General features: G+C 69.5%; 51 protein-coding genes and 1 tRNA gene (1 of these 52 cut by a window edge). 19 read left to right on the top strand and 33 right to left on the bottom strand.

Annotated elements, in window-relative coordinates; translation table 11 throughout:
* The 4 genes from B2U11_RS07815 to manD form a co-directional block, all read right to left on the bottom strand.
* On the bottom strand, positions 1-653 hold the 5' portion of the coding sequence (locus tag B2U11_RS07815; protein WP_292070947.1) for a UxaA family hydrolase. 847 nt of this gene lie to the left of the window's left edge; the window shows 653 of its 1,500 coding nt (coding positions 1-653); the start codon lies at positions 651-653; its stop codon lies beyond the left edge, outside the window.
* Between the two features lie 3 nt (positions 654-656).
* Positions 657-2,126 (bottom strand): mannitol dehydrogenase family protein, encoded by a 1,470-nt coding sequence (locus tag B2U11_RS07810; RefSeq protein WP_292070946.1) that lies wholly within the window; start codon positions 2,124-2,126, stop codon positions 657-659.
* Positions 2,123-3,538 (bottom strand): glucuronate isomerase, encoded by a 1,416-nt coding sequence (uxaC, locus tag B2U11_RS07805; protein ID WP_292070945.1) that lies wholly within the window; start codon positions 3,536-3,538, stop codon positions 2,123-2,125. Before uxaC ends, B2U11_RS07810 begins: the two co-directional genes overlap by 4 nt.
* Before the next feature lie 163 nt (positions 3,539-3,701).
* A complete protein-coding gene (gene manD, locus B2U11_RS07800; RefSeq protein WP_292070944.1) occupies positions 3,702-4,943 on the bottom strand; it encodes a D-mannonate dehydratase ManD in 1,242 nt (413 codons plus the stop codon).
* 68 nt (positions 4,944-5,011) lie between these two features.
* On the opposite strand from manD, the gene B2U11_RS07795 reads away from it, so the two are divergent.
* Positions 5,012-5,773: a FadR/GntR family transcriptional regulator gene (locus B2U11_RS07795; RefSeq protein ID WP_292070943.1), complete on the top strand. Its 762-nt coding sequence runs from the start codon at positions 5,012-5,014 to the stop codon at positions 5,771-5,773.
* 4 nt (positions 5,774-5,777) lie between these two features.
* On the opposite strand, the gene B2U11_RS07790 is transcribed toward B2U11_RS07795, so the two are convergent.
* Both B2U11_RS07790 and B2U11_RS07785 read right to left on the bottom strand, forming a co-directional pair.
* On the bottom strand, positions 5,778-7,046 hold the full coding sequence (locus B2U11_RS07790; RefSeq protein WP_292070942.1) for an alginate lyase family protein: 1,269 nt from the start codon (positions 7,044-7,046) through the stop codon (positions 5,778-5,780).
* Positions 7,046-9,874: a TonB-dependent receptor gene (locus B2U11_RS07785; protein WP_292070941.1), complete on the bottom strand. Its 2,829-nt coding sequence runs from the start codon at positions 9,872-9,874 to the stop codon at positions 7,046-7,048. Before B2U11_RS07785 ends, B2U11_RS07790 begins: the two co-directional genes overlap by 1 nt.
* A gap of 155 nt (positions 9,875-10,029) precedes the next feature.
* Between B2U11_RS07785 and B2U11_RS07780 the strand changes: the two genes are divergently transcribed.
* Together B2U11_RS07780 and B2U11_RS07775 are read left to right on the top strand one after the other, a co-directional pair.
* Positions 10,030-11,214, top strand: a complete 1,185-nt coding sequence (locus B2U11_RS07780; RefSeq protein ID WP_292070940.1) for a glycoside hydrolase family 88/105 protein — start codon at positions 10,030-10,032, stop codon at positions 11,212-11,214.
* A gap of 113 nt (positions 11,215-11,327) precedes the next feature.
* Positions 11,328-13,193, top strand: a complete 1,866-nt coding sequence (locus tag B2U11_RS07775) for a hypothetical protein (RefSeq protein WP_292070939.1) — start codon at positions 11,328-11,330, stop codon at positions 13,191-13,193.
* A gap of 204 nt (positions 13,194-13,397) precedes the next feature.
* Here the strand turns inward: B2U11_RS07775 and B2U11_RS07770 are convergent.
* Both B2U11_RS07770 and cpdR read right to left on the bottom strand, forming a co-directional pair.
* Positions 13,398-13,472, bottom strand: a tRNA-Val gene (locus B2U11_RS07770).
* 127 nt (positions 13,473-13,599) lie between these two features.
* On the bottom strand, positions 13,600-13,956 hold the full coding sequence (gene cpdR, locus B2U11_RS07765; protein ID WP_054764657.1) for a cell cycle two-component system response regulator CpdR: 357 nt from the start codon (positions 13,954-13,956) through the stop codon (positions 13,600-13,602).
* Between the two features lie 57 nt (positions 13,957-14,013).
* On the opposite strand from cpdR, the gene B2U11_RS07760 reads away from it, so the two are divergent.
* Complete coding sequence (locus B2U11_RS07760) at positions 14,014-14,895, top strand: N-formylglutamate amidohydrolase (protein WP_292070938.1); 882 nt, start codon at positions 14,014-14,016, stop codon at positions 14,893-14,895.
* A gap of 267 nt (positions 14,896-15,162) precedes the next feature.
* Here B2U11_RS07760 and B2U11_RS07755 read toward each other — a convergent pair whose 3' ends face one another.
* Positions 15,163-15,846 carry a DUF599 domain-containing protein gene (locus B2U11_RS07755; protein ID WP_292070937.1) on the bottom strand — a complete coding sequence of 228 codons (684 nt, stop codon included), beginning with the start codon at positions 15,844-15,846 and terminating at the stop codon, positions 15,163-15,165.
* A 142-nt stretch (positions 15,847-15,988) separates the two neighbouring features.
* Between B2U11_RS07755 and ppa the strand changes: the two genes are divergently transcribed.
* Both ppa and hslU read left to right on the top strand, forming a co-directional pair.
* A complete protein-coding gene (ppa, locus tag B2U11_RS07750) occupies positions 15,989-16,549 on the top strand; it encodes an inorganic diphosphatase (protein ID WP_292070936.1) in 561 nt (186 codons plus the stop codon).
* Positions 16,550-16,672: 123 nt separating this feature from the next.
* On the top strand, positions 16,673-17,974 hold the full coding sequence (gene hslU / locus B2U11_RS07745) for an ATP-dependent protease ATPase subunit HslU (protein WP_292070935.1): 1,302 nt from the start codon (positions 16,673-16,675) through the stop codon (positions 17,972-17,974).
* A 107-nt stretch (positions 17,975-18,081) separates the two neighbouring features.
* Here the strand turns inward: hslU and groL are convergent, their stop codons facing one another.
* Together groL and groES are read right to left on the bottom strand one after the other, a co-directional pair.
* Positions 18,082-19,731, bottom strand: a complete 1,650-nt coding sequence (groL, locus tag B2U11_RS07740; protein ID WP_292070934.1) for a chaperonin GroEL — start codon at positions 19,729-19,731, stop codon at positions 18,082-18,084.
* Between the two features lie 54 nt (positions 19,732-19,785).
* Entirely contained in the window at positions 19,786-20,073 is a 288-nt protein-coding gene (gene groES / locus B2U11_RS07735; protein ID WP_201215817.1) for a co-chaperone GroES, read from the bottom strand.
* Positions 20,074-20,373: 300 nt separating this feature from the next.
* Here groES and B2U11_RS07730 point away from each other — a divergent pair, with 300 nt between their 5' ends.
* Positions 20,374-20,832, top strand: coding sequence for a hypothetical protein (locus tag B2U11_RS07730; RefSeq protein WP_292070933.1), 459 nt, complete (start codon positions 20,374-20,376; stop codon positions 20,830-20,832).
* A gap of 57 nt (positions 20,833-20,889) precedes the next feature.
* On the opposite strand, the gene pgi is transcribed toward B2U11_RS07730, so the two are convergent.
* The gene (gene pgi, locus B2U11_RS07725) at positions 20,890-22,497 is read right to left on the bottom strand and encodes a glucose-6-phosphate isomerase (RefSeq protein ID WP_292070932.1); all 1,608 of its coding nucleotides are present in this window, start codon (positions 22,495-22,497) and stop codon (positions 20,890-20,892) included.
* Positions 22,498-22,619: 122 nt separating this feature from the next.
* Here pgi and B2U11_RS07720 point away from each other — a divergent pair, with 122 nt between their 5' ends.
* Together B2U11_RS07720 and B2U11_RS07715 are read left to right on the top strand one after the other, a co-directional pair.
* Entirely contained in the window at positions 22,620-23,096 is a 477-nt protein-coding gene (locus B2U11_RS07720; RefSeq protein ID WP_292070931.1) for a hypothetical protein, read from the top strand.
* A gap of 170 nt (positions 23,097-23,266) precedes the next feature.
* On the top strand, positions 23,267-23,515 hold the full coding sequence (locus B2U11_RS07715) for a hypothetical protein (protein ID WP_292070930.1): 249 nt from the start codon (positions 23,267-23,269) through the stop codon (positions 23,513-23,515).
* A 3-nt stretch (positions 23,516-23,518) separates the two neighbouring features.
* Here the strand turns inward: B2U11_RS07715 and B2U11_RS07710 are convergent, their stop codons facing one another.
* From B2U11_RS07710 to B2U11_RS07645, 14 genes are all read right to left on the bottom strand, one after another.
* Positions 23,519-24,058 carry a redoxin domain-containing protein gene (locus tag B2U11_RS07710; RefSeq protein ID WP_292070929.1) on the bottom strand — a complete coding sequence of 180 codons (540 nt, stop codon included), beginning with the start codon at positions 24,056-24,058 and terminating at the stop codon, positions 23,519-23,521.
* 158 nt (positions 24,059-24,216) lie between these two features.
* Positions 24,217-26,379, bottom strand: a complete 2,163-nt coding sequence (locus B2U11_RS07705; protein ID WP_292070928.1) for a protein-disulfide reductase DsbD family protein — start codon at positions 26,377-26,379, stop codon at positions 24,217-24,219.
* 81 nt (positions 26,380-26,460) lie between these two features.
* Positions 26,461-26,868, bottom strand: a complete 408-nt coding sequence (locus tag B2U11_RS07700; RefSeq protein ID WP_292070927.1) for a helix-turn-helix domain-containing protein — start codon at positions 26,866-26,868, stop codon at positions 26,461-26,463.
* A 1-nt stretch (position 26,869) separates the two neighbouring features.
* Entirely contained in the window at positions 26,870-28,522 is a 1,653-nt protein-coding gene (lnt, locus tag B2U11_RS07695; protein WP_292070926.1) for an apolipoprotein N-acyltransferase, read from the bottom strand.
* Positions 28,519-28,974 (bottom strand): rRNA maturation RNase YbeY, encoded by a 456-nt coding sequence (gene ybeY, locus B2U11_RS07690; RefSeq protein ID WP_292070925.1) that lies wholly within the window; start codon positions 28,972-28,974, stop codon positions 28,519-28,521. Before ybeY ends, lnt begins: the two co-directional genes overlap by 4 nt.
* On the bottom strand, positions 28,971-29,957 hold the full coding sequence (locus B2U11_RS07685; protein ID WP_292070924.1) for a PhoH family protein: 987 nt from the start codon (positions 29,955-29,957) through the stop codon (positions 28,971-28,973). The genes ybeY and B2U11_RS07685 overlap by 4 nt, the downstream gene beginning before the upstream one ends.
* The gene (miaB, locus tag B2U11_RS07680) at positions 29,947-31,374 is read right to left on the bottom strand and encodes a tRNA (N6-isopentenyl adenosine(37)-C2)-methylthiotransferase MiaB (RefSeq protein WP_292070923.1); all 1,428 of its coding nucleotides are present in this window, start codon (positions 31,372-31,374) and stop codon (positions 29,947-29,949) included. Before miaB ends, B2U11_RS07685 begins: the two co-directional genes overlap by 11 nt.
* A 66-nt stretch (positions 31,375-31,440) precedes the next feature.
* The gene (locus B2U11_RS07675; RefSeq protein ID WP_292070922.1) at positions 31,441-31,920 is read right to left on the bottom strand and encodes a Fur family transcriptional regulator; all 480 of its coding nucleotides are present in this window, start codon (positions 31,918-31,920) and stop codon (positions 31,441-31,443) included.
* Positions 31,921-31,947: 27 nt separating this feature from the next.
* Positions 31,948-32,376 (bottom strand): ribosomal protein S18-alanine N-acetyltransferase, encoded by a 429-nt coding sequence (rimI, locus tag B2U11_RS07670; protein WP_292070921.1) that lies wholly within the window; start codon positions 32,374-32,376, stop codon positions 31,948-31,950.
* Positions 32,373-33,080: a tRNA (adenosine(37)-N6)-threonylcarbamoyltransferase complex dimerization subunit type 1 TsaB gene (gene tsaB, locus B2U11_RS07665; RefSeq protein ID WP_292070920.1), complete on the bottom strand. Its 708-nt coding sequence runs from the start codon at positions 33,078-33,080 to the stop codon at positions 32,373-32,375. Before tsaB ends, rimI begins: the two co-directional genes overlap by 4 nt.
* Before the next feature lie 32 nt (positions 33,081-33,112).
* The gene (locus B2U11_RS07660; RefSeq protein ID WP_292070919.1) at positions 33,113-33,490 is read right to left on the bottom strand and encodes a helix-turn-helix domain-containing protein; all 378 of its coding nucleotides are present in this window, start codon (positions 33,488-33,490) and stop codon (positions 33,113-33,115) included.
* Between the two features lie 72 nt (positions 33,491-33,562).
* Positions 33,563-34,159, bottom strand: coding sequence for a helix-turn-helix domain-containing protein (locus B2U11_RS07655; protein ID WP_292070918.1), 597 nt, complete (start codon positions 34,157-34,159; stop codon positions 33,563-33,565).
* Positions 34,160-34,229: 70 nt separating this feature from the next.
* Positions 34,230-34,787 carry a NifU family protein gene (locus B2U11_RS07650; RefSeq protein ID WP_292070917.1) on the bottom strand — a complete coding sequence of 186 codons (558 nt, stop codon included), beginning with the start codon at positions 34,785-34,787 and terminating at the stop codon, positions 34,230-34,232.
* Positions 34,788-34,830: 43 nt separating this feature from the next.
* Positions 34,831-36,369, bottom strand: coding sequence for a helicase HerA-like domain-containing protein (locus tag B2U11_RS07645; RefSeq protein WP_292070916.1), 1,539 nt, complete (start codon positions 36,367-36,369; stop codon positions 34,831-34,833).
* A gap of 108 nt (positions 36,370-36,477) precedes the next feature.
* Here B2U11_RS07645 and B2U11_RS07640 point away from each other — a divergent pair, with 108 nt between their 5' ends.
* From B2U11_RS07640 to B2U11_RS07630, 3 genes are all read left to right on the top strand, one after another.
* Positions 36,478-37,605, top strand: a complete 1,128-nt coding sequence (locus B2U11_RS07640) for an AI-2E family transporter (RefSeq protein ID WP_292070915.1) — start codon at positions 36,478-36,480, stop codon at positions 37,603-37,605.
* 337 nt (positions 37,606-37,942) lie between these two features.
* On the top strand, positions 37,943-42,802 hold the full coding sequence (locus B2U11_RS07635) for an NAD-glutamate dehydrogenase (RefSeq protein WP_292070914.1): 4,860 nt from the start codon (positions 37,943-37,945) through the stop codon (positions 42,800-42,802).
* 86 nt (positions 42,803-42,888) lie between these two features.
* The gene (locus B2U11_RS07630) at positions 42,889-43,356 is read left to right on the top strand and encodes a universal stress protein (protein ID WP_292070913.1); all 468 of its coding nucleotides are present in this window, start codon (positions 42,889-42,891) and stop codon (positions 43,354-43,356) included.
* A 2-nt stretch (positions 43,357-43,358) separates the two neighbouring features.
* Here the strand turns inward: B2U11_RS07630 and B2U11_RS07625 are convergent, their stop codons facing one another.
* Together B2U11_RS07625 and timA are read right to left on the bottom strand one after the other, a co-directional pair.
* A complete protein-coding gene (locus B2U11_RS07625) occupies positions 43,359-44,492 on the bottom strand; it encodes an MltA domain-containing protein (RefSeq protein ID WP_292070912.1) in 1,134 nt (377 codons plus the stop codon).
* Positions 44,493-44,496: 4 nt separating this feature from the next.
* On the bottom strand, positions 44,497-45,141 hold the full coding sequence (gene timA, locus B2U11_RS07620; RefSeq protein ID WP_292070911.1) for a TIM44-related membrane protein TimA: 645 nt from the start codon (positions 45,139-45,141) through the stop codon (positions 44,497-44,499).
* 178 nt (positions 45,142-45,319) lie between these two features.
* Between timA and secB the strand changes: the two genes are divergently transcribed.
* A complete protein-coding gene (secB, locus tag B2U11_RS07615; RefSeq protein ID WP_292070910.1) occupies positions 45,320-45,847 on the top strand; it encodes a protein-export chaperone SecB in 528 nt (175 codons plus the stop codon).
* Positions 45,848-45,902: 55 nt separating this feature from the next.
* On the opposite strand, the gene dnaQ is transcribed toward secB, so the two are convergent.
* Genes dnaQ through B2U11_RS07590 form a run of 5 tightly spaced genes read right to left on the bottom strand, consistent with a single transcriptional unit; the run spans position 45,903 to position 49,559 of the window.
* A complete protein-coding gene (gene dnaQ, locus B2U11_RS07610; RefSeq protein ID WP_292070909.1) occupies positions 45,903-46,625 on the bottom strand; it encodes a DNA polymerase III subunit epsilon in 723 nt (240 codons plus the stop codon).
* A 6-nt stretch (positions 46,626-46,631) separates the two neighbouring features.
* Complete coding sequence (gene coaE / locus B2U11_RS07605) at positions 46,632-47,282, bottom strand: dephospho-CoA kinase (protein ID WP_292070908.1); 651 nt, start codon at positions 47,280-47,282, stop codon at positions 46,632-46,634.
* Positions 47,279-48,109, bottom strand: a complete 831-nt coding sequence (locus B2U11_RS07600; protein WP_292070907.1) for a shikimate dehydrogenase family protein — start codon at positions 48,107-48,109, stop codon at positions 47,279-47,281. The genes coaE and B2U11_RS07600 overlap by 4 nt, the downstream gene beginning before the upstream one ends.
* On the bottom strand, positions 48,106-48,702 hold the full coding sequence (locus B2U11_RS07595) for a Maf family protein (RefSeq protein ID WP_292070906.1): 597 nt from the start codon (positions 48,700-48,702) through the stop codon (positions 48,106-48,108). Before B2U11_RS07595 ends, B2U11_RS07600 begins: the two co-directional genes overlap by 4 nt.
* Positions 48,699-49,559 carry a pyruvate, water dikinase regulatory protein gene (locus tag B2U11_RS07590; RefSeq protein ID WP_292070905.1) on the bottom strand — a complete coding sequence of 287 codons (861 nt, stop codon included), beginning with the start codon at positions 49,557-49,559 and terminating at the stop codon, positions 48,699-48,701. The genes B2U11_RS07595 and B2U11_RS07590 overlap by 4 nt, the downstream gene beginning before the upstream one ends.
* Before the next feature lie 440 nt (positions 49,560-49,999).
* On the opposite strand from B2U11_RS07590, the gene hemE reads away from it, so the two are divergent.
* The 6 genes from hemE (at position 50,000) to mnmE (ending at position 55,922) form a co-directional block, all read left to right on the top strand.
* Complete coding sequence (gene hemE, locus B2U11_RS07585) at positions 50,000-51,034, top strand: uroporphyrinogen decarboxylase (protein ID WP_292070904.1); 1,035 nt, start codon at positions 50,000-50,002, stop codon at positions 51,032-51,034.
* Positions 51,031-52,089 (top strand): ferrochelatase, encoded by a 1,059-nt coding sequence (hemH, locus tag B2U11_RS07580; protein WP_292070903.1) that lies wholly within the window; start codon positions 51,031-51,033, stop codon positions 52,087-52,089. The genes hemE and hemH overlap by 4 nt, the downstream gene beginning before the upstream one ends.
* Positions 52,086-52,553, top strand: a complete 468-nt coding sequence (locus tag B2U11_RS07575; RefSeq protein WP_292070902.1) for a CopD family protein — start codon at positions 52,086-52,088, stop codon at positions 52,551-52,553. The genes hemH and B2U11_RS07575 overlap by 4 nt, the downstream gene beginning before the upstream one ends.
* Before the next feature lie 223 nt (positions 52,554-52,776).
* Positions 52,777-54,189, top strand: a complete 1,413-nt coding sequence (gene rho / locus B2U11_RS07570; protein ID WP_292070901.1) for a transcription termination factor Rho — start codon at positions 52,777-52,779, stop codon at positions 54,187-54,189.
* 52 nt (positions 54,190-54,241) lie between these two features.
* Positions 54,242-54,466, top strand: coding sequence for a DUF6489 family protein (locus tag B2U11_RS07565; RefSeq protein ID WP_201217245.1), 225 nt, complete (start codon positions 54,242-54,244; stop codon positions 54,464-54,466).
* Positions 54,467-54,605: 139 nt separating this feature from the next.
* Positions 54,606-55,922 (top strand): tRNA uridine-5-carboxymethylaminomethyl(34) synthesis GTPase MnmE, encoded by a 1,317-nt coding sequence (mnmE, locus tag B2U11_RS07560; RefSeq protein ID WP_201217248.1) that lies wholly within the window; start codon positions 54,606-54,608, stop codon positions 55,920-55,922.
* Positions 55,923-56,014: the final 92 nt, after the last annotated feature.

The following is a 56,014-nucleotide window of genomic DNA, read 5'->3' as shown; positions in this document are numbered from 1 at the left end:
CGCAGCGTTGAGCCGGCCTGGAGGCCCCCATTGGCCAGCCAGTTCGGAATCTGGTTCGCCTCGCAGCCCAGGCCGACGATCAGGATGGAATGGAAGTTCGGATGCCGGGCGTATCCCGCCAGGGTCCGCTGCAGCAGGGTCACGTCGCTGGACAGGGAAGAGCCGCCGCAGCCGCCCTGGTGGGTGAAGGCCACGACCCCGTCCACGCCCGGGGGCAGGCTGGCGTCGGGAAAGGCGTCGGCGATGCGCCGCGCCACCGTCGCCGAACAATTCACGCTGGTCAGGACGCCGATGTAGTTGCGGGTGCCGACCCGGCCGTCGGGCCGCACGACGCCCTGGAAGGTCGCGCCCGACAGCGGCGCGGGCGGCGTCGCATCCACGCCCACTTCGGCCTCGCGTCCGTCCTCGGTGACCGTCAGGTTGTGGACATGGACATGGTCGCCGGGGGCGATGGCCCGGCTGGCCCGACCGATCACCTGGCCGTAGCGGCGGACCAGCCCGCCCTGCGCCACCCCGCGGCGCGCGACCTTGTGGCCAGTCGGGACGTCGGCGCGGGCGGCGGCCTCAAGGCCCTCTGGCGTCTCGCCGGCGGCGATGTCGTCCAGCGCGATGGCGACATCGTCGGCGGGATTCAGGATCAGGACGCGGCCCATGGCTTACTCCACGATCCGGCGCGCGGCCTCGACCGCGCCGTACCGGCTCAGCGACAGATAGGCGCCCATGACCGCGACGGCGAACCGGTCGTCCGCGGCCAGCGCCGGCGGAAAGACCGCCGAGAGGGTCAACAGGGCCGAGACCCGCGACTGATCGTTGTCGGCGCCGGCGATAAGTTCGGCGGTCCGGGGCGCCAGCGGATCGTCCACGACCACCGTCTCCCCGCTCTCGGTCACCCCCGACTGCCAGCGCATCCAGGCCGCGACGCCGAGCGCCAGGGCGTCGATCCCCTGCCCCGCCTTCAACCGCTCGGCCACCCCGGCCAGCAGGCGCTGCGGCAGCTTCTGCGAGCCGTCCATGGCGATCTGGCGCGTCCGATGCATCAGGGCCGAGTTGGAGAAGCGCGCCATCAGTTCCCGGCGATAGGCGGCCAGGTCCAGGCCCGGCGGCGGGCTCAGGGTGGTCTCAGCCTCGTCCCACAGGGCCTCGACATAGGCGCGCAAGGCGGGGACGGCGACGGCCTCGTGCACGTGCTCATGACCGGACAGAGCGCCGAGGTAGGCGAGGGCCGAATGGGCGCCGTTCAGCAGACGCAGCTTGGCGTCCTCCCACGGTTCGACCGCGTCGGTCAGCTGCACGCCCAGGGCGGCGAAATTCGGTCGTTCGCCGGCGAAGCGGTCCTCGATCACCCACTGGGTGAAGGGTTCGGCCTTGACCATGCCCTCGTCGCGCACGCCCAGCCGGGCCTCCAGCCGCGTGATGTCGTCGGGGATCGTCGCCGGCACGATGCGGTCGATCATGGTCTGGGGAAAGGCGCCTTCCGCCTCGATCCATTCGGACAACCCGGGCTGGATGCGGCTGGCGAGCGCCATAACGCCCGCGCGGATGCGCCGGCCGTTGTGCGGAAGGTTGTCGCAGCTGATGACGGTGAAAGGCTTCAGCCCCCTGGCCTTCCGCTCGCGCAGGGCCGCGACGATGAAGCCCGGCGCGGTGCGGGGCGCCGACAGGTCGGCGATGTCGGCGGCCACGTGCGGGTCGTCCAGCAGCAGTTCGCCGGTCGCCGGGTCCAGGCGATAGCCCTTCTCCGTCACCGTCAGGGTGACGATGTGGACGTCCGGGTCGGCCATGGCGGCGACCAGGGCGGCGGGATTCTCCGGTCCCACCAGCACACCCGTGCAGGCGCCGATGACGCGCAGATGCTCCTCGGCTCCGTCGCGCACGACCAGGGTGTAGAGGCCGTCCTGCGGGTTCAGCTGGTCGCGCACGCCGGGCGAGCGCAGCGAGGCGCCCAGCACGCCCCAGCGCAGATCGCCGGACTTCAGCGCATCGTCGAACACCGCCGCCTGGTGCGCGCGGTGAAAGGCGCCGAGGCCCAGGTGGACCACGCCGATCTTCACGGCCGCGCGGTCGTAGCCAGGGCGTTCGACCTCGACAGGGAGGCGCTCCAGCGCCGCTTCGTTCAGGCGCGTCACAGCTTGTAGGCCGCCTTCACCAGGTCATAGGTCAGGGCGCGGGCCACCTCGTGCGCCTCGTCCTCGTCCAGCCGATGTTCGACGACCAGCTGGGCCAGCCAGCCGCAATCCATTCGCCGCGCCACGTCGTGCCGCGCCGGGATCGACAGGAAGGCGCGGGTGTCGTCGTTGAAGCCGACGGTGTTGTAGAAGCCGGCCGTCTCGGTCATCTGCTCGCGGAACCGGCGCATGCCTTCCGGCGCGTCGTGGAACCACCACGGCGGCCCGGCGCGCAGGGCCGGGTAGTGTCCCACCAGCGTGGCCAGCTCACGGCTGTAGCTGGTCTCGTCGAGAGTAAAGAGGATCAGGGTCAGGCGCCGGTCGGACCCGAACCGGTCCAAGAGCGGCTTCAGCGCGTGGACATAGTCGGTCTGGGTCGGGATGTCGGCGCCCTTGTCGCGGCCGAAGCGGCCGAAGACGAAGCCGTTGTGATTGCGGAACGAGCCGGGGTGCAGCTGCATGACCAGCCCGTCCTCCACCGACATGGCGGCCATCTCGGTCAGCATCTGGCCGCGGAACAGCTCGGCGTCCTCGGCCGTCGCCGACCCGGTCGAGACGCGGGCGAATAGCGCCTCGGCCTCCGCCTTCGGCAGATCGGCGGTGAAGGCGGTCGGATGACCGTGATCGGTCGAGGTCGCGCCCATCGAGGCGAAGAAGACGCGGCGGACCCGCAGCGCCTCAAGGTATCCGGCCCAGGTCGTCGTATCTTGGCCCGTCTGGTCGGCCAGCACCTTCAGATTGTCGCGGAAGCCCTCGTAGTCCGGGTCCAGCACGGGGTCGGGGCGATAGGCGGTCAGCACCCGGCCCTTCCAGCCCGACTCGCGGATCGTCTTGTGGTGCTTCAGCTCATCGAGCGGCGACTCCGTCGTGGTCAGAACCTCGATGTTGTAGCGGTCGAACAGGGCGCGCGGGCGAAAGGCGTCGGTCTTCAGCGCCGCTTCCATCACGTCGTAATAGTGGTCCGCCGTCTCGGCCGAGAGCTGCACGTCGATGCCGAAGATCTCCGAATAGACCCAGTCGTGCCAGATGCGCGACGGCGTGCCCCGGAACAGGTGATAGTTCTCGGCGAAGCGGCGCCAGATCTTGCGCGGATCGGTCTCCACCGCCCCGCCGTCGGCGCGCGGCACCCCCAGGTCCTCCATCGCCACGCCCTGGCTGTAGAGCATGCGAAAGACATAGTGGTCGGGCGTGATCAGCAGTTCAGCCGGATTGGCGAAGGGTTCGTTGAGCGCGAACCAGGACGGATCGGTATGGCCGTGCGGGCTGACGATCGGCAGGTCCTTGACCTCGGCGTAAAGCCGGCGCGCGACGTCGCGCGTCTGCGGATCCGACGAAAACAGGCGGTCCGGATGAAGTCTCAGGGGCTTGGGCATGATCGTCCTTCGGCTCTCGGCGGCGCCGCGTTCGACAGCGCGCGCCAGACAGATAAACCGACCGGCGACAAAAAGACACCGGTTACCGTGACAACGAGACGGCGACGCGCCGCCGCCGTTCAGGGTAACCGCGCCGTCGCAGGGAGGGGCGAGTTCGAGGCCCTCACCAGCTGTGCAGCGTCCCGTCCTCGAGACGATTCACGGGCAGATAGGCGCGGCTGTAGGGATGCTGACCCGCCAGGGTTTCGTCGATGTCGACACCCAGTCCAGGCTGGTCGCCGGGATGCAGCACGCCTTCCGAGAAGCTGTAGCCGTGAGGGAAGACCGCGTCGGTCTCGGCCGTATGGCGCATATACTCCTGGATGCCGAAGTTCGGAATGGACAGGCCGAAATGCAGCGCCGCCGCCATCGAGATCGGCGACAGGTCGGTGGCCCCGTGACACCCCGTGCGAACGCCGTAGAGATCGGCCAGCGCCGCGATCCGCCGCAGGTGGGTGATACCGCCCGCATGGACCACCGTGGCGCGGATATAGTCGATCAACCGCTCTTCGATCAGCTGCTTGCAGTCCCAGATGGTGTTGAAGATTTCGCCGGTGGCCAGCGGCGTGGTGGTGTGCTGCCGGATCAGCCGGAAAGCGGCCTGGTCCTCGGCGGGGGTCGGATCTTCCAGCCAGAAGGGTCGATACGGCTCCAGATCCCTGCCCAGCCGCCCCGCCTCGATCGGCGTCAGGCGGTGGTGGATGTCGTGCAGCAGGTGAACATCCCATCCCAGCGCTTCGCGCGCGGCCTGGAACAAGGCCGGGACCGAGCGAAGATATTTCTCGCTGGACCACATGTTCTCCGTCGGCAGATCGGCGTCGGCCGGCTCGTAGTAGCCGAAGGTCCCGGACACGCCGTAGGTGGACTTCAACCCCGGCACGCCGGACTGCAGGCGGATCGCCTTATAGCCCATCTCGGCGTACCTCTTCGCCTCGGCGACGGTCTGTTCGACCGTCTCGCCATTGGCGTGGCCATAGACCGTCACGCCGTCGCGGCACGCCCCGCCGAGCAGCTGGTACAGGGGCAGGCCCGCGGCCTTGGCCTTGATGTCCCACAGCGCCATGTCGACGGCGGCGATGGCCGACATGGTCACCGGGCCGCGCCGCCAGTATCCGCCCTTGTACAGATACTGCCACGTATCCTCGATGCGGTGCGCGTCGCGGCCGATCAGGCACGGAATGACATGATCGTTCAGATAGCTGGCCACCGCCAGCTCGCGGCCGTTCAGCGTCGCGTCGCCGACCCCCGTCAGACCGCCCCCGGTCTCGATCTTCAGCGTCGCGAAGTTGCGGCCCGGACAGGTCACGATAACGCGGGCGTCGACGATCGACAGGTCGCTGATGGCGGTGGAAGGCAAGGTCGTCATCGAAAACACACTTCTCGTCGCGGCCGGCGCTGGCCTGACCGCTGGTGGCAAGCTACTCTGTTATCGGCATGACCACTTCGACGGCGGACACTCGAAAACTCTATCAGCAGGTCGCCGGCGCGATCGCGAACGCCATCGAGCAGGGCCGCTATCGGGCGGGCGGCCGCCTGCCTTCGGAGCGCGACCTGGCCGAAGAGTTCGGCGTCAGTCGGCCGACCGTGCGCGAAGCCATGATCGCCCTGGAGATTCGCGGGCTGGTCGAGACGCGCCAGGGGTCGGGCGTCTATGTGACCGATGCGCGGCCCGACGCCCCGGCGCCCGAACTGGATATCGGCGCCTTCGAGCTGACGGAATCCCGTCGACTGTTCGAAGGGGAAGTCTGCGCCCTGGCGGCCACCACCATCACCGACGCCGAACTGGTCGAGATGGAATCGATCCTGCTGCAGATGATCGACGAGAACGCCTTCGGCGGGTTCACCGGAGAGGCCGCGGACCGGCGTTTTCACGTCGCCATCGCCCAGTCGACGCGCAACGCGGCCATGGTCATGGTGGTGGAGAACCTGTGGGACCTGCGCTACCGCTCGCCCCTCTGCGCCGCCATGCTGGAGCGCGGCCGAGCGGTCGGGGTCAGGCCTCTTATCGAGGATCATCGAGCGATCCTGGACGCCCTCAAGGCCCGTGACGCTGCTCGCGCCCGGGACGCCATGCGCAGGCATCTGGGTCATGTCATCGACGACCTGCTGACCGCGACCGAGGTCGACGCCTTGGAGCGGGCCCGCAACGACGTCGCCGCCCGTCGTCAGGAGCTGGCGCGACGCACGGCGATCTGACGCTTCAGTCCTCCGCATGCGGCGGCACGCGCAGGTTCAGGTCCAGGTCGGCGTGGCGTTGCGCATAGAGCTGGGCCTTGGCCGCATAGGCCGGCTCGTTCCATTCGCGGGCCGCGCGCAACAGCACCTCATAGAGGCTTTGGGTCTCGGTCTTGTCCAGTTCGGGCCAAGGCCAATCCTGCTCTCGGCCGGCCCAGGCGGCCAGGAAGTCCGTCGCCGCGCGCAGCGACCGCCCATCCGGGCCGCGATGGTTCCAAAGGTCGACATCGACACACCGCGCCTCGTCGGCCAGATCGAAGGCGGCGGCCATGGTCCAGGTCGAATAGTGCAACGAGCGGGAGCGGCTCAGTTCGTGAGGCCAACTCCCGTCGGGCGCGATCTGGGCGTCCAGGCGATCACCGGCGGCGCGTTCGCTGACGACCCGCGCCACCTCGTCCAGACCGGCGAACAGCGCGAAATGGGTGATGAGGGTGTCATAGTAGAGGCCGTGGTTGTTGCGGGCCGCGCGCTCCTCGCGCCCGATCGGGCTGGTCGCCATCCATTCGACGAGGTCGCCGAACCAGGTCTTCAGCTCCGACTGGTCGCCCGGCGTCAGCGCGCCGGTCGGCTCCAGCAGGCCGGCGGCCTCCACCACCCGCGCCAGGCGGTGGGCGTCGATCACCCCCTCGGCGCGCCCCGACACCCGACCCGGCACCGCCTGGCCGTGGTTGAAGTTCGGGTTCATCCTCGTCGCGGGATCCAGGAACCAGACCCGGATCATCTGCGCGGCCTTGTCGGCGTAGCGCCGGTCGCCGGTGAAGTAATGCGCCAGGGCCAGGGCCTGGACGTCCTGGCTCAGGTTCTCCAGGTCCGTCACGTCGAAGCCGTCGCCGTCCCGCTCGGGATTGAAGCGGCCGTCGCGGCGGATATAGGGCAGGCCGTCGGGCTTGGACGGATCGGGCCACCAGTAGGGGCCCATGCTCATATAGTCGCGCTTGTCGCCGCTGGCCGGCGTCATGGTCTTGTCGACCACCGTGTATGGCGCGCGCTCCAGCGCCTCATCGGCGCGCGCCTTCAGTCGCGCCCAGGCCGGCTGCAGCGCGGCGTCGCCGGCGGCGAGGCGCTGACGGGCGGCTTCCAGCCCGTCGGGCCGCCACAGAAAGGTCCGACGCCCCTCGAAAGCGGCGGCGTAGCCGTCAGAGCCCCGACAGGTCGGAGCCGCGGCCTGGGCCGTCATGGCGGTCGCGGCGACGCCGCTCGCCGCCAGGACCGCCAGGAACCGACGCCCGCCCATCAGTAGCGCAGCCGCACGCCGACGAAGTAGCTCGGCCCGAAATAGCTGGATTCCGCCAGGCTTCCGGCGACAGGCCGGTACATCACCTGGTGTTCGTCGCCGATGTTGATGGCCTGGAACTTCAGCTGCACGTTGTCGGTGACGTTGTAGTAGGCCGAGAAGTCCAGGTAGCCGGCGTCTTCCACCGTCCGGATGGCCGTCAGGCCCGAAGGCTTGAAGTATCCCGACCGGAACTTGTACACCGCCCGCAGCGACAGCGGCCCCCTCTCATAATAGCCGGTGAAGGTCGCCACGTGCTTGGACAGGCCGGGGATGCTGACCGGATCGGTGAACTGCGCCAGCGGATTGGCCGGATCGACCGCCGACGGATCGTCATATTCGAAGTCGCTGTCGGCGTAGGTGTAGCTGGCCTGGACGCCCAAGCCGTCGAACGGCGCAGGCAGATTGGTGAAGGACTTGTTGGCCGCCACCTCGAAGCCGCGCAGATAGGCCTCCTCGTCGCTGTTGGTCTCTTGGGCGACCGGCACTGTGTAGCTGATCCCGTCGATGACGAAGGTCTCGGTCAGGCTGCTGAGCTCGGCCGGGACCACCGCGGTCTTGATGGTCTTGTCGTAGACCGCGAACGAGAAGCTGGTGTCGGGGTCCGGATAGTATTCCAGCGACAGGTCGAAGTTGGTGGATTCCAGCGGCTCCAGCCGCGGATTGCCGCCCGAGGCGCCCGCCAGCGCCTCCTCCGGCGTCGCCGCGTCGCCGTCCGTGATCAGGGTGCGCCCGGCGCCCAGATCCTCGATGTTGGTGCGCGAGATCGCCTTGTAGACCGCGCCGCGCAGGAACAGGTTGTCGCGCAGTTCGGCGTTGAAGTTCAGGCTGGGCAGGACATTCTCGTAGGAATGCTCGATGGTCAGCGGATCGAAGCTGCCGGCGATGGGATCCAGCCTGTAGGACGGGACCTGGGTCAGCGGATCGACCGTGGTGATTAGGGTGTAGGCGCCGCGCCACCCCTGCGATGTCACGTCTGTCTTCACGTAACGAACGCCCAGGTTCCCGGTGATCGGGATCCCGCCAAGCTCGGTGCGGAAGCTGCCCATCACGTAGGCGGCCGAGATGTTCTCCTGGATGTCCAGATCGCTGGCGCTGCGGGCGTCCGGCAGCGGCCCCAGATCCTCGGTTCCCGCGAAGGCGGCGTAGAGGCACCGGGTGTCGAACTGGGCCCAGCTGGAAATATTGGTGCCGCTGTCCTCGCCCCAGTCGTTGACGACATTGTCGATGCGGCAGTTCTGGTTGCCCGCCAGGGTGTTGGCGGCGGGGATGCTTTCCAGGTTGTTGTCGTTGTCCAGATCCGTGACGCGGTTGTGCTCCGAGTAGCGGGCGCCGACCTTCAACTGCTCCCAGAAGCCGGTCCGGTCATAGACGAGGTCCAACCGAGCGGCGGCGATCTCGTCGACCCGGTCCTCCAGCGCTCGACGGGCGTAGGCGTTGCCCGTGAAGGCGTCATGATCGTTCAGGTCGATGGGATTCAGGAATTGAACCACCGGGATGTCGCTGGACGACTGGTCGAAGGTGTAGGCCACCCGTCCGCTGGGCCCGAACAGGGTGTTGCTGCGCAGGCGCGAGGCGAAGTCCACCTGGTTGCGATGCGTGCGCGAATAGGACATGTCGCCGATCACGGCCAGATTGTCCGTGACCTGATATTTGATGTTCAGGCCGCCTCCGGCGTAGTCCTCGTCGCGGGTGCGCTCGGTCGCCACCGTCTCCAGATAGCTGTTGCCGGCCCAGCTCAGCAGGGCGCCGTTGTCCGCCAGGTCGATCGGGGAGATGCCGCGTCGACCTTCGGCGATCGACAGGTCATGCCGGTCCTCGAACGAGGTGCGGCTGGACAGCTGCAGGTCCAGGTTGAAGTCCCACCGGTCGTTCGGTCGCCACTGCAAATTGCCCGACACCGCACGACGCGTATCCTCGGTGTTCAACTGGCGGAAGTTGTACTGGTTGGCGACGAAGTAGGTCGGATCGGCCGAGCCGACGGTGAAGGTGCAGTTGCCCGTGCCGGTCCCCGACACGGCGGTCGGGCTGGGATTGATGCTGTTGCAGGGCCGGAAGCTGGACGACGCGGTGTAGAAATCCTCCGGCGCCGTGGAATCGGTGGTCGCCAGTCCGAGGGCGATCCCCACCTCGCCTATGGCGGTGTCGAACTGGTCGACATAGGAGGCCGAGAAGCGCGAGCCGATGTCGGCGTCGGCCTTGTCGGCGTAGGGCAGGTAGTTCAGGCGCCCCTCCGCCTGGAAGCGGCGGCGGCCGTATTCCAGCGGTCTCAGGGTGCGAAGCTCGATGACGCCGGAGACCCCGCCTTCGACGAAATCCGCCTGCTGGGACTTGTACACCAGCACCCCGTTGGTCAGTTCCGACGGGAACTGCTGAAACGAGACCGCGCGGTCGCCGCTGCCGCTGGACACTTCGCGTCCGTTCAGCGTGGAGAAGCCGAGATAGGGGCCAAGACCCCGGATCGAGATTTCGGACGCGGACCCCTTGAAGCGGTCGGCGGTCACGCCGACGATGCGTTCCAGGGTTTCGGCCACCGAGTTGTCGGGCAGGGCCCCGATCTCCTCGTTGACGATGGCGTCGACGATGACGGTGGCGTTGCGCTTCACCGCCGTCGAATTCCGTTGGGTGGCGCGGATGCCGGTGACGACCACCTCCCCGACCTCGGACGGTTGCGCCGCAGGCTGGGCCTCGGTCGACGGCGGCGCTTCCTGCGCCAGCGCGGGCGCGGCGATCGCCAAGGCGGCCGAGGCCAGCAGCGCCGAACGCAGCCCTTTCGATTGAATGGTCATGAATCTTCCCCTCTGAGCGTTTCCCGTCGCACCCGTATCTCGGGTGTCGTATCGTCGCAGAGGCTAGACCAAAAATGACACCGGTGACAAGATTGGTCTGACCAAATAAATCGATGCCGCCATAGGGTGGCCAGGTCACAACCTGGGAGGTTACCGTGACGATCTGGACGAAAATCGCCGCCGGACTGGTGGCGGCGACCGCTTTCGCGGCGGTGGGCGGCTGCGCGACCGTCCCCGTTCCGCCCCCCGCGCCCGTCCTGGCGTCGAAGCGGCCCGTCGATGATGCGGTGGTGCGCCAAGCGTCGCGCGTGGCCGACTGGCAACTGGCCCGGATGGACAGTTTCGCCTACGTGCGAACCTTCCGGCAGCAGACCGCCGATCCCACCGACTGGATCCAGGCGGCCTTCTACGCCGGCCTGACCGCCTTCGCCGACGTGGCCGAAACGCCGCGGTACGCGGAGGCCGTGATCGAGCACGGCCGCCAGAACGGCTGGGGGTACGGCGACCGCCCGCGCCACGCCGACGACGACGCCATCGGCCAGGCCTGGGTCTGGGCCGCCGCAAGGGCGCATGGCGAGGAGCGACATCTGCGCCTGGCGCCGACGCGCGCACGGTTCGACGCCGTGCTGGCCGCTCCGTCCGACGTCTCCCTGCTGTTCGAGGATCGGCCCGGCGAGCAGGCGTGCCAGGCGCGCTGGTGCTGGAGCGACGCCCTGTTCATGGCGCCGCCCGTCTGGTTCGAGCTGTCGCGTCTGACGGGCGACCCGCGCTACGCCGCGCATGCGGACCGTGAATTCTGGGCGGCTACCGATGTCCTCTACGACCCTGCGGAAAACCTCTACTTCCGCGATAGCCGCTTTCTGGATCAGCGCGACGGCGCGGGCCGCAAGATATTCTGGAGCCGAGGCAACGGCTGGACCTACGCCGGCATCGCCAAGGTGATCGATTCCCTGGCGGCCTCGGATCCGCGCCGCGCGAAATATGTCGATCTCTATCGCCAGATGTCCGCCGCCATTGTTCGGTTGCAGCGGGCGGACGGCTATTGGCCGGTGTCCCTGCTGGATCCCTCCGGTCCGTCGGAGACGAGCGGCACGGGCTTCTTCGTCTTCGGACTGGCGTGGGGCGTCAACAGCGGTTTTCTGGAGGAGGCGCACTACGCGCCGCCCGTGGCGCGGGGCTGGACGGCGCTTGAATCAGCCGTCGGCCCGGACGGAAAGCTCGGCTGGGTGCAGCAGGTGGGATATGCGCCAGATCAGGTGGAGGCCGACGACACCCAACTCTACGGTGTCGGCGCCTATCTCCTCGCGGCGTCCCAGGTGTCTCGGCGATCTAATTGGTAAGACCAGTTGAATGCGCGGCCTGACCTGATAGGGTTTTCTCGCTGTCCTCCCAGGTCAGCGCGTATCTCGGGACGGCCGCGTATCGGCCGTCCCTCCTTTCCAAGGGACACCGAATGCCAAGCACGCCTCTGAAGGGCTGCGCCCTGGGTCTGGGGCTGACGTTCGCCGTTGCGGCGCCGTCGACGGTCTTGGCCCAGGTCGAACGCGGCGTCCTTTATCGCGACGCCCCCGCCATGAACGCCGTCATCGAGACCCGCGTGGGACCGCAGATGGACCAGTTGCTGGTCCGGTTGATCACCGAGGGCCGGGATATGACGCTGGACGGCGTCAAGGTGTTCGAGGCCAAGGACAAGTTCCTGCCGGGCAAGATCGCCATCGGCCTGGCGCACGCCGCCCTGGACGCGCCAGAGGGCGATCCGCGCCGGACGCGTTTCCTGGCCGGCTTTCGCAAGCTGTCCGACCTGACCCTGGAGGACGAGAACGAAACCTGGGGCGTATACTATTACATCTCCGCCCTTCATCAGCTTGACGAGGCCGGCGTGCTGCAGGAAGCGGTCTCGCCGGAGACCCTGGCTCGGCTCCGCGAGAAGCTGGACTGGCGCACCTTCGTGCGCCCCGACAGCCTCACTCTGATCGATCTGCCCAACAACTATTACGGCGTCGCCTTCAGCATCGCCCGGCTTCGCTATCTGATGGGGTGGGAGGACGCCTCCGCCAGCGAAGCCTTGTTAGCCAAGACCCTGGATCACTTCCGCGAATACTCCGGCGAATACGGCTTCGCCGACGAGACCGCGGGCGAGGGACGCTTCGACCGCTACAGCGTGCTGCTGATCGGCGAGATCGCCCAGCGCTTCATCGAGACCGGCGTGGAGCCGCCCCAGGAAGTGCGCGACTGGCTGCGGCGCTCGGTCGACCTGCTGCTGCCTCGCTTCAACCTGCGCGGCGAAGGCTTCGAATACGGCCGCAGCATCGGAACCTATGGCGAGACCGCCTTCCTCGAAGTTCTGACCGCAGCCGCCGCTCTGGGCCTGCTGACCGACGACGAGGCGCGCATGGCCTACGCCTTCTCTTCGCGCATCGCCGCGCGCTACGCCGACTTCTGGCTGGATTCCGGAACCGGTTCGGTCAATCTCTGGGACCACGGCCGCAAGACCGACGCCTACCGCGGCAAGCACCGCATCCTGGGGGAAAACCTCAGCCTGTCCCACCAGTTCTATTACACCAACGCCTTGTGGAATCGCCTCGGCTTTCGCGACCAGACGCCTGAGCCCGGTTTTGAGGCATGGCTGAAGACGCTGCCGCGCTCATCCACCACCTGGTTTGCGCGAGGCGAAGCCGATCGCGTGTTGGTCACCTATCGCGACGGCGATCGCGTGATCGGACTGCCGCTGATCAACGGCGCGGCCGGTCAGCACATGAACACCCCCTATTTTCCCATCCCCTTCTCGCCAGGCGTCCTGGCCGGTTCGCCGGACGAGACCTACCCGCAATTGCTTCCCCGCATCACCCTGACCGATGGTTCGGTGCTTCAACCGCTCGCCTGGTTCACGGACGTCGACGTTCAGGAAGACGGCGACGTCACCCGCATAAGCTACGTTTCGCCCGCCATGGACCGGATGGGCCAGAACGCGCCTGTCCGGGACGATCGCGTCTCCGCTCGCACGACCTACACCCTGGAGCCTGGCCGGCTGACGAGACGGGACGAGATCGTGGCCCGCCCCGGCGCGACGATCGAGGCGGTCGACCTAAAGTTCGCCAACTTCTCTCGCGCCCCCGAATCGACCGCCGAGGGCCTGGCGTTCAAGGCCGGTGAAGTCCGCGCTTTCGAAGCCGCCGGAATGACCTGCGCCGCGGCGCGCCCCCAAGACGAGGCGGATTACGAGACGCCGGTGGGGCCATTCACCAGTTTGGTTCGATGCCATGCGTCTGCATCGGGCCAAGCCTGGTCCGGAGGATGGACAATCGTTTTCGACGATTAAAAGCCGCCTTCGACGTCGAGCGCGCCAGACGCCCCCAGACAGTCGCCGCATGAAACGACTTATGGTTCGAAGACATCTACGCCGCCGACGCTGGCCGAGCGGCGACGTGTGCGCACTGAAAAGTCCCGCGCCATCCCGGCTGGCTTGGCGCTCGGCTCGCCCGAAACGGTTTACGTCTCAAGCCCGACTTTTCATTAGGAAAAATGGTGGACGCGACAGGGATTGAACCTGTGACCCCTACGATGTCAACGTAGTGCTCTCCCGCTGAGCTACGCGTCCGCCGGTGCGGCCCGGGCGATCGCCCGGACGGGAAGGGCGGTCGTATAGCGGCGGACCGGGGCGGCTTCAAGCCCCATCTGACGTCCGCCGCGCGATTGTCTTCGAAGCCCGTGCGGGCTTCTGCGTGTCAGGCGGCGACCATCCGTTCGACCTCGTTGACCAGGTCGCGCAGGTGAACCGGCTTGGACAGGACCTTGGCCTGGGGCGAGGCCTGGGCGGCGGTCAGGGCCACGGCGGCGAACCCGGTGATGAACATGATGCGCAGGCCTGGTTGGCGGGCGGCGGCCACGCGCGCCACCTCGATGCCGTCGGCGCCGGGCATGACGATGTCGGTCAGCAGCAGATCATAGGGGCCGTGCTCCAGGGCGTCGATGGCGTCGTCGCCGTTCTCGCAGTCGATGACCTGGTGGCCCGCCCGCTCCAGCGCCCGGGTCAGGAAGCCCCGCAGGGAACTGTCGTCTTCGGCCAGAAGGATGCGCGCCATGCGGAGATAAGCCCTGTGAAACTGAGGCGAATCTAGGCGGCCAACGGTAAACCGCCGATGAAATTCATGGTTCCGCCCGCTTCCGTCCACAGCGAAACGGGTTATGGCGGAGACATGACCGGCGGCGACGCGCCCTTTCTGATCACCCGGCCCCCGGCCTCGGCGCCGCGCACCCCGCTGGTCTTCGCCTCCCCCCATTCCGGCGACCGCTATCCCACAGACATGGCCGCGGCCCCCGCCCTGTCGCCGCAAAGCCTGAGGAGCGCCGAGGACGCCCTGGTCGCGCGCCTGGTCCAAGACGGGCCGAAGCAGGGCGCGCCCTTGATCGAAGGCCGGATCGGCCGCGCCTATCTGGATCTGAACCGAGACCCTGACGACCTGGACCCGGCCCTGGTGGACGGCGCGCCGACGCCGGGCGGACCGAAGGCGGCGGCGGGTTACGGCGTGGCGCCGCGCCTGGCGGGGGACGGCACGCCCCTTTACGACCGCCGCCTCACACTGGCCGAGGTTCAGGCCCGGATCGCGGGCGTTCACGCCCCCTATCACCGGGCCCTGGGCGAACTGATGCACGAGACGCGGGCGAAGCATGGGCGGGCGGTGCTGATCGACTGGCACTCCATGCCCGCACGCGCGGCCGACGTGGAGATAGTGCTGGGCGACCGGCACGGATCGGCCTGCGCGACGCGGCTGACCCGCCGGCTGCGGGCGCTGTTCGAGGGGCTGGGCTGGCGGGTGGCGCTGAACCATCCGTACGCTGGCGGATGGTCGACCCAGCTTTGGGGGCGCCCTGAAGAGGGGCTTGAAGCGATCCAGGTCGAGATCAACCGGCGGCTCTATCTGGACGAGGCGACCCTGACGCCCGGCGCCGGCTGGGACCGAACCCGGCGGGCCGTGGGCCGTGTCGTCGCCGCCCTCTGCGCCGAGACTTGGGCCGAGTGAGGCCCGTCCCGCCGTTGATCGCGGATAAAAAAAAGCCGCGCCCGAGGGCGCGGCATGAAAAGTCTATAGGGAGGAAACGCCCAGGAAGGGCAAGACGCCCGGAGGCGTCGACAGGCAATCTAGGTTGCGATGCACAATGGGTCAAGGGCGATATGCGTTGGCGAGGTCACGCCGTGTAACGAAATTGCGTCATTGGGAACGATATCAGGCCCGGAAATTGACGAAATTCGACCGCGGCCCTCCTCGCACCTGCAAAATGATCGCCGATCACTCGCCCAGCAATCGCCGCGCATTGCGGATCGCGCGAGCCGCGGGGGACGCCTCCTGCCGATAGATCAGAAGGCCGAAGGAGGACACCACGCCCAGCGCCAGCCACGCCGGACCGAACAGCCACGCCGCCGCGGCCAGGGCGAAATAGTAGCCGCGCACCCCCTGGCTGAACGAACCCAGCGCCGGATTCAGCAACTGACCGGCCGCCTCGGCGAAAGCCTTGCGGTCGGTCTTGTGGTGCACCTCGGGCGCGGCGCCGATCAGGGCCAGGGCGTAGTTCATCTGGCGCAGGGCCCAGATGAAGTCGAGGAATCCGCGCGTCAGGCAGATCAGCACCAGGGCCAGCTTGGCCTCCAGCATCTTCAGCGGCACGTTCTCGGCGCCCACGGCGGCGAAGCCGCGCAGCGCGCTCTCTCCCCCGAACAATATGCCGGCCACCGCCGCGATCAGCAGCAGATTGGTGGAGGCGAAAAAGGAAGCCGAGTTGATCGAATGGCCCATCAGCTGGCTGTCGACCAGCTTCAACTCGCGGTGGGTCATCGACTCCATCCACACCGCCCGCACATGGACCATGTCGGCGTTGAGCGAGCCGCCACGCCGGCTGATCGCCTTCAGCAGGGGCGCATAGCCCAGCCAGCAGATGAAGAAGAGGGCCAGGGCGCCCCAGTCGAACCATGTCATGGCCGCACCCTGACGCCCGCCATCCCCGACGACAAGACCCTGCGCCGGCGCGCGCTGGACTGAGGTCGCGCTTGCCGTGGGGCCGTCAGGGGCCTATCACCCTTCGCCTTTCGATTTCTGCATCGCAACAAGAACAGACGCCATGAACCTGGACGCCATCCCCGTCGGCCCCAACGCGCCTTGGGACATCAACGTCATCGTCGAAATCCCGCAGGGCGGCCTGCCGGTGAAGTACGAGATGGACAAGGCGTCCGGCGCCCTGTTCGTCGACCGCTTCCTGCACACGGCCATGTACTATCCGGGCAACTACGGCTTCGTGCCGCACACCCTGTCGGACGACGGCGACCCCTGCGACGTGATCGTGCTGAACCCGACCCCGGTGGTGCCCGGCTGCGTCATCCGCTCGCGCCCCATCGGCGTGCTGAAGATGGTGGACGAGGCCGGCGGCGACGAGAAGATCCTGGCCGTGCCGGTCGACAAGCTGAACCCCTACTACACCGAGATCGCCAGCTATCGTCAGCTTCCCGCCATCCTGATCGAGCAGATCGAGCACTTCTTCACGCGCTACAAGGACCTGGAGAAGGGCAAGTCGGTCAAGGTCAACGGCTGGGGCGACGCCGGCGAGGCCGCCGACCTGATCGCCAAGGGCATGCAGGCCCACCAGGACAAGCTGGCCAAGAACAAGGCCGCCAACGCCGCCTGATCGGGCGACCACAGCCGCACCGCATTGAGGCGTTCTCCGCTCGGGGAACGCCTTTTTGCTGCGCGACGCCATGTCCGCGCGCCCCCTCTCCCGCTCGGCTTCGGGACGCCCTATCTCAGCGGCATGACCGATCTGTCTCCCCGCGAAATCGTCTCCGAACTCGACCGCTTCATCGTCGGCCAGCAGGACGCCAAGCGCGCCGTGGCCGTGGCGCTTAGGAACCGCTGGCGCCGGAAGCGGGTGCCGGAGGACCTGCGCGACGAGGTGACCCCCAAGAACATCCTGATGATCGGGCCCACGGGGGTCGGCAAGACCGAGATCGCGCGGCGGCTGGCCAGGCTGGCGGGATCGCCCTTCCTGAAGGTCGAGGCGACCAAGTTCACCGAGGTCGGCTATGTCGGCCGCGACGTCGACCAGATCATGCGCGACCTGGTCGAAAGCGCCCTGGTGATGGTGCGCGACCGCAGGCGCGGCGAGGTGCGCGCGCGGGCCGAGGGCGCCGCCGAGGACCGCATCCTGGACGCCCTGGTCGGGCCGGGCGCCGGCCCGTCCACGCGCGACAGCTTCAGGAAGAAGCTGCGCGCCGGCGAGTTGGACGACAAGGAGATCGAGGTCGCCCTGGCCGACACCGCCTCGCCGATCCAGGGGCTGGACCTGCCGGGCGGGGGCAACGTCGGCCTGCTGAACCTGTCGGAGATGCTGGGCAAGATGGGCGGCGGCCGCACCAAGACGGTCAAGCTGACCGTGCGCGACGCCACGGCCCCTCTGATCGCCGAGGAAGGCGACAAGCTGCTGGATCAGGAGAGCCTGACCAAGGAGGCCCTGCTGCTGGCCGAGAACGAGGGCATCGTCTTCCTGGACGAGATCGACAAGGTCGCCGCCCGCTCCGAGGCGCGCGGCGCCGACGTGTCGCGCGAGGGGGTGCAGCGCGACCTGCTTCCGCTGATCGAGGGCACCACCGTCTCGACCAAATACGGGCCGGTGAAGACCGACCACGTCCTGTTCATCGCCTCGGGCGCCTTCCACGTGGCCAAGCCGAGCGACCTGCTGCCCGAGCTTCAGGGCCGCCTGCCGATCCGGGTCGAGCTGAAGGCCCTGACACGCGAAGACTTCAAGCGCATCCTGACCGAGCCTGAGGCCAATCTGATCCGCCAGAACCAGGCCCTGCTGGCCACCGAGGACGTGACCCTGACCTTCACCGACGATGCGGTGGAGGCGTTGGCCGATGCGGCGGTCGCCGCCAACTCGGCCATCGAGAACATCGGCGCGCGGCGTCTTCAGACCGTGCTGGAGCGGGTGCTGGAGGAAACCAGTTTCAAGGCCTCCGACCTGTCGGGCCAGACCATCGCCTTCGATGGCGCCGCCGTGCGCGAAAAGATCGGCGACCTGGCCAAGAACGCCGACCTCAGCCGGTTCATCCTGTAGGACAGGACGCTCGTCGCTTCACGGTGGGCACTTGGCGGCGCCACAAACGAAAAGGGCGGGCCATCGCTGGCCCGCCCTTCCGCATTTCAGCGTCGGATGACTTGGACTTAGAAGTCCATGCCGCCCATGCCGCCCATGCCGCCGCCCATGTCGGGCGCGCCGCCGGCCGAGGCCTTCTTCGGCGCATCGGCGACCGCGGCTTCCGTGGTGATCAGGATGCCGGCCACCGAAGCGGCGTCCTGCAGGGCGGTGCGCACGACCTTGGCCGGGTCGATGACGCCCATCTGCACCAGGTCGCCGTACTCTTCCGTCTGGGCGTTGAAGCCGTAGGACGCCTGGTCGTTCTCCAGCACCTTGCCGACGACGATCGAGCCTTCGACCCCGGCGTTTTCCGAGATCTGACGGATCGGCGCCTGCAGGGCGCGGCGGATGATGGCGATGCCGGCGTTCTGGTCGGCGTTGTCGCCCTTGACGTCGGCCAGGATCTTGGAGGCCTTCAGCAGGGCGATGCCGCCGCCGGGAACGATGCCCTCGTCAGCCGCGGCGCGGGTGGCGTTCAGGGCGTCGTCGACGCGGTCCTTCTTTTCCTTCACCTCGACCTCGGTCGAACCGCCGACGCGGAGGACCGCGACGCCGCCGGCCAGCTTGGCCAGACGTTCCTGCAGCTTTTCCTTGTCGTAGTCCGAGGTCGTGTCCTCGATCTGGCGCTTGATCTGGGCCACGCGGGCTTCGATCTCTTCCTTGCCGCCGACGCCTTCCACGATGGTGGTGTCGTCCTTGGTGATCGAGACCTTCTTGGCCTTGCCGAGCATGTCGAGCGTGACGCTCTCCAGCTTGATGCCCAGGTCTTCGGAGATGACCTGGCCGCCCGTCAGGATGGCGATGTCTTCCAGCATGGCCTTGCGGCGGTCGCCGAAGCCCGGCGCCTTGACGGCGGCGACGCGCAGGCCGCCGCGCAGCTTGTTGACCACCAGGGTGGCCAGGGCCTCGCCTTCGATGTCCTCGGCGATGATCAGCAGGGGACGGCCCGACTGCACCACGGCTTCAAGGATCGGCAGCATGGCCTGCAGGCTGGTCAGCTTCTTCTCGAACAGCAGGATAAGCGGCTCTTCGAGGACGGCCTCCATCTTGTCGGCGTTGGTGATGAAGTAGGGCGACAGGTAGCCGCGGTCGAACTGCATGCCTTCGACGACGTCGACGGTGGTGTCGGCGGTCTTGGCTTCCTCGACGGTGATGACGCCTTCATTGCCGACCTTGGCCATCGCCTGGGCGATCAGCTCGCCGATTTCGCTATCGCCATTGGCCGAGATGGTGCCGACCTGGGCGATTTCCGAGTTGTTGGAGACCGGCTTGGAGTTGGTCTTGATCTCTTCCAGCACCAGGCCGACGGCCTTGTCGATGCCGCGCTTCAGGTCCATCGGGTTCATGCCGGCGGCGACGGCCTTCAGGCCCTCTTGCACGATGGCTTGAGCCAGAACGGTCGCGGTGGTGGTGCCGTCGCCCGCCTTGTCGTTCGTCTTCGAAGCGACTTCGCGGATCATCTGGGCGCCCATGTTCTCGAAGGCGTCTTCCAGCTCGATTTCCTTGGCGACCGAAACGCCGTCCTTGGTCGAGCGCGGCGCGCCGAAGGACTTCTGGATCACGACGTTGCGGCCCTTGGGACCCAGGGTCACCTTGACGGCGTTGGCCAGGACGTTGACGCCCTTGAGCATCTTGTCGCGGGCGTCGGTGTTGAATTGTACGATCTTGGCGGCCATGCGTGGCTGCTCCTATCTATAGGTTTGAGTGAGGAATGCCGGAACGTCGGGTGCTTAGGACAGCACGCCCAGGACGTCGGATTCCTTCATGATGATCAGGTCGTCGCCGTCGATCTTCACTTCCGTGCCCGACCACTTGCCGAACAGGATGCGGTCGCCGGCCTTCAACTCCAGGGCGTTGACCTTGCCCGAGTCGTCACGGGCGCCGGGGCCCACGGCGACGACTTCGCCTTCCTGGGGCTTTTCCTTGGCCGTGTCGGGGATGATGATCCCGCCCTTGGTCTTGGATTCTTCTTCAACGCGCTTGACCAGCACGCGGTCGCCGAGCGGACGAAACGCCATCGGTTGTCTCCCTTGATCCCCCGGATGGGGCGATTGTGAACAGTCGGTCGGCCCTCCCGCGATCGCCGTTTTGGCAGCCGACCGGCGAGAGTGCTAACGCGGCCGGGAGTTAGGCAGGCGGACCGGCCGGGTCAAGCGGCGCGGGCCGAAATCGGTCTCGAAAACTTTCTTGGCGTATGAACTGAAGATGAACGTCCGGCTCCGGGGTCGTTCAAGGGCGGGACGCTAAAACCGACCCAACGCTTCAGGCATTCCCCTTTCGGAAAGCGCTTCGAAGCCCAGAGACAAAGGAGACGAACCATGACGAAGATGCTGAAGATCACCGCCCCCAAGGCCGTGGCTCTGGCGGCCGCCCCGGTCGTCGCCCTGACGATGATGGCGGCCCCGGCCTCGGCGCAGTCCTACCGCCATGATCGCGATCGGGACCGTGACGACACCGCCCAAAACGCCCTGATCGGCGCGGCGGTGGGCGGTCTGGCCGGCGCCCTGCTGGGCAATGGCGACGGAACCTACATCGCCGGCGGCGCCCTGGCGGGTGCGGCGGTCGGCGCCGCCTCCGGCAGCCGCGGCAACGACTGCGAATACTACCGCGGCGGCCGCTGCTATCGGAACCAGGGTCACTGGGAGCGCGAGCACGGCATCGATCGCAGCCGCTCGGGCTACGACTACCGGTACGACAACCGCCGTTACAACTCGCGCTATGACTCGCGCCGCGACTATCGCCGCGACCGGGACTACCGCTACGACCGTCGCTGGTAAGGCCTAGACGTCGGGAATGAGGAAGGGCGCTCCGATCGGGGCGCCCTTTTTCATGTGTCAGTTCATCAGCCGCGTCATCAGGGCGGCGGTGGACGGGTCCAAATCCGCGCTGGGGCCCCCCGCCTGGACGTCCTTCAGGATCGCCTTGGCCAGCACCTTGCCCAGCTCCACGCCCCACTGGTCGAAGCTGTTGATGTCCCAGATCACGCCCTCGACGAAGGTCTTGTGCTCATAGAGGGCGATCAGGGCGCCCAGCGTCCGGGGCGTCAGGCGGTCCATGACGATGGCGGTCGAGGGCCGGTTGCCGGTGAAGGTGCGATGGGGCGCCAGGCGTGCCGCCTCTTCTTCCGACAACCCCTGCGCCAGACCTTCGGCCTTGGCGGCTTCGGTCGTCTTGCCCAGCATCAGGGCCTGGCCCTGGGCCAGGGCGTTGGACCAGAGGGGCGACTCGGGCGCGTCTTCATATGTGCGGGCCACGATCACGAACTCGGCCGGAACCACCTGCGGCCCCTGGTGGATCTGCTGGAAGAAGGCGTGCTGGCCGTTGGTGCCGGGCTCGCCGAAGACGACCGGGCAGGTCTGGCGCGTCACCGGCGTTCCGTCGCGATGCACCCGCTTGCCGTTCGACTCCATCTCCAGCTGCTGCAGGAAGGACGGCAGGCGGCGCAGCGCATGGGCGTAGGGCGCCACCGTTCGCGCCGTGCGATTCAGGCCGTCGACATTGAACACTTGGGCCAGGGCCAGCAGCACCGGCGCGTTCGCCTCCAGGGGGGCCGCGACGAAATGGTCGTCCATCTCCGCCGCCCCGGCCAGCATGGCCTCGAACACGTCCCAGCCCAGGGCGATGCCGCATGACAGGCTGACCGCCGACCACAGCGAATAACGCCCGCCGACCCAGTCCCGGAAGGCGAAGGTCCGTCCGCAGCCGAAGGCCGCGGCCTTGTCCGGCGCCGCCGTCACGCCGATGAAGTGCCGGGTCATGCCCTCGGCCGGAAGCGACGCCTGAAGCCAGGCCTTGGCCGCCTCGGCGTTGGCCAGGGTCTCCTGGGTGGTGAAGGTCTTGGACACCACCACGACCAGGGTGGTCGCGGGGTCGAGCCCGGTCAGGGCCTCGGCCATGTCGCGTGGGTCGATGTTGGCGACGAAGCGCAGGTCGATGGCCGGGTCCAGCGGGCGCAGCGCGTCCCACACCACGCGCGGCCCCAAATCCGATCCGCCGATGCCGACGTGGACGATGGCCTTGAACGGCTGGCCCGTCGCCCCCGCCTCGGCGCCCGACCGCACGGCCTCGGCATAGGCCTTCATGTCGGCGCGCACGGCGTCCACCTCGGCCGAGACCGGCTCGCCCAGGGCGTGGAAGTCCGCGCCCGCCGCCGCGCGCAGGGCCGGGTGCAGCACCGCGCGGCCCTCGGTCAGATTGACGGCCTCGCCGCCGAACAGGGCCGACCGTCGCCCCTCCACGTCGCAGGCGCGCGCCAGGTCCAGGCAGGCGTCGAAGGCGGCCTTGGTCCAGCTCTGCTTCGACAGATCCAGATAGAGCCCCGCCGCCTCGACCGACATCCGCGCCAGCCGCCCGGGATCGGCGGCGAACTGATCCACGATGCGGGTCTTTCCGGCCTCGGCGGCGGTGCGGTCGAAGGCGGTCCAGGCGGCGTCGCGGCTCATGTTCTGTCCTCAGAAGCGGTCGGGGCGGGCGGTAGGGTAAACACTCGTTTACGGGTCGGGCGTATCCCGGTTCAACGTCCTAGCGGACGTTGAAACAGGAAGTCAGCCCCCCGAGGTTCTCCATGTCCTGCGGCGTCGCCCTTTCCATCGCCCTGATGGTCTCCAATCCCGCGGTGGCCCAGGCCGCGGCCCAGCCGCCCACCGCCGCCGGCGCGCCGGTGTCGGTGGCGGGCGAGCCCCTGTTCGCGGACATCGTGAACCGCTCGGCCGAATTGAAGGCCCTGGTCGACGGCTGGGCAGCGTCCCGCGCCGCCGACGCCGACGGCTTCTTCGCCGGCCCGGTCTTCACCGGCTTCAAGACCCGCGCCGAGGCCCTGTCCCAGCTGGACATGCAGGGTCACCTGATCCTGAAGGAACGCGGCACGGACGGCGACCTGAAGTGCATCCTGCGCGGCATCTCCGAGGACATCCCCAAGAAGGTCGCCGCCGTCCAGGCCGCTCCGAGCGCCGCCGAACGCGCCGTGGCCCTGTCGGAACTGTCCTACCTGCTGAACGACAACGTCGAGGTCATCACCGCCCCGCCGCAGCCTGAGGTGTAGGGCTTTCGCGCTGGACGGGACTCAGCTATCGTCGTTTCGTTTGGTGCGGAGAACCTCATGACCCTGTCACGGATCCTCATGGCCGGCGTCGTCTTGGTCGGCCTGTCCGGCTTTGCAGCCCCAAGCGCTATGTCGTCTCCTATTCCGTCAGCGACCACGGCGTCGCGCAGATGCGGGGCCAGGCCCTGATCGCCGAAGAGGGCGATGTCAGCGTGCAGGGATCGGATCAGAACGGCGGCCATGCCTTCAATGCAACTCTCAATCCGACCGACGACGGACTGGTGCTGGTCACGTCGCTCTGGCGCGGGGAGACTAAACTGGCCGAGCCGACGCTGGCGATGGAGCGGGGCGGGCAGGCGAAGGCGGAGTTCGGCAGTGACCAACAACGCATCGTCATCGAGATCGCCCCCGCCGACTGAAGCCTACCCCTCCACCGTCTCCGGATATTTGATCGAGCAGCCGTAGGGCTGGGCGAAGCGGGTCTGGACCGGGCGGCCCGCCTCCATGTCGGTCAGGGCCGCGCGGACGAAGTTGGTCGCGCCCTCCAGGTCCTCGGGCTTGTTCGTCGGACGGTCGTCGATGCCGCCCTCGAAGACGATGCGGCCTTGCGGATCGATCACACGCATGTCGGGCGTGGTCTTGGCGTCGTACAGCTTGCCCACCTCCCCGGTCGGATCCAGCAGAAGGTGGGTCCAGGCGCCGTCATGCTTGGCCTTGAAGGCCCGCGCCGTCTCGCCCTCAACGAAGCCTTGCGTCCCGGGCGCCGAGGACACGATGGTCAGCCAGACCACGCCGCCGCCGGTCGCCTCGCGCTGCAGCGCCTGCATGGCCCCCGCGCCATAGTGTTTCTGGACATAGGGACAGCCCTCGTTGGTCCATTCCAGCACCACCGTCTTGCCCCTGAAGTCGGCCAGCGACCGCTGCGTCCCCTCGGCGTCGACCAGGGTGAAGGCCGGGGCCATCCCCTCCTGAGTCGCGGCGGCCGGGGTCGGTTCGGTCGATGCGGTCTCAACAGGGCGCGGCGGCCTCCTGCTGTTGGCAGGCGGCGAGCGTCAGCGTGGCGACGGCGGCGAGGGCCAGGCGGCGGATCATGACGGCGTTTCCCTGATACGGGCCGCAGTCAGCGCGCGGCCTCCTGCAGGGAGTCTATCACGAGGCCGTCGGTCAGAAGCTGCGGCAGAATGCGCGGTTCGCCGCCGCCGGCCGGATAGACCAGATAGAGCGGCACGCCCGACCGGCCGTGGCGTTCCAGCTCGCGGGCGATGGCGTCGTCGCGCCGGGTCCAGTCGCCCACCAGATAGACGGCGTTCGTCGCGGCGATCGCCTCGGCCAGGCGCGGCGAGGACAGGGCGGCGCCCTCGTTGATCTTGCAGGTCACGCACCAGTCGGCGGTGAAGTTGACCAGCACGGGCCGGCCCTGACCTTGCGCCGCGCGCACCGCCTCGGGCGACCAGGGTTGGGAGGCCAACGCCGCGCCCTCGCTGGCCTGGCCCGGCGCGACGGTCGGGGCCCGCGCCGCCGCGACCCCCGCCAGCGCGGCCAGGACCAAGGCCAGAAGCGCCGCGCCGCCGCTGATCCAGCCGCCTCGTCCGGCCGCGCGCTCGCCCTGTCTCAGGCCGAACAGCCACAGCGCCAGGGCCAGCAGCAGTCCGGCGCCGAACAACAGGGCCAGGGCGTCGCCTCCGGTCTGGCGCGCGAACACCCAGGCCAGCCACAGGGCCGCGCCGTACATCGGAAAGGCCAGCAGCCGCCGCAGACGCTCCATCCACGGCCCCGGCCGGGGAAACCGCCGCAGCAGGCCCGGCGACAGGCTGACCGCGACATAGGGCAGGGCCAGGCCCAGGCCCAGCATCAGGAAGACCAGCAGCGCCGCCGGCCACGGCATGACCAGGGCCGCGCCGAGCGCAACGGCCATGAAGGGGGCGGTGCAGGGCGCGGCCACAACCACCGCCAGCACCCCGGTCAGGAAAGCCCCCGCCCCGCCCGATACGTGCGACAACCGCCCGGCCCCCTGTAGCGACCCGCCGATGTCGAACACCCCCGACAGGTTCAGCGCCGTCGCCAGCATCAGCAGGCTCAGGCCCGCGACCACCGCAGGCGACTGCAGCTGGAAGCCCCAGCCGACCGCCTGCCCCCCGGCCCTCAGCGCCAGCAGGGCGCCCGCCAGGACCAGGAAGGTCGCCAGCACCCCCGCCAGGAAAAGCAGGCCGTCGCGCCGCGCCACGCGCGTCTCGTGCGCCGAGGCCGACAGCGCCGCCGCCTTCATCGCCAGAATGGGAAAGACGCAGGGCATCAGGTTCAGGATCAGCCCGCCCAGCAGGGCCAGCAGCGCGGCCTGGATCAGGCCGGTCGCTGCGGGGGCCGACCCCGGCGCGGGCCGTTCGCCCGCCTCGCCCGAGATGGCCCGCCCGGTCGTCCCCGCCAGGGCCGGTCCCGACTCGGCCGTGATCTCCCAGGCGCCGGCGTCGGTCGCCAGCACGCCCGAGACCGGCCCGGTCACGCCGTCGCGCGTCCCGCGTCCGGGCGCCAGGCTCAGGGTCAGGCCCTGGTCGCCGCGCGTCGCCGTCTGGTCGGCCGCATGGTCGATGATCCCGCCCTGGAACGGAAAGAAATGCGCCCGGCCGATGTCGGCGCCCGCCAACGGCCCGCCCGCGGCGCTGAGCGTCAGCCGCCCGTCCCGCAACGCGATCCGCGCCTGGATCGGGGCCGGGCGCGGCGCCTCGGCCAGCACCGCCTGGATGGCCGCGCCATAGGTCGGATCAAGGGGCGCGGCGCCGTCCCTGACCTCGATGTCCAGCGCCAGCGGCAGTTCGTCGGGCACGCACATCTGATCGCTGCACACCATGAACAGCGCCTGGGTCCGCAGCGCCAGCACCTGTCCCGGCGGGGACGAGGCCGGAACCTCGATCGGCACGGGCAGCAGCACCGAACCGGAATAGCCATAGTTGACCAGGCTCTGCAGCCGCTGACGCTCGGGCAGGGGCCAGACGATCTCGCCCGCCTTCACCCCCGCCGGCAGGGTCCAGTCCAGCGTCGTCGGCCCGCCGGAATCGCCCGGATTGCGCCAATAGGTGTGCCAGCCCGGCTGGATCTTCTGGCGCACGGCCACGACCAGGGTCGATCCGGGCGTGGCCCATTGCGACATCGGGACCAGCTCGGCCTCGATCCGCTCGGTCTTCTGCGGCCCCAGGCCGACCAGGGCGGCGGCGGGCGATGGCGCGGCCTGGGCCTGCGCCGCGACGGGCGCCAGCAAAAGGCCGAGGATCAGAAGGAGCAGGCGCACGTGGGGGCATCCGTGGGGAAGAAGGCGGCGCCACCCTAGCCCGCGCGCGCGGGCGCATCCACCGACAGGCCGCCGCAGCGCCTATTCTGCGCCACCCGCCTCCAGCATTTCGCGCATCATCTCCAGGATCAGCTTCTGCTTGCGCAGCGGCAGCTGGGGGGCCAGGCGCGCGATCTCCAGTGACTGGCGCGTGGCCGGGTGTTCGTGGTCGAAGCCGGCCTGCGCCTCCTCGGCCAGGCCCGGCTGGCGGCCGTAGCCTTCGAAGAAATAGGGAATGCCGACGTTCAGGAAGTCCGCGATCTCGAACAGCTTGGAGGCCGAGATGCGGTTCTGGCCCTTCTCGTACTTCTGCATCTGCTGGAAGCTGACGCCGACGGCCTTGCCCAGGGCGGTCTGGCTGAAGCCCTGGCTGAGCCGCTGCTCCTGCACGCGGCGGCCGACGTGGCGATCGACGGGGTGCGGTTCCTGGTTGTCGTCGCCCCGCGCCATGTCAGTTCCCGCTCGATCGTCCCGGTTTGAAACCGACCTTAAAGCGCGCCCGGACCGGCCACAAGCCAAAGGCCAAGCTGGCCAGAAGCATCGCGCCGAACAGGCCGTCGCCCCATCGGCCATAGGGCGTCGCGTCCGTCGCCTGGGGCAGTCGCGCGTCGATCACTCCCATGACGCCGGGGTCCAGCCGCTCGCCGTCGACGATCCGCCCCCACGGGTCGATCATGGCCGAAATCCCCGTCGGCGTGGCCCGCGCGATGGGCAGGCCCGTCTCGATGGCGCGATAGCTGGCCAGGTTCAGGTGTTGGCGCGGCCCCGAGGTCTTGCCGAACCAGGCGTCGTTGGAGGCGTTGACGATCCACGCCGGACGGCCCGCCGCGCCCGTCGTGAAACCGGGATACAGGCTCTCGTAGCAGATCAGCGGCTGGACCGGCGGCGCGTTCGGCAGGGCGATGGGCGCCGGCGTCGGTCCGGCGGAGAAATCGCTGGGCATATGCACCAGGCTGCGCAGGCCCACGGCGGTCATCACCGATCCCAACGGCAGATATTCGCCGAACGGCACCAGCCGGTGCTTGTCATAGACGGCCGCGACGCGCAGGCCCGCCCCGCCCTCGTCATGCAGGGCGAACAGGCTGTTGTAATAGCGCGCGCCCTCCGGCGCCGCCGGGTCCGCCTCGCCCCGCGCCAGTCCCATCAGCAGGGTCTGGCCGGGCCGCAGGGCCCGGGCGATCCCCTCGCCTTCCCCGGCGCCGGGCGCGAACACCTGATAGTCGGCGGCGGGCAGGGAGCCTTCGGGCCAGACCACCACGTCGGGGGTCCGCGCGGCGGGCTGGGCGGTCAGCCGCAGGTAGCGCTCGACGATGGAGCGGTAGGCCTCGGGCGTCCATTTGGATTCCTGGTCCACGTTGGCCTGGACGATCCGCACCACCGTGTCGGTGAAGCGCAGCTCAGCGCCGCCCAGCCGCGCCGCGCCGAAGGCGGCGACCCCGGCCAGGGCGACCAGACCCAGGGCGGCCGAAGTCCAGCGGCCTCGCCACAGGCCCGGCCCGACCAGGGGACCCAGGGCCGCCACGCCCGCCACCGTGACCAGGCTCAGCCCATAGACCCCGACGACCGAGGCGAACTGCGACAGGGCCCCGCCGGCGCGCCAGCTGGCGCCCGCCGGATTCCACGGAAAGCCGGTCAGCACATGGCCCCTCAGCCATTCGAAGGCGCAGAACAGGGCCGCGAACAGCAGCACCCTGACCACGCCGATCGGCGCGAACCGTCGATAGAGGGCGCAGGCCCCGCCCCAGAACAGGCCCAGTCCGGCGGGCAGCAGGCTGGCCGCGAAGGGCGCCATCCACGCCTGTTCGGGATTGACGAAGAAGGCCTCGGCCACCCACCAGCAGCCGATGAAGAAATAGGCGAACCCGGCCAGCCACCCCATCCAGAAGGCGCCGCGCGCCCGGTCCGACCGCTCCGACAGGATCATCAGCAGCGGATAGCCCAGAAGGCCGATCAGGACCCCGAACGGCGGATGCGCCAAGGCCGTCCCGGCCCCGGCCAGCAGGGCCAGGGCGATGCGGATCGCCCGCCAGGCCCAGCGGCGGCGCGGCTCGGGCAGGGCGCGGATCGGCGCGGCCATCCGGTTCAGAACGGCGTCGGGCGTCATGCCTGGTCCTCGCGTTCGGCGGCGTAGGGGTCCGGCACGCCCAGGCCCGCCAGGATCGCGCGCTCCTCGGCTTCCATTTCCTCGGCCTCGCCGTCGTCCTCGTGGTCGCGGCCCAGCAGGTGCAGCACGCCGTGAACGACCAGGTGGCTCAGATGGTCGGCCAGGGTCTTGCCCTGCACTCGCGCCTCCTCGGCGCAGACGCCGTGGGCCAGCACCAGGTCGCCCAGATGCGGAAAGGCGTTCTCCGGCGCTGGAAACGACAGCACGTTCGTCGGCCGGTCCTTGTCGCGGAAACGGGCGTTCAGGTCGCGCACCGCCGCGTCGTCGCTCAGCAGCACGACCACGTCGCCCTGAACGCTCCCCAGCGCCGCGGCGGCGGCGTGGGCGGCGACGGCCTCGGCGTCCGGCAGGGCGGACGTCCAGGCGCCCGCCTCGACCTCGACCTCGATCATGCGTCGTCTTCGAGGTCGGGCGCGGGCAGGCGGCGCGCCGCGTCGGCGTCATAGGCGCGCACGATCCGCTCGACCATGGCGTGGCGCACCACGTCCTCGGCCGCGAACTTCAGGATGCCCACCCCCTGGACCCCGTCCAGGATCCGCAGCGCATGGGCCAGGCCGGAATCGCGCGGGTTCAGCAGGTCGATCTGCGACGGATCGCCCGTCACCACCATGCGCGCGCCCTCGCCCAGACGGGTGAGGACCATCTTCATCTGCAGGCGGCTGGTGTTCTGGGCCTCGTCCACGATGATGAAGGCGTGGCTCAGGGTGCGGCCGCGCATGAAGGCGATGGGGGCGGCCTCGATCTCGCCCTTGTCGCGACGGCGCTGCACGTCCTCGGGGCCCAGGATGTCGTTCAGGGCTTCCCAGATGGGGGCCAGATAGGGATCGACCTTCTCGTTCAGGTCGCCTGGCAGGAAGCCCAGCTTCTCGCCGGCCTCGACCGCCGGGCGGGTGATGACCAGCCGGTCCACCTGGCCGCGCCGCAACAGCGATGCGCCATAGGCCGCCGCCAGAAAGGTCTTGCCTGTCCCCGCCGGTCCGACGCCGAAGCTCAGCTCGCAGCGGCCCAGCATATCCAGATAGGCGGCCTGCGCCTTGGTCTTTGGCACGATCGCGCCGCGCTTGCCGCCGGGCAGGGACACGCCCGCCGCCGCCATGCCTGGCGTGCCTTTGCCGCCGCGCGCCTGGCCCAGGGCGGCGCGGACGTCCGCCTCCGTGACCTCGGCGCCCAGGGCGGCGCGCTTGGCCAGGTCCTCGATGGCCCGGCGCGCGTCGCCGCGATCGCGCGGGCCGCCGTTGACCGACACGCCGCCGCCCGGCGCCTCGACCAGCACCTTGAAGGCGTCCTCGATCAGGGCGACGTGTCGGCTGTTGGGCCCGACCACCGCGCGCAGCTCGGCGTCGTTCAGGGGAATGAATTCGCTTTCACGCGCCAAGCACGGAGACTCCAAGGTCCCGCGACACCGGGACGGGGGCGACCAGTTGCCCGGTCAGACTGTTCTGCTGACCGCTGACGATCTGGACCGGAACGATCCGGCCGATCAGATGATCCGCGTCCTCGACGTGAACCGATTGCAGATAGGGCGAGCGGCCGATGGCCTGGCGGCCGTGTCGGCCCTTCTTCTCGAACAGCACGTTCAGCGTCCGCCCCGCCTGGGCGGTGTTGAAGGCGACCTGCTGTTCCAGCAGCAGGGCCTGCAGCCGGTGCAGCCGGTCCTTGGCGACCTCGGGCGGGACCTGCGCCCCCATGCCGGCGGCCGGGGTGCCGGGGCGCGGCGAATACATGAAGGAGAAGGCGCTGGCGTAGTTCACGCGCCGCACCAGATCCATCGTGTCCTCGAAATCCCGCTCGGTCTCGCCGGGGAAGCCGACGATGAAATCGCCCGACAGCGCCATGTCCGGCCGCGCGGCGCGGATGCGCTCGATCAGGTCGAAATACTTCTGGCGTCCGTGCTTGCGGTTCATCAGCCGCAGGATGCGATCCGAACCCGACTGCACCGGCAGGTGCAGATAGGGCATCAGGGCGTCCAGGTCGCCATGCGCCGCGATCAGGTCGTCGGACATGTCGTTGGGGTGGCTGGTCGTATAGCGGATGCGGTCGATGCCGGGGATGTCGGCCAGGGCGTAGGCCAGCTCGGCCAGGGTCGCCGGCTTCCCATCGGCGCGCTCGCCGTCATAGGCGTTGACGTTCTGGCCCAGCAGGGTGACTTCGCGCACGCCTCGATCCGCCAGGGCGCGGGCCTCGTCCAGCACGGCGGCCAGCGGGCGCGACCATTCGGCCCCGCGCGTATAGGGCACCACGCAGAAGGTGCAGAACTTGTCGCAACCCTCCTGCACGGTCAGGAAGGCGGTCACGCCGTCCCCGCCGCGCGTCGTCGGCAGGGCGTCGAACTTGTCGTTGGGGGCGAAGTCGGCGCCGATGCGCTCGCCCCGCGCCCGCGCCGTGCGGGTCAGCAGCTCGGGCAGCTGGTGATAGGCCTGAGGCCCCACCACCAGGTCCACCGCCGGCTGGCGTCGCATGATCTCCTCGCCCTCGGCCTGGGCCACGCAGCCGGCGACGGCGATCGTCATCTTCGTGTTCGAAGTCGCCGCCTTGGCGTCTTTCAATTCTCTCAGCTTGCCCAGCTCGGAATAGACCTTCTCGGCGGCCTTCTCGCGGATGTGGCAGGTGTTCAGGATGACGAAGTCGGCGTCGTCCGGCGTCTCGGTCGGCGCATAGCCCAGCGGCCGCAGGACATCGGCCATGCGCTCTGAGTCATAGACGTTCATCTGGCAGCCGTAGGTCTTGATGAACAGGCGCTTGGTCGGCGCGGGTTCGGCCTCGGCCGCTTGCGGAACCAGGGTTTCGGTCATTCGCGGCTCTTTACTGCGCTATCGCGCTGCGCGCCACTTCAGCACGTCGAATCGGGCCTTTCGACGTCAGGACGTCGTCTCCGGATCGACGCGGGCGGCGTGACGCTTGAAGATCAACCCCTCGCGCTTGGACGGTTCGGCCCCCTCGACCGGCACGCCGTACAGTTCCAGCTTGTGCCCGATCAGTTCGAAGCCCAGCCGTTCGGCGATCTCGGTCTTCAGACGCTCGATCTCGGCGTCGAAGAATTCGATCACCTCGCCCGAGCGGGTGTCGATCAGGTGATCGTGGTGGTCGTCGCCCGCCTCTTCATAGCGGCTGCGCCCATCGCCGAAGTCGTGCTTCTCGACGACCCCGGCCTCCTCGAACAGCCGCACCGTGCGATAGACGGTGGCGATCGAGATGTGCGGGTCGATGGCCGAGGCGCGGCGGTACAGCTCCTCGACGTCGGGGTGGTCTTCGGCGTTGGAGAGCACGCGGGCGATCACGCGACGCTGCTCGGTCATGCGCATGCCGCGCTCGGCGCAGAGTTTTTCGATCCGGTCCATGACCCTAGAATAGGGGCTGTCGTCGCGTCAGGGAAGCGCCGCCTTATCCGGTGGCGCGGCCATGTCGCGTTCCAGCACCAGGGCGTCGATCCGGCCGCCGTCGTAATAGCCGCGCCGCCGGCCGATCTGTCGGAAACCGGCGCGGTCGTAGAGGGCGCGCGCGGCGGCGTTGTCTTCGGCCACCTCCAGGAAAATCCGGGTCGCGCCGGCCTGCGCCGCCCGCACCGCGCCCTGCCCCACCAGCCGTCCGCCCAGGCCCGCGCCGCGCGCCGAGGGGCGCACGGCCAGCGTCAGGATCTCGGCCTCGTCCAGCACCGCGCGCATCAGGATGAAGCCGTCCGCCTCGGTCACGGCGAAGACGCCGGGCTGGGCCAGAAGATCGACGAAGACCGCCGCGCTCCACGGCGCGGGAAAGGCGGTCGCGTGCAGGGCGGCCAGGGCGTGCGGGTCGCTCATCGCGGCCCCTGCTGCGCGGAGCCTTGGCGCGGCTGGCCCGGCAGGCGGCTGGGCGGCGTGGCGTCGGGCGCGCGCAGATAGGTCGGTCTTGGCGGGCGTGTCGCCGGATCGCCCGCCGCGGTGAGGCGCGCCAGGGCCTCCGGCGACGGGGCGAGGCGCGGGTCAAGGTCGAGCCGGGCCAGATCGGGAAAGGCCTCGGCCAGGACGGACGCGCCGTTTCCGACCCACCGCGCCGGCCGGCCAAGGGCCCGAAGGGCGCGCGTCGCGTCTTCCAGCGTCAGGGCCGCATCCGGCCCCAGCGGAACGCCGTCGTCGAACAGCCGCGCATAGACCTGCCCGCGCCGCGCGTCGATCAGGGCCGCGACCGGCCCCGCCGCATCGGCGACCGAGGCGGCCAGGGCCTCCAGCGTCGACAGGCCCAGGACCGGACGGTCCAGCGCCGCCCCCAGCCCCAGGGCGAAGGCCAGGCCGACGCGCAGCCCCGTGAACGAGCCCGGCCCGACCGTGACGCCGATCCGCTCGACAGCGTCGAAGCCGGCGCCCCCTTTTGCCGCCGCCTCGGCCACGACGTCGCGCACCAGGCCCCCCAGCCGTTCCTGGTGGCCCTTGGCCATCGGCTCGAACCGCACGGCCAGCGGCCGGTCGCCGTCGAACATCGCCGCCGTGCAGGCGCCCAGCGCCGTATCGATCACCAAAACCGTCATGCCGGTCTTCTAGGACCGGATCGGGCGCGAGCCTAGACCGCCGCGAGAACCTCGACCAGCCGCGTCAGGGCGCGGCGTACGGCCGGGTCGTGGATGCGGGCGAAGCCGTCGGCCAGGGCCTGGCCCTCAGGCGTGGTGGTAAGGGCGCGCAGGGTGGTCAGCTCGGCGGCGTCCGCGCCGTCAGGCCGGTCGGGGAAGAAGGCCTCGACCGGCAGGCCCAGCGCCAGCGACAGGGCGTGCAGGCGCGACACCGAGATGCGGTTCTGCCCGTTCTCGTACTTCTGGATCTGCTGGCAGCTGACGCCGACCAAACCCGCCAGCGCCGTCTGCGACAGGCCCAGGGCGCGCCGCCGAACGGCGATCCGGGCGCCGACGACGGCGTCCACGGCCTTGGCGGATCGGGCGGTCATGCGCTGCGGCGGTCTCCGGTTCAGGACAACCAGACCGTTTCATGAAACGAAATGATTTGCAACCATAAGGTTTCACCCGTCCAGGCGGGCGATCACCGCAGACACCAGTGCGGCCTGTCGGCGCGGGATGGTCTCCATCACATCCAGAGCGCCCGCGCCGGCCAGATGCAGCGCCTCGGCGTCCGCGCCGCGATACAGCCGCACCCGCACCGAGCCGTCGACCATCTCCAACACGCAGCCCTGGCCCTGGCGTGGCCATTGACCGGGTCGATATTCCACCACGACGCCGGACGCGGCCCAGGGGGCCAGGCTGTCGTCGGAAATCTGCAACCGCCGGACACGGGGCGAAGCCGCCTCGAAGCTTCGTCCTCGCGCCTCCAGGCCCTCCGCGGCCGGCGTATCGTCGGAAGCGTTGTCGGACGGGCCGCTCAGACCGTCGCGCGCGAAGGCCAGGTCCTCGGGCGAGGCGTCCAGCGCGGCGGTCAGGCGACGCTGCACGTCGGGTCGGAACAGGCCGGGACGCCGGCCGGCCTCATACAGACCCCACCCCTGGCTGGTCATGCCCAGGCGCGCGCCGGCCTCGGCCTGCGACAGGCCTCGGTCACGGCGGAGCGCGGCCAGAGCTTCGCCCAGGCGAAGCGCGTCGGGATCGGGCTGGAAGCGCGACATGGCCGCCAGAATGACGCAGCCCGATCGCCAAGGCGAGACGAAATCGTTTCACCCCACCCGCAAAGGTTGGTCAGAGGGTCTGTTCCACCCGCGTCACTTCAGGAACATAGTGGCGCATCATCTGCTCCACCCCCGCCTTCAGCGTGGCCGAGGACGAGGGGCACCCCGAACAGGCGCCGCGCATTCTCAGGGACAGGACGCCGGTCTCCTCGTCGAAGGCGTCGAACAGGATGTCGCCGCCGTCCTGGGCCACGGCCGGCCGGATGCGGCTGTCCAGAAGGGCCTTGATCTCGGCGACGATCTCGCTGTCGTCCTCGGCGTGGGTCTCGGCCCCCGCCCCGTCGCGGGTCAGCGGCTGGCCCGAGACGAAATGGTCCATGATCGCCGCCAGCACGGCCGGTTTCATCTCGGTCCAGTCCGGCCCCTGCGCCTGGCGGGTGACCGACACATAATCCGCGCCGAAGAAGACGCCGTCGACGCCTTCCAGCTCGAACAGCGCCTCGGCCAGCGGCGAAGCGGTCGCCGCGTCGATGGTGCGATACTCCAGCGCCGCGGCCGGCGAGACGTCGCGGCCGGGCAGGAATTTCAACACGTTCGGATTGGGCGTGGGTTCGGTCTGGATGAACATGGACCGCAGATGCGCCCCGCCCGCCCCGGATTCAAGAGGGTGTTCAGCGCCGCTTCAGCCCGCCCAGCACGCCGCGCAGCAGTTCGCGCGTCAGGGTCGATCCGGCCGTGCGCAGCACCGACTTGGTCAGGGCCTCCATCGGCGTCTGGCGATTCGAGGGGCGGCGGGCGGGGGCCCGGGGCGCCGCGCGGGCCTGGTCTCGCGCCGCCTCCCTGGCCGCCTTCTCGTCCGCCTTGGCCTGTTCGGCCTGGGCCCTGGCCTGAATCTTGGCCTGGGCCTCGGCCTGGTCGGCGGCGGCGTGCCGCGCGGCCAGGATCTCCTCGGCGGATTCGCGGTTGACCACCTGGTCGTAGAGGCCGCGCACGGGGCTGGCGGCCATGACGGCGGCGCGCTCGGCGTCGGTGGCGGGGCCCAGGCGGGAATCCGGCGGCCGGATCTTGGTGCGCGCGACCACCGTGGGGGCGCCCTTGTCGTCCAGCACCGACACCAGGGCCTCGCCCACGCCCAGCCCCTGGATCGCCTCGGCCGTATCGAAGGCCGGATTGACGCGGAAGCTCTGCGAGGCCGCCTTCAGTCCCTTCTGCTCGGACGGGGTGTAGGCCCTGAGCGCGTGCTGGATGCGGTTGCCCAGCTGGGCCAGGACGCTGTCGGGAATGTCGGCCGGGTTCTGGGTGACGAAATAGACGCCGACGCCCTTGGAGCGGATCAGACGCACGACCTGCTCGACCTTTTCCAGCAGCGCCTTGGGCGCGTCGTTGAACAGCAGGTGCGCCTCGTCGAAGAAGAAGACCAGGCGCGGCTTGTCGGGGTCGCCCACCTCGGGCAGTTGCTCGAACAGTTCGGACAGCAGCCAAAGCAGGAAGGCCGCATACAGGCGCGGACTGTTCATCAGTCGCGTGGAATCCAGCACATTGACCTGGCCGCGCCCGTCCAGGCCGGTCCGCATCATGTCCTCAAGCCGCAACGCCGGTTCCCCGAAGAAGGCGGCCCCGCCCTGCTGTTCCAGCTGCAGCAACGCGCGCTGGATGGCGGCGACGGAGGCCGAGGCGACGTTGCCGACCTCGCGCCCGATGCGGTCGGCGTTCTCCCCGACATAGGCCAGCAGGCTGCGCAGGTCCTCAAGGTCGAGCAGAAGCAGGCCTTCCTTGTCGGCGACATGGAAGGCCACCGTCAGCACGCCCTCCTGGACGTCGTTCAGGTTCAGCATCCGCGCCATCAGCACCGGGCCGATCTCGCTGATGGTGGTGCGGATCGGATGGCCCTTTTCGCCGTACAGGTCCCAGAACACCGTCGGCGCGGCGCGCGGCGTCAGGGTCAGGCCCATGTCCGTCGCCCGCGCGGTCAGCTTGTCGTTGGGCGCGCCGACCTGGGACACGCCGGACAGATCGCCCTTCACGTCGGCGCAGAAGACCGGCACGCCCGCGTCCGAAAATCCCTGGGCCATGATCTGCAACGTCACCGTCTTGCCGGTGCCCGTCGCGCCGGCGACGACGCCGTGGCGGTTGGCGCGATGGAACAGCAGGCGCTCGGCCTCGCCCTGATCGGACTGGCCCAGGAAAAGGCCGGGAACGGCGTCGGTCATGAGGGGTCTCCGATCAATCGTCTCCAAGCTCTAGCGCAGTCGCCCGCCGGCCGGAACCGTCCCCGTGCCCGAGTTGACGCCGCCCCTGGCGCCGCCGACAACGGACGCATGAAATCTCCCGTCGCCGTGCCCAGCTCCGTCGTGGCCAGAAACGCACTGGCCCTGATCGCCACGGTGGCGGCGGGCGCGGCCGTCTATTGGCTGCGGGACATCCTGACGCCTCTGGCCATGGCCATCTTCCTGCTGATCATGATCGACGGGCTGAAGCGCTGGGTGGAGACGCGCACGCCGCTGACCGCGCGCTGGGCCGGCGTGGCCGCCCTGGCCCTGGTGGTGCTGGGCTTCTTCGCCTCCATCGGCATCATCGTGAACGGCGCGGCGGGCTTCTTCGGCGAGGCGTCGGGGGTGTCCCAGAACCTGGGTCCGCGCATCGACCAGATCATCCGCGACGTCTGGAGCCTGTTCAACCAGCAGAATCCGCCGACGGCGCAGGACCTGCTGCGCGGCGTCGATCTGCGGGGCTATCTGACCAGTCTGGCCTTCCAGGCCCAGGGCGTGGCGTCCGGCGCCTTCTTCGTTCTGGTCTACCTGGGCTTCCTGCTGGCCTCGCGCGCCGGCTTCCAGCGCAAGATCGTGCACATGTTCCCCGACCGTCACCAGCGCACCGAGGCCGTGGCCGTGTTCCAGCGCGTGCGCGGCGGGGTCGAGGGCTATCTGTGGGTTCAGGCGGTGACCGGGGCCATGATCTGCGTGGCGGCGTGGATCCTGATGCGGGCCGTGGGCCTGCAGAACGCCGAGTTCTGGACCTTCGTCATCTTCATCGTCGGCTTCATCCCCGTCCTGGGCGGGGCGATCGCTGGCCTGGCGCCGCCGCTGTTCGCCCTGGTCCAGTTCGACAGCTACTGGCCGGCCCTGATCCTGCTGGGCGGGCTGCAGGCCATCCTCTTCGTGGTCGGCAACATGGTCCAGCCGCGGATGCAGGGCGACAATCAGAACATCGACCCGGTGGTGGTGCTGCTGGCCCTGGCCTTCTGGGGCAAGCTGTGGGGCGTGGTCGGCATGTTCCTGTCGACCCCGCTGGCCGTCATGGCCATGGCGATCCTGGCCGAGTTCAGGGGTTCGCGCTGGATGGCGGTGCTGCTGTCGGGCGACGGCGAGCCCTACGCCTCGGAGCCGAACGCCCAGGAGGGTCAGGCCCGCCCGCGCAAGGGCCGCGACGCCGGCGAAGACGGCTGATCGGGCGCTGCGGCGCCTTGTCGCGATTCCGCGCGACGCGGGGCCTTGAACCCCGTCGCCGGCTCCCCATTTCCGCATCAACGCCGCGGGACACTCCCCCCTCCGAACCGCGGCGCAAGCGAGACCGGCGCGCCCTCCCCTCCCCGAGCGTCGGCCCGCGCAGGCCGCCGGGTTCCCCCACCCGGCGGCCTTCTCGTATGCGGCGCCGCACAATCTTTCCAAGCTGAACAGCGATCATGACAATGATCGACCTTCTGGGGCTTCCCGCGCGACCGGTCCTGGCCTAGTCAATCGGGTGCGGCCCCCTCCGCGCCGCGTCGTCAGAGACCGAATCTCCATGACCGCCCCCGATCCGCGCCCCGTTCCGGTTCAGCCGATCACCCCGGCCGCGCTGGAGGCGGCCTTCGCGCGGATTTCAGGAACCGGCCCCGGCGCCGCAGAGCGGTCCTTCATCGCCCAGGCGCATGAGGACTACGCCGCCGACGAGACGCCGGAACTGGGCGGAGACGACCTGGCCGCCCTGCTGGCCGCCTCGTGGAAAGCGGCCCAGGATCATGCGTCCGGCGCCGCCCCTGTCATCACGGTCGGCCCGCTGAACGGCGCCGACGGCCAGCCGCTGGGCTACGACCTGGTGCGGATCGTCCAGCCCGACGCCCCCTTCCTGGTCGACAGCGTCATGGGCGCCCTGGCGGAGGCCGGGGTGTCGGTGCGCGCCCTCTATCACCCCGTCGTCGACTGCGACGCGCGACGGCTGTCGGTCATCATCCTGGTCATCGACGGCGTGCCACAGGAGCGGCGCGACGCCCTGGGCGAGAATCTGGCGGCCACCCTGGCCGACGTTCACGCCGCCGTGGCCGATCACGCCGAGATGCTGGCGCTGATGCGCCGTTCGGTGCAGCAGCTGGAGGCCACGCCCCCCGCCGGCGTGGACCCGCAGGTCCAGGCCGAGACCCTGGAATTCCTGCGCTGGCTCAAGAGCGACCACTTCGTCTTCCTGGGCGCGCGCGACTACGATTATCCGCGCTCGGCCGACGGCGACTACGAGGCCGAGGCCCCGCTGAGCCAGGCGGGCGAAGGCCTGGGCGTGCTGCGCGATCCCGAGCAGCGGGTGCTGCGCCGCGCGTCGGAGCCGGCGGTCCTGACCAAGCAGATGCGCCGCCAGCTGGACCTGTCCGAACCGGTCACCGTGGCCAAGGCCAACCTGCGCTCGCGCGTCCACCGCCGGGCCTACATGGACTACATCGGGGTCAAGCGGTACGGCCCGGACGGCAAGGCGGCGGGCGAAACCCGCTTCGTCGGCCTGTTCACGGCCGAGGCCTACGACCGCGTCGCCTCCGACGTGCCCCTGGTCCGGCGCAAGGTCGCCAACGCCCTGGCCCGCGCCGACAAGGCCCCCGGCAGCCACAACGAAAAGCGGCTCAAGAACATCCTGGAGAACTATCCACGCGACGAGCTCTTCCAGATCTCCGAGGACGAACTGCTTTCGATCGCCCTGGGAATCCTGCACCTCTACGACCGGCCGCGCATCCGCATCTTCACGCGCCAGGACCCGTTCGACCGCTTCGTGTCGGTGCTGCTGTTCGTGCCGCGCGAACGCTACGACGTCTCGGTGCGCGAGCGGATCGGCCAGATCCTGGCCCGCGCCTGGGGCGGTCGCATCTCCGCCTGGTATCCGCAGCTGTCAGACGCGCCGCTGACGCGGGTCCACTTCATCATCGGCGTGGCCCCGGGCGACCATCCGACGCCCGATCTGGCCCAGCTGGAGGCCGACGTGGCCGAGGCGGGCCGCGGCTGGATGGAGCGGTTCGAGAGCGCGCTGCGCCGCGCCGACGTGGACGATGTCGCCGTGGGCCCGCTCAGCGCCCGCTGGGCCCGCGCCTTCGGCGCCGCCTACCGCGACCGCTACGACGCCGACGAGGCGGTGCGCGATCTGCACGAGATCGACCGCCTGAACGCCGACGGTCGGCCTGGCGCCGGCGAGGCGGTGGCGGTGCGCGCCTTCCGCGACCCGAACGACAGCCCGCTGCAGTTCCGGTTCAAGCTTTATCGCCGCGGCCCGACCGTGCCCCTGTCCGACGTCCTGCCGATCCTGGCCGACATGGGGCTGAAGACGCTGGAGGAATACGGCTATCCGATCCGCCCGCTGGGCGAGGAGGAAATCCACGTCCACGAATTCCTGCTGGAGGACCCGCGCGGCGAGGCCCTGGATTTCGCCGACGTCAAGGCGCCGTTCGAGGCCGCCTTCGCCGCCGTCTGGACCGGCCGCACCGAAAGCGACGGCTTCAACCGCCTGGTGGTCGAACTGGGCGTGACCTGGCGTGAGGCCGCCCTGGTCCGCACCCTGGCCCGCTATCGTCAGCAGACGGGGCTGGACCCGTCCCAGGCGGTGCAGGAAGAGGCGCTGCGGGAATATCCCGACATCTCGCGCGCCCTGGTCGCCCTGTTCCGCGCCAAGTTCGAGGGCGACGCGCCCGCCGAACCGCGTGAGGCCCCGGTGGCCGAACTGAACGACCGGATCAACGCCCTGCTGCAGGACGTCAAGAGCCTGGACCACGACCGGGCGCTGCGCCGCCTGGCCGCCCTGATCGGGGCGATCAAGCGCACCAACTATTTCCAGACCGACGCCGAGGGCGAGCCCAAGAGCTACATCTCCATCAAGATCGCCTCGCGCGAGCTTGAGGATCTGCCCTTGCCCAAGCCCTATCGCGAGATCTTCGTCTGGGCGCCGCATGTGGAGGGCGTCCACCTGCGCTTCGGCCCCGTCGCGCGCGGGGGCCTGCGCTGGTCCGACCGCCGCGACGACTTCCGCACCGAGGTCCTGGGCCTGGTCAAGGCCCAGCAGGTCAAGAACGCCGTCATCGTGCCGGTCGGCTCCAAGGGCGGCTTCTATCCGAAATGCTTGCCGCGCACCGGCGACCGCGAGGCGATCCAGGCCGAGGCCATCCGCGCCTACAAGACCTTCCTGTCCGGCCTGCTGGACCTCACCGACAACATCGTCGCCGACGGTTCGGTGGTCCGCCCGCCGCACGTGATCGCCTGGGAGGACGACGATCCCTATCTGGTCGTCGCCGCCGACAAGGGCACGGCCACCTTCTCGGACATCGCCAACGGCGTCTCGGCCTCTTACGGCTTCTGGCTGGGCGACGCCTTCGCGTCCGGCGGCTCGGTCGGCTACGACCACAAGGCGATGGGCATCACCGCCCGCGGCGCCTGGGAGGCGGTCAAGCGCCACTTCCGCGAGATGGGCAAGGACATCCAGACCCAGCCTTTCACCATGGTCGGCGTGGGCGACATGTCCGGCGACGTCTTCGGCAACGGGGCCCTGCTGTCACAGGCCACCCAGCTGGTCGCCGCCTTCGACCACCGCGACATCTTCATCGACCCCAACCCGGATCCGGCGAGCAGCTGGGCCGAGCGCAAGCGGCTGTTCGACCTGCCGCGCTCGTCCTGGCAGGACTACGACAAGAGCCTGATCTCCGAGGGCGGCGGCGTCTTCTCGCGCGCGACGAAGTCCATCCAGCTGACGCCCCAGATCAAGGCGGCGCTGGACATCCAGGACGACGTGCTGGATCCGATCAGCCTGATCCGCGCCATCCTCAAGGCGCCGGCGGAGCTGCTCTACCTCGGCGGCATCGGCACCTATGTGAAGGCGCCCGCCGAAACCGACGTCCAGGTCGGCGACAAGGCCAACGACGCCGTCCGCATCAACGCCGACGAATTGCGGGTTCAGGTCGTGGGCGAGGGGGCCAACCTGGGCTTCACCCAGGCAGGCCGCATCCTGTTCGGCCAGAACGGCGGGCGCATCAACACCGACGCCATCGACAACTCCGCCGGCGTCGACACCTCCGACCACGAGGTCAACATCAAGATCCTGGTCGGCTCGGCCGTGACCAACGGCGTCCTGGCCGCCGACGACCGCGCGCCGCTGCTGGCCTCCATGACCGACGAGGTCGGGCGCAAGGTGCTGGCCCACAACTACGATCAGACGCTGGCCCTGACGCTGCAGCAGGCCGAAGGGGTCAACGCGCTGGATTCCCAGCAGCGCTTCATGCAGGCCCTGTCGGCCAAGGGAAAGCTGGACCGCAAGGTCGAGGGCCTTCCCAACGACGCCCGCGTCAAGGAGATGATGACGGCCGGCGTTCCCCTGGCGCGGCCCGAACTGGCGGTGCTGACCGCCTACGCCAAGCTGGAGCTGTCGGACGACATCGTCGCCTCCGCGGCGCCCGAGGATCCCTTCTTCGAACAGATCCTGGTCCGCTACTTCCCCGAACCGCTGGCCCGGTTCGAGCCGGAAATGAAGAGCCACCGGCTGCGGCGCGAGATCATCGCCACCGTCATGGCCAACGAGGTGGTCAACATGTGCGGCCCGACCTTCCCGGATCGGCTGCGCGGTTCGGCGGAATGCGACACCACCGCCCTGATCATCGCGTTCGAGGCGGCGCGGCGCGTGTTCCGCCTGGACGAGGCGTGGGACGCCGTCTCTGCTCTCGACCTGAAGATCTCCGCCGAGGCCCAGACCGCCCTCTACCAGGAGATCGCCGTCGTCCTTCGCCGTCAGACCTTCTGGCTGGCGCGCCGGGCCAAGGCGGGTCAGTCGGTCCAGGCCCTGATCGACCGCTATCGGCCCGTGGCCGACGCCCTCCAGACCGAGGGTTCGGGGGTGCTGTCGCGCTTCGAGCAGGGCCGGCTGGAGGATCGGGTGCGTCGCTTCGCGGACCACGGCGCCCCGGCCGATCTGACCCGCTCCATCTCCATCATGCGCCCGCTGGTGGCCGCCGCCGACATCGGCGACCTGGCGGCCGAGACGAACTGGCCCGTGGCGGCGATGGCGCGCCTGTATCACCAGGTCGGCGCCGCCTTCGACTTCGACCGGCTGCGCGCGGCGGCGGGCTCCATCCCGTCGGCCGATCATTTCGATCGCCTGGCGGTGCGCCGCCTGATCGAGGATCTGATGAACGAACAGGCCGTCCTGACCCGCGCGGTGGCCAAGGTCTCGGACCACACGATCGGCGCCAGCGAGGAGACGGCCGAGACCGCGGTCGACGCCTGGATCGGACCGCGGCTTTCGGTGGTTGAGGGCGTGCGCGCCTCGGTGGACGAAATCGAACAGTCCGGCTCGGGCTGGACCTTCGCCAAGCTGACCATCGCCAACGCCACCATCCGGGACCTGGCCGGCGCCGCCATCGCGACGGCCTGACCACGGCGCGGCCGAAGACGCGGGCGTCTTGACGGCGCCCGCGTCCGCTCGTTCTTGTGGACTTGAGCAGGGCAGGGGAGGCCCCGATGCCGAGAAAATTCCTGGTCGTCGTCGACGACAGTCCCGAGTTCGACGCCGCCCTGCGCTTCGCCAGCCGCCGGGCGCGCTCGACCGGCGGGCGCGTGGTCCTGCTGCGCGTCATCCCGCCCAATACCGACGCCCACTGGTCCGGCGCGCGCGAGGAGATCGAGCGTCAGCAGCGCGAGGAGGCGGAGGCCCTGCTGAACCGCGTTGCCGCAGAGGCGGCCGACCGCTCCGGCGCGGCGCCCGTCTTCCTGATCGAGTTCGGCGAGGCGCCGGCCGCCATCAAGAAGGTCGTCGGGGACGATCCGGAGATCAAGATCCTGGTCCTGGCGGCCGGAAGCGGTTCACGCGGGCCGGGCCCCCTGGTCCAGGCCATCATCAAGCACGGCGCCCAGCTGGGCGGCCGCAAACTGCCCGTCACCATCGTCCCCGGCGAACTGACCGAAGCCGAGATCGAGGACCTGGCCTAAGGTCAGCCTTTCGGCGTCAGCCGCCACATCCGCAAGGGGTGGCGCACCGTGCCCGCCTCGACGCCGGCGACGTCGCCCCGACCCATGTAGAGGTCGGCCCTGACCGGCCCCTTGATGGCCGAGCCGGTGTCCAACGCCATCACCAGGCCGCGATAGCTGGCGCTGGCCCCGCGCAGGTTGCCGCCGTCGGCCTCCACCCAGGCCAGTTCGCCGTAGCGCCAGTTGGCCGGATCGACGGCGATGGCGCGCCGCGCCGTCAGCGGCACGCCCGCCGCCCCCGCCGGGTCGCCGCCGTCATCCGGGTCCAGGCGAAAGAAGATGTAGCGCGGGTTCAGCGCCATCACCGCCCGCGCCTCGGCGCCGCGATGATCGGCCAGCCAGGCGCGGATGGCGTCGCCCGAGGTGCCGTTGCGGGGCAAAAGGCCGCGCTCGGCCATCGGCCGGGCGATGCCGACGAAGGTTTCCCCGTTGTCGGCGGCGTAGGCGGCCCGCGCCTTGGTCCCGTCCTCGAACGTCAGATAGCCCGAGCCCTGGATCTGCAGGAAGAACAGGTCCTCGGCCCGCATCCACGCCAAGGCCTCTTCCGGTCGGGCGCGCGCCTCGATGTTCGTGCGGCTGCCGGCCGATCGCGGCCGGGCCGGGGCGGCCAGGACGGGGGCGTCGAACTCCCCGTCGGGTCGGTGACGCGCGGCGTACTCAGGCGCGAAATACGACGTCAGCAGGCCCGGCCGGCCGTCCGAGGTTTCGGCCGGCGACACGAAGAAGCGGGTCTCGAAGAAGGTCCGGGCGTCCGACGGGCTGACCCGGCGTTCGGCCAGGCGGCGGGCCTCGGCGCAGACCGAACGGCCGGCTGGGTCGCGCGCCGCGCCGCAGCCGGCGACATAGGCTTCAAAGGCCGCAAGATGATCTTCGTCGCCCCAGCCGGGCAGAGAGGCGGGGCTGGCCCCGACCGGCAGGGGCGCTGCCGGCGACGTCGATGGGCCAGGGCGGACGGGCGACGTCGGCGCCGGCGAGGTCCCCGGCGTCGGAACGGCGGCGGGCCGGGTGACGCAGGCCGCCAGGGTCAGCCCGGCCAGGGCCAGGACGACCGCCGGGCGGGGAAGGCGGAAGGACGGAGAGACGGTCGCGGCCGTCATCGGCTCAGGCCGTGGCCGGCTCGACCCGCGCCAGGACCCAATTCGGGTCCGACGCGCCCAGGCTGCGCTCGAAGGTCCAGTGTTCGGCCGTGCGGCGCTCCTCCACCAGAGGCTCCCCGGTCGTGGAATCGGCGCTGGAGCCGTCCGCCTTGGTCACGCGGCTGCGCAGTTCGGCCAGGAAGCGGACCTTGGCCACGGCCTTGTCGCCCTCGGCGGTGGCGCCCTCCAGGTCGGCGCGTGGCGGGAACAGGAACTCCACCGCCTCGGTCTCGCCGCGTTGTTCGCGCGCGGCGATGCCGGCCTCGAAAGAGCTCATCACCGTAGGCGTCAGCAGCGGTTTCAGCGCTGCTCGGTCGCCCGCGGCGTACCCCTGGACGATGGTTTCATAGGCTTGGCGGGCGCCCTCGACGAAACGGGTCGGGTCGAAGCCGGGATCGCGCGCCTTCAGGCCGGCGATCGAGGCCATGACGGCGGCGTCGACAGGCGACAGCTTGGCCGGTTCGGGCGTCGGCCCGACCTGGGGATTGGCGCGCGCATCCTCCTGCGGCTGGCGGCCGACGCGCTTGCCCAGCACATTGTAGAGCTGGAACAGGACGATGGCCGCAATGACGGCGAAGACCACGATCTGGAACTGGACCGGAAAGTTCAAGGCGGGATTCCTGTAGGCGGGCGACGGGCGCCCGTGACGATTACGGGGTGATATAGGGCGAAGCAAGGCGAAGCGCGCCCCTTCGCGGTCGACCGACGTTGCGGCCAAGCGTCCCGGCGTGGTATCCGCCCCGCCTCATTCCCGGCCCAATCGGGCGCCCCTGCCAAGATTTCGTTTCATGACCGACGCCGCTCCGCCCGCCGACACCCCCATCGGCGCCGCGCCCCAGGACGGGCAACCGCAACAAGGCCAGGCCGCGGGCCCCGGCTTCCGCATCCTGGCCCAGTACGTCAAGGACCTGTCGTTCGAGAACCCGCGCGCCCCGGAATCGCTGCGCATCGACGGCAAGCCCGGCATCGACCTGGGCGTCGAGATGGCCGCCCAAGGCCGTCCGGACGGCCTGTTCGAGCTGGAGCTGAAGCTGTCGGTCAAGGCCGCGCACGAGGACAAGCCGGTCTTCCACGTCGAACTGGTCTATGGCGGCCTGTTCCAGCTGGCCAACGTTCAGGAGCGCGACATCGAGCCGTTGCTGCTGATCGAATGCCCGCGCTACCTGTTCCCCTATGCGCGTGAGATCATCAGCCGCGCCACGGCCGACGGCGGCTTCTATCCGCCCTTCATGCTGGACCCGATCGACTTCGCCGCCATCTATGTCGCGCGCCAGCAACAGATCGCCCAGCAGCCGGTCGAGACCGGCCAGGCGTAAGCCAGGCAAGCTAGGAACTCTCCCTCCTCACTGGGGAGGGAGAGGATCAGGTCCCTTAGGCCGCCTCTTCCTGGGGCAGGATGACGCCCTGGGCGGCCCACAGGCTGTGGTCCTTCAGATTGGCCTTCAGAAAGGCCAGGTGCGCCGCGCGTTCCTCGGGGGTGGAACGCGGGGCCAGCGGACGGGGACGCGCGGCATGGGTCGCGGCCACGACCGCCGCCCCGGCCGATCCGGGCCGCGCCGAGGTCAGGTCCAGCACACGCTCCTTGCCGCCCTTCAGCTCCAGATAGACTTCGGCCAGCAGGCGGGCGTCGATCAAGGCGCCGTGCAGGGTGCGTTCGACCAGCGAGATCTTGAACCGCTTGCACAGGGCGTCCAGCGAGTTCGGCATCCCCGGAAACCGCTTCTGAGCCAACTGCAGCGTGTCGATCCAGCGCGCCTCGCCGGTGATCGCCCGGCCGCAGCGATTGTATTCGAAGTCGATGAAGTTCCGGTCGAAAGCCGCGTTGTGGGCGATCATCTGGGCGTCGCCGATGAAGTCCATCAGGTCGTCGACCACCTCGTGGAACTTGGGCGCGTCCCTGACCTTCTCGTCGGTGATGCCGTGAACGCGGATGGCGTCGGGCGGGATCAGCCGTTCGGGGTTTACGAAGCGATGGAAGGTTCGACCGGTCGGCAGCAGGTCGACCAGTTCGATGCAGCCCACCTCGATCAGCCGGTCGCCCGTCCTCGGGTCGAAGCCGGTGGTTTCCGTATCCAGGACGATTTCGCGGGCCATGGGCCCTTAATGGGGCGTTTCGCCCGCTTCCGAAAGGGCGCCCCGGCCGCCTCGGGCAGATATCCACGCCGGATCCAGCACGGTTTCGACGATGGCCTCGACCTCCACGCGCGCGGCCTCCAGCCCCCGGCCGGTATCGATGAGGAAGTCGGCGCGGGCGCGCTTCTCCGCATCGGGCGTCTGGCGCGCCAGGATGGCCTCGAACCGTTCGCGGGTCATGCCGGGCCGGGCCAGGACCCGCTCGGCCTGGATCTCCGGATCGGCGGTGACGACCACCACCGCGTCCACAGCCCGGTCGCCGCCGGTCTCGAACAACAAGGGAATGTCCAACACCGCCAGCTTCACGCCTGCCGCCCGCGCCGCCTCCAGGTCCGCCATCCGCCCCTGGGCGACCAAGGGGTGGACGATGACCTCCAGCCGGCGAAAGGCCCGGTCGTCCTGGCCCAGGATCTCGGCCAGGCGGGTGCGGTCGACCGCTCCGTCCACGACCGAGCCGGGAAAGGCCTCGCCCACCGGGCCGACGGCGGCCCCGCCCCGGGCGTAGAGGCGGTGCACGGCGTCGTCGGCGTTCCACACCACCGCGCCCAGTTCGGCGAACATGGCCGTCGTCGTCGACTTGCCCATGCCGATGGAGCCGGTCAGGCCCAGCAGGATCACGCCCCCGCCTCCAGATGCGCCGTCAGCAGGGCGCGCAGGTCCAGGGGCGGCGGCGCCCGGCCGAAGATGGCCTCGAACGACGGCGCCGCCTGGCCGATCAGCATCGACAGGCCGTCCACCGTGGCCAGATCCCGCGCCCGCGCCGCCTTCAGGAAGGCGGTGTCCAGCGGCTTGTAGGTCATGTCCATGACCACCGCCTCGGCCGGCAGCCGCGACAGGTCGAACTCGGGCGGGACGCTCAGGGCGTTGACGACCAGGGCCGCGCCCTCGGCCGCCGCTTCGCCCGCCATGACCCGCACCGCCGGTCCCAGGTCGGCCGCCAGCGCCGCCGCCCGGTCGCGCGACCGATTGACGATGCGGACCTCGGCGCCCGCCTCGACCAGGGCGCCCGCCCCGGCCCGCGCCGCGCCGCCCGCCCCCAGCAGCACCACCGCACGGCCGGCCAGGTCCAGACCCGGCGCCTGTTCGGCCAGGCCCCGCATCAGGCCGATCCCGTCCGAGCTGTCCGCCAGGACCCGCCCTTCGACGAAGCGCAGGATGTTGGCCGACCGCGTCAGCCGCGCCGCCGCCGTCGCCTCGTCGGCCAGGGCGAAGGCCTGCTCCTTGAAGGGGGCCGTGACGTTCAGTCCGGCCAGCAGTCCGGCCCGGCCGGCTGCGACCAGGGCATCGAAACCGGCCGCGTCGCGCGGCGCGAACGGCAGATAGGCGGCGTCGATCCCGCCGGCCTCCAGCCAGGCGTTGTGGATGATCGGACTCAGCGAATGGGCCACCGGATTGCCGGCGATCCCCCCCGTCACGGCCGCGCCGGTGATGCGGCCCGCGCTCACGAGGCGATCGCTCCGGCCCGGCGCAGCTCGGCCAGCACCGGCCACAGCGGCAGGCCCAGGACGGTGAAGAAGTCGCCCTCCACCGCCTCGAACAGCTGCGATCCCAACCCTTCCAGCCGATAGGACCCGACGCAGGACAGCACGGCCTCGCCCTCCGCCTGCAGATAGGCGTCCAGGAAGGCGTCGGAGAAGTCGCGCATCTTCATCCGCGCCGTGTCGGCGCCGGACCAGACGATTTCGCCCTTCGTCGCCAGGGCCGCGCCGGAGTGCAGCGTATGGGTCCGGCCGCGCATCGCCGTCAGCCGATCCCGCGCCGCCGCCATCGACACCGCCTTGGACACCAGGCCGCCGTCGAAAGCCAGGGTCTGGTCCGAGCCCAGCACCCACGCCTCGGCGTCGTCGCGCGACACCGCCAGGGCCTTGGCTTCGGCCAGGCGAACCGCCAGGGCGACAGGATCCAGGTCGGTCGAGACGGCCTTGATCGCCGCCTCGTCCACATCGGCCGTGCGCGCCTCGAAGGCCACGCCGGCGTTCTCCAGCATGGACCGGCGCGCGGCGCTCTTTGAGGCCAGGATCAGGCGTTCGCCGTTCACCAGGCCGCTCCCACCCGGTGGGTCCGGCGTTCGCTCAGCAGGTTGACGATGGCCGCCGCCGTCTCCTCGACCGAGCGGCGGGTGACGTCGATGGTCGGCCAGCCGCGCCGCTCGAAGGCACGCCGCGCCTTGATCGTCTCGTCGCGCACGGCGTCCTGGTCGGTGTAGGTGGAGGACTGGTTGGCGTTCAGGCTGTCGATGCGGTTGCGCCTTATCTGCACCAGACGGTCGGGCGACACGGTCAGGCCGATCACCAGCGGGTTCTTCAGCCTGGTCAGGCGCTCGCCGTCCTCCTGGCCCGGCACCAGCGGCACATTGGCCGCGCGGATGCCGCGGTGCGCCAGATAGATGCAGGTCGGCGTCTTGGAGGTGCGGCTGACCCCGCACAGCACCACGTCGGCGCCTTCCAGCTGATCCAGCGTGCCCTGGCCGTCGTCATAGGCCATGGCGAAGTCCAGCGCCGCGATGCGGTTGAAATAATCGTGGTCCAGCGCGTGCTGGGCGCCCACGCGGGTCGACAGCGCGGCCCCCAGATAACGCGACAGTGCCCCCACCAACGGGTCCAGCGCCCCGATCTGCGGCATGTCCAGCCGACGGCAGCCGTCTTCCAGTTGTTCGCGCAGGTCGCGATCGACCAGGGTGTGCAGCACCACGCCAGGCGCCGCCTCGATCTCCTCCAGCACCCGATCCATCTGCTTGGACGAGCGGACCAGGGCGTAGATGTGTTCGATCGGTATCACCCCGTCGAAACGGGCCGTCACCGCCTTGGCCATGGCGTTCAGCGTCTCGCCGGTCGAATCCGACACCAAGTGGACGTGGAAGTAGGTCGCCAGACGGTGGGCGCGGGAAGGGCTCATGCGATCGGTTCACTCCCTGTGGACAGGCGGTGGGCGCGGCGGGACGCTTCTCCATAGCGTCTGGCGAATGCGCGGGCGAGCGGGGATGACGGTGGGCGACCGCTGGCGCCCGGGGCGGAGTCGTCCAGCGGCGGGAAACCGATCCATCCCGTCTTGTGGAAAATACTAACGAGGGGTTAACCGCCCTTAACCGCGTTCACAGCCTCCCAGCCCCGCGAACCCTTGCTCGTTAAGGTCTCGTTAGGGATTGTCCACCGCGTCGACACCCGTCGGGATGATGGGGGCGCCCCGCGCCCGGCGACGTGGATATCCGCTTTTGTTCCGGGGACGGCGGTCCGGTCATCCCCGGCTTTCCACCGCCCTACCTGCCTCTACGAATCTTTTAATTCTTAATCTGATTAGGGATTGAGAGCGGGGGGCTGTGACCTTAATCGTCCGGCATGACCACGCCCGCCCTCATCAAGGCTCTCCGAGGAGAGACGTCGGACCGGCCCCCGGTCTGGTTCATGCGCCAGGCAGGCCGTTATCTGCCCGAGTATCGCCGCCTGCGGGCCGAGGCGCCGGACTTCATCGCCTTCTGCCTGAACCCCGAGATGGCGGCCGAAGCGACGCTGCAGCCAATGCGCCGGTTCGGGTTCGATGCGGCCATCGTCTTCGCGGACATCCTGCTGATCCCGCGCGCCCTGGGCCAGGACGTCTGGTTCGAGACGGGCGAGGGGCCGCGTCTGGGCGAACTGCCGGCGGTGGGTCGGATGCGCGAACTGGCCCCGGCGGCGGGCGAGCATCTGCATCCGGTCGGCGAGACCCTGGCCCTGGTGCGCAAGGCGCTGGAGCCGGAACGCGCCCTGATCGGCTTCTGCGGGGCGCCCTGGACGGTGGCGACCTATATGCTGGACGGCGAACACCGCACCATCGGCAAGGGCGAGCGCGCCCAGGCCCGCACCTACGCCTACGCCGAGCCCGCCAAGGTCGATGCGGTGCTGGAGGTCCTGGTCGAGGCCAGCGCCCGCTATCTGAAGATGCAGGCCGACAGCGGCGCCCAGGTCCTCAAGATCTTCGAGAGTTGGGCCGAGGGCCTGCCCGACGATCTGTTCGAACGTCTGGTGCTGAGGCCGCACCAGGCCCTGGTGAAGCGTGTGCGCGAGCTGGGCGTGACCGTGCCCCTGATCGGCTTCCCGCGCGGTTCTGCCGCCCTGGCCGAGCGCTACGCCGCCGAGGTGGCGGTGGACGCCGTGGCCCTGGACACCGCCTGCCCGCTGGAGGTCGGAAAGCGCGTGCAAGCGATCAAGCCGATCCAGGGCGCGCTGGACCCCCTGCTGCTGCGCGCCGGCGGCGAGGCGTTGGACCGGCGCGTCGACCAGCTGATGGAGGCCTGGGGGCAGGGGCCGTGGGTCTTCAACCTGGGCCACGGCATCCTGCCGGACGTGCCGATCGACCATGTCGAGCGGGTGCTGAAGCGGATCGGCGCCCAATGACCGCGGCGAGCTCGGGACGTCGCATCGCGGTGGTGCTGTTCAATCTCGGCGGGCCGGACGACCAGGCCGCGGTCAGACCCTTCCTGTTCAACCTGTTCAACGATCCGGCCATCATCGGCCTGCCGGGTTTCTTGCGCACGCCCCTGGCGCGTCTGATCTCCAGCCGGCGCGAGGCGACGGCCCAGGCTAACTATCGGCTGATGGGGGGCGGCTCGCCCCTGCTGCCCGAGACCCAGGCCCAGGCCGAGGCGCTTCAGGCCGTGCTGTCCGACCGGCTGGCGGGCGACCAGGCGCGCGTCTTCATCGCTATGCGCTACTGGCACCCGTTGACGGCCGAGACGGCCGCCCAGGTCGCGGCCTTCGCCCCGGACGAGATCGTTCTGCTGCCGCTCTATCCGCAATATTCGACGACCACGACCCAGTCGTCGCTGAAGCTGTGGAACGAGACCTACGCCGGGCCGGGCGTCAGCCGGGCGGTGTGCTGCTACCCCCAGGCCGGCGGCTGGATCGCCGCCCAGGCCCGCGCGGTAGGGCAGGCGCTGGAACAGGCGGGCGACCGGCCGGTGCGCGTCCTGTTCTCGGCCCACGGCATCCCCGAGAAGCTGGTCAGCGGCAAGGGCGACCCCTATCAGGAACAGGTCGAGACGACCGTCGCCGCCGTGGCCGCTGCGGTCGAGGCCGAGCGCGGACCGATCGACCACGCCATCTGCTACCAGAGCCGCGTCGGGCCGATGAAGTGGCTGGGGCCGTCGACGCCCGAGGCCATTCAACAGGCGGGCCGCGACGGACTTGGCGTGGCGGTGGTCCCCATCGCCTTCGTATCCGAACACGTCGAGACCTTGGTGGAGCTCGACATCGAATACGCCGAACTGGCCCATGCGGAGGGCGTGACGCCCTATCTGCGTGCGCCGGCGGTGGGCGCCCGGCCGGCCTTCGTCGAGGCGTTGGCGGACGCGGTGGCGGACGCCCTGGGCCGCACTGGCGTCGCCCCCTTCGGCCCCGGCTGCAAGGCCGACTGGAGAGCCTGTCCCTATCGCTGTCGGAGGGCCGCATGACCGCCTATGATCTCGCCCGAGGCCTGCACATCCTGGCCGTCATCGCCTGGATGGCGGGCTTGCTCTTCCTGCCGCGCCTCTACGCCTATGACGCCGAGCAGAACGCCAAGCCTGAACCGCTGCGCGGCGAGATGCAGGCGTTGTTGCGGACCTGGCAGACCCGGCTGCTGCGGATCATCCTGAACCCGGCGATGATCCTGGCCTGGGCTTTCGGCCTGTGGCTCATCCACATCGACGTCGCGGCGCGCGGCTGGAGCTTCCTGGCCGAGCCGTGGATGATCACCAAGCTGGGGGGCGTCTTCCTGCTCAGCGGCTGGCACGGCTTCCTGGCCGCCCAGCGTCGCAGGATCGCCGCCGGGACGTCGAAACACTCCGGCAAGTTCTGGCGCGTGACCAACGAGATCCCCTTCCTGCTGGCCATCGTCATGGTCCTGTCGGTCACGACCGAGTGGCGCTTCGGCTGATCGAGCGGACGGGGACTCAAGGCCACGCTTGACCTAGGCCGCCGCCTGTGGTTCCGCTGGCGGCGAGCCGTCCGGACGCCGGGCGGTCCCTCTCTTTCGGCGACGCCCTCGGCTTTGACAGCCCTGGGAGCCCGTCGCACTCCCCTTCGGCCTCACGGCCAGACATTCCCGAACGACCGCCGCCGCACGGCCCCTCGTGCGTGCGCGACCGCGAGCCTGCATCATGACCGACGTCCGCGACACCACTCCCGATTCCCCCGAGGCCGAGTCCGACGAGACCGCCCTGGACGTGACCGCCGACCAGGCCGTCGACGCCGACGCCGTGGACACCACGGCCGAGGACGAGGAGGAGGGCGATCCTGTTGTCCCGTCCGGCCGCATCACCCTGGCTGAGCTGAACGAGAAGACGCCGGCCGATCTGGTCGCCTTCGCCGAACAGCTGGAGGTCGAGAACGCCTCCAACCTGCGCAAGCAGGACCTGCTGTTCGCCATCCTCAAGGCCCTGGCCGAGGAAGAGGTGGAGATCATCGCCGACGGCGTGCTGGAGATCCTGCCCGACGGCTTTGGCTTCCTGCGCAGCCCGGACGCCAATTATCTTCCGGGTCCGGACGATATCTATGTCTCGCCCTCGCAGATCCGCCGCTTCGGCCTGCGCTCGGGTGATACGGTCCACGGCGCCGTGCGCGCCCCGCGGGAAGGCGAACGCTACTTCGCCCTGCTCAAGGTCGACACGATCAATTTCGAGGACCCCGAGGCGGTCCGCACCAAGGTCCTGTTCGACAACCTGACGCCCCTCTATCCAGAGGAACGTCTGCACATGGAAATCCAGGACCCGACCCTGAAGGACCGTTCCGGCCGGGTCATCGACATCGTCGCCCCCCTGGGCAAGGGCCAGCGCTGCCTGATCGTGGCGCCGCCGCGCGTCGGCAAGACGGTGATGCTGCAGAACATCGCCAAGTCGATCGAGGCCAACCACCCCGAGGTGTCGCTGATCGTCCTGCTGATCGATGAACGTCCCGAGGAAGTCACCGACATGCAGCGCACGGTGAAGGGCGAGGTCGTGGCCTCCACCTTCGACGAGCCGGCCACCCGTCACGTCGCCGTCGCGGAGATGGTGATCGAAAAGGCCAAGCGCCTGGTCGAGCACAAGAAGGACGTTGTGATCCTGCTGGACTCCATCACCCGCCTGGGCCGCGCCTACAACGCTACGGTCCCGTCGTCGGGCAAGGTTCTGACCGGCGGCGTCGACGCCAACGCCCTGCAGCGGCCCAAGCGCTTCTTCGGCGCCGCGCGCAACGTGGAGCAGGGGGGCTCGCTGACTATCATCGCCACCGCCCTGATCGACACCGGCAGCCGGATGGACGAGGTGATCTTCGAAGAGTTCAAGGGCACCGGCAACTCGGAAATCGTCCTCGACCGCAAGGTCGCCGACAAGCGCATCTTCCCGGCGATCGACGTGCTGAAGTCCGGCACGCGCAAGGAAGACCTGATCACGCCCAAGGACCAGCTGGCCAAGACCTATGTCCTGCGCCGTATCCTCAATCCGATGGGGCCTCAGGACGCGATCGAGTTCCTGCTGGACAAGCTGCGCCAGTCCAAGAACAACGCGGACTTCTTCCAGTCGATGAACACCTGAGGCGACACGCGCCCACGGGCGTTGTCTGTTTCACGTGAAACGGAGCGAGCCGATGAAGATCAATGTCGAGGTCGACTGCAGCCCGGCGGAAGCGCGCGCCTTTCTGGGCCTGCCCGACGTGACCCCCCTGAACGAGGCCATGGTCGCGGAGATGCAGGCGCGCATGAAAGCCAATGTCGCCGCCATGCAGCCAGAGGAATTGATGAAGGCCTGGACCAGCTTCGGCCTTCAGGCCCAGGACCAGTTCCGCCGCATGATGGACGCCGCGGTGAAATGACCCACGCGTCTCCTCCCCATGAAATGGGGAGGGGGACCGCGAAGCGGTGGAGGGGCTCTTCCCGCTTCAAGAACCCCTCCGTTCCGTCGCTGACGCGGCGCGCCGTCTCCCCACGAACCGGGGAGACGAATCCGACACGATGACCGACACCATCTTCGCCCTAGCCACGCCGCCGGGCCGGGGCGCCATCGCCGTGATCCGCCTGTCAGGTCCGGGTGTCGATGAGGCCCTTCACGCTCTTGGGGCGGGTCGGACCAAGCCGCGCCTGGCCTCTTTGCGTGACCTGTCCCATGCCGGCGGACATATCGACCAGGCGCTTGTCCTGCGCTTCGTGGCCCCGAACAGCTACACGGGTGAGGACGCCGCCGAGCTTCATCTGCATGGTGGTCGGGCGGTGGTGGAGGCGGCCAGTCGCGCCCTAGTCGCACTGGGCCTGCGTCCGGCCGAACCGGGGGAGTTCACTCGCCGCGCCTTCCAGAACGGCCGCATGGACCTGGCCCAGGCCGAGGCCGTCGCCGACCTGATCGACGCCGAGACCACGGCGCAGGCCAAGCAAGCGCTGGGTCAGCTGGACGGCCGCCTGAGCGAGACCTACGCCGGATTTCGTCGCGACCTGTTGAAGGCCCTGGCGCTGGTCGAGGCCGAGATCGACTTTCCCGACGAGGAGGTGCCGGACAATCTGGCTCGCACCGCCGGACCGGTACTGGACCGACTTGCGGAGGACCTGCGCCGCGCGGTGGACACCGGCCGACGCGGCGAGCGGGTGCGGCAGGGCTACCGCATCGTCCTGATCGGCGAGACCAACGCCGGCAAGTCGTCGCTGTTCAACGCCCTGACCGCGCGAGAAGCGGCCATCGTCACGCCCATCGCCGGCACGACCCGCGATGTGCTCGACGCCGATCTGGTCATCGGCGGCTACGCCGTGACCCTGTCCGACACGGCGGGACTGCGCGACAGCGACGACCCGGTCGAGGCCGAGGGGGTGCGCCGCGCCCGGGCGCGGGCCGAGGGCGCCGACCTTCGCCTGTGGGTGCGTGCGCCCGGCGATCCCGCCGGCGTCGCCGCAGAGTATGTCCAGCCGCGCGACCTGGTGGTCGCGAACAAGGCGGACCTGGGCGCAGCCCGGGCCGAGATCGATGCCGAAGGGCTTGAGCATTTGGCTGTCAGCACGGCGACGGGGCAGGGGTTGGACTCGCTTCACGACTGGCTGGCGCGCCGGTTGGCCGAGGACTTGGCCGGCGCGGATTTTCCGGCCGTGACGCGCGAGCGACACCGCCTGCGCCTGACCGAGGCGTTGGGGGCCGTGACGGCCGCGCGGGCCGCGCTCGACCTTGCACCGGAGATGGCCGGCGAGGATCTGCGTCGCGCCGCATCGGCCCTGTCCCGCGTCACCGGAGAGATCGGCGTAGAGGATGTCCTGGGCGAGGTCTTCTCCACCTTTTGCATCGGCAAGTGAGACCTGGCCATACCGATGTTCCACGTGAAACGTCGCCGTGCGGGCTCGGCCAAGCGCTCCTGACGTGGTGGCGAAACCGGCGGAATTGGACT

It is taken from the genome of Brevundimonas sp. UBA7534 (assembly GCF_002479325.1).
Classification (GTDB): Bacteria; Pseudomonadota; Alphaproteobacteria; order Caulobacterales; family Caulobacteraceae; genus Brevundimonas.
This window is presented reverse-complemented; position numbering and strand designations above follow the sequence as displayed.

What these genes read in the sequence shown, in the direction of transcription:
- uxaC (WP_292070945.1), bottom strand. Translation starts at nt 3,538, where the DNA reads ATGCCCAAGCCCCTGAGACTTCATCCGGACCGCCTGTTTTCGTCGGAT.
- manD (WP_292070944.1), bottom strand. Translation starts at nt 4,943, where the DNA reads ATGACGACCTTGCCTTCCACCGCCATCAGCGACCTGTCGATCGTCGAC.
- B2U11_RS07795 (WP_292070943.1), top strand. Translation starts at nt 5,012, where the DNA reads ATGACCACTTCGACGGCGGACACTCGAAAACTCTATCAGCAGGTCGCC.
- B2U11_RS07790 (WP_292070942.1), bottom strand. Translation starts at nt 7,046, where the DNA reads ATGGGCGGGCGTCGGTTCCTGGCGGTCCTGGCGGCGAGCGGCGTCGCC.
- B2U11_RS07785 (WP_292070941.1), bottom strand. Translation starts at nt 9,874, where the DNA reads ATGACCATTCAATCGAAAGGGCTGCGTTCGGCGCTGCTGGCCTCGGCC.
- B2U11_RS07775 (WP_292070939.1), top strand. Translation starts at nt 11,328, where the DNA reads ATGCCAAGCACGCCTCTGAAGGGCTGCGCCCTGGGTCTGGGGCTGACG.
- cpdR (WP_054764657.1), bottom strand. Translation starts at nt 13,956, where the DNA reads ATGGCGCGCATCCTTCTGGCCGAAGACGACAGTTCCCTGCGGGGCTTC.
- B2U11_RS07760 (WP_292070938.1), top strand. Translation starts at nt 14,014, where the DNA reads ATGAAATTCATGGTTCCGCCCGCTTCCGTCCACAGCGAAACGGGTTAT.
- B2U11_RS07755 (WP_292070937.1), bottom strand. Translation starts at nt 15,846, where the DNA reads ATGACATGGTTCGACTGGGGCGCCCTGGCCCTCTTCTTCATCTGCTGG.
- ppa (WP_292070936.1), top strand. Translation starts at nt 15,989, where the DNA reads ATGAACCTGGACGCCATCCCCGTCGGCCCCAACGCGCCTTGGGACATC.
- hslU (WP_292070935.1), top strand. Translation starts at nt 16,673, where the DNA reads ATGACCGATCTGTCTCCCCGCGAAATCGTCTCCGAACTCGACCGCTTC.
- groL (WP_292070934.1), bottom strand. Translation starts at nt 19,731, where the DNA reads ATGGCCGCCAAGATCGTACAATTCAACACCGACGCCCGCGACAAGATG.
- groES (WP_201215817.1), bottom strand. Translation starts at nt 20,073, where the DNA reads ATGGCGTTTCGTCCGCTCGGCGACCGCGTGCTGGTCAAGCGCGTTGAA.
- B2U11_RS07730 (WP_292070933.1), top strand. Translation starts at nt 20,374, where the DNA reads ATGACGAAGATGCTGAAGATCACCGCCCCCAAGGCCGTGGCTCTGGCG.
- pgi (WP_292070932.1), bottom strand. Translation starts at nt 22,497, where the DNA reads ATGAGCCGCGACGCCGCCTGGACCGCCTTCGACCGCACCGCCGCCGAG.
- B2U11_RS07720 (WP_292070931.1), top strand. Translation starts at nt 22,620, where the DNA reads ATGTCCTGCGGCGTCGCCCTTTCCATCGCCCTGATGGTCTCCAATCCC.
- B2U11_RS07715 (WP_292070930.1), top strand. Translation starts at nt 23,267, where the DNA reads ATGCGGGGCCAGGCCCTGATCGCCGAAGAGGGCGATGTCAGCGTGCAG.
- B2U11_RS07710 (WP_292070929.1), bottom strand. Translation starts at nt 24,058, where the DNA reads ATGGCCCCGGCCTTCACCCTGGTCGACGCCGAGGGGACGCAGCGGTCG.
- B2U11_RS07700 (WP_292070927.1), bottom strand. Translation starts at nt 26,868, where the DNA reads ATGGCGCGGGGCGACGACAACCAGGAACCGCACCCCGTCGATCGCCAC.
- lnt (WP_292070926.1), bottom strand. Translation starts at nt 28,522, where the DNA reads ATGACGCCCGACGCCGTTCTGAACCGGATGGCCGCGCCGATCCGCGCC.
- ybeY (WP_292070925.1), bottom strand. Translation starts at nt 28,974, where the DNA reads ATGATCGAGGTCGAGGTCGAGGCGGGCGCCTGGACGTCCGCCCTGCCG.
- miaB (WP_292070923.1), bottom strand. Translation starts at nt 31,374, where the DNA reads ATGACCGAAACCCTGGTTCCGCAAGCGGCCGAGGCCGAACCCGCGCCG.
- B2U11_RS07675 (WP_292070922.1), bottom strand. Translation starts at nt 31,920, where the DNA reads ATGGACCGGATCGAAAAACTCTGCGCCGAGCGCGGCATGCGCATGACC.
- rimI (WP_292070921.1), bottom strand. Translation starts at nt 32,376, where the DNA reads ATGAGCGACCCGCACGCCCTGGCCGCCCTGCACGCGACCGCCTTTCCC.
- tsaB (WP_292070920.1), bottom strand. Translation starts at nt 33,080, where the DNA reads ATGACGGTTTTGGTGATCGATACGGCGCTGGGCGCCTGCACGGCGGCG.
- B2U11_RS07660 (WP_292070919.1), bottom strand. Translation starts at nt 33,490, where the DNA reads ATGACCGCCCGATCCGCCAAGGCCGTGGACGCCGTCGTCGGCGCCCGG.
- B2U11_RS07655 (WP_292070918.1), bottom strand. Translation starts at nt 34,159, where the DNA reads ATGTCGCGCTTCCAGCCCGATCCCGACGCGCTTCGCCTGGGCGAAGCT.
- B2U11_RS07650 (WP_292070917.1), bottom strand. Translation starts at nt 34,787, where the DNA reads ATGTTCATCCAGACCGAACCCACGCCCAATCCGAACGTGTTGAAATTC.
- B2U11_RS07645 (WP_292070916.1), bottom strand. Translation starts at nt 36,369, where the DNA reads ATGACCGACGCCGTTCCCGGCCTTTTCCTGGGCCAGTCCGATCAGGGC.
- B2U11_RS07640 (WP_292070915.1), top strand. Translation starts at nt 36,478, where the DNA reads ATGAAATCTCCCGTCGCCGTGCCCAGCTCCGTCGTGGCCAGAAACGCA.
- B2U11_RS07635 (WP_292070914.1), top strand. Translation starts at nt 37,943, where the DNA reads ATGACCGCCCCCGATCCGCGCCCCGTTCCGGTTCAGCCGATCACCCCG.
- B2U11_RS07630 (WP_292070913.1), top strand. Translation starts at nt 42,889, where the DNA reads ATGCCGAGAAAATTCCTGGTCGTCGTCGACGACAGTCCCGAGTTCGAC.
- B2U11_RS07625 (WP_292070912.1), bottom strand. Translation starts at nt 44,492, where the DNA reads ATGACGGCCGCGACCGTCTCTCCGTCCTTCCGCCTTCCCCGCCCGGCG.
- secB (WP_292070910.1), top strand. Translation starts at nt 45,320, where the DNA reads ATGACCGACGCCGCTCCGCCCGCCGACACCCCCATCGGCGCCGCGCCC.
- dnaQ (WP_292070909.1), bottom strand. Translation starts at nt 46,625, where the DNA reads ATGGCCCGCGAAATCGTCCTGGATACGGAAACCACCGGCTTCGACCCG.
- B2U11_RS07590 (WP_292070905.1), bottom strand. Translation starts at nt 49,559, where the DNA reads ATGAGCCCTTCCCGCGCCCACCGTCTGGCGACCTACTTCCACGTCCAC.
- hemE (WP_292070904.1), top strand. Translation starts at nt 50,000, where the DNA reads ATGACCACGCCCGCCCTCATCAAGGCTCTCCGAGGAGAGACGTCGGAC.
- hemH (WP_292070903.1), top strand. Translation starts at nt 51,031, where the DNA reads ATGACCGCGGCGAGCTCGGGACGTCGCATCGCGGTGGTGCTGTTCAAT.
- B2U11_RS07575 (WP_292070902.1), top strand. Translation starts at nt 52,086, where the DNA reads ATGACCGCCTATGATCTCGCCCGAGGCCTGCACATCCTGGCCGTCATC.
- rho (WP_292070901.1), top strand. Translation starts at nt 52,777, where the DNA reads ATGACCGACGTCCGCGACACCACTCCCGATTCCCCCGAGGCCGAGTCC.
- B2U11_RS07565 (WP_201217245.1), top strand. Translation starts at nt 54,242, where the DNA reads ATGAAGATCAATGTCGAGGTCGACTGCAGCCCGGCGGAAGCGCGCGCC.
- mnmE (WP_201217248.1), top strand. Translation starts at nt 54,606, where the DNA reads ATGACCGACACCATCTTCGCCCTAGCCACGCCGCCGGGCCGGGGCGCC.